Origin of the sequence: Mycobacterium sp., from assembly GCF_035623875.1 — a bacterium.
Classification (GTDB): Bacteria; Actinomycetota; Actinomycetes; order Mycobacteriales; family Mycobacteriaceae; genus Mycobacterium.
In genome coordinates, this window is the sequence record NZ_DASPSP010000245.1 from 1 (window position 1) to 56,104 (window position 56,104).

Annotated in this window: 54 protein-coding genes and 1 pseudogene (1 of these 55 cut by a window edge); 34 read left to right on the forward strand and 21 right to left on the reverse strand. The window is 66.2% G+C overall.

Annotated features, from left to right (window positions below; genetic code table 11):
• From VEI45_RS19885 to VEI45_RS19900, 4 genes are all read right to left on the reverse strand, one after another.
• Nucleotides 1-466 (reverse strand): wax ester/triacylglycerol synthase domain-containing protein (locus VEI45_RS19885; protein ID WP_324856243.1); only part of this gene is annotated, 466 nt, incomplete at its 3' end.
• Nucleotides 467-479: 13 nt separating this feature from the next.
• Nucleotides 480-2,021, reverse strand: coding sequence for a long-chain fatty acid--CoA ligase (locus VEI45_RS19890; RefSeq protein ID WP_324856244.1), 1,542 nt, complete (start codon nt 2,019-2,021; stop codon nt 480-482).
• 46 nt (nt 2,022-2,067) lie between these two features.
• Nucleotides 2,068-3,330: an amidohydrolase family protein gene (locus tag VEI45_RS19895; RefSeq protein WP_324856245.1), complete on the reverse strand. Its 1,263-nt coding sequence runs from the start codon at nt 3,328-3,330 to the stop codon at nt 2,068-2,070.
• A gap of 25 nt (nt 3,331-3,355) precedes the next feature.
• Nucleotides 3,356-4,177 (reverse strand): class I SAM-dependent methyltransferase, encoded by an 822-nt coding sequence (locus tag VEI45_RS19900; protein ID WP_324856246.1) that lies wholly within the window; start codon nt 4,175-4,177, stop codon nt 3,356-3,358.
• Between the two features lie 116 nt (nt 4,178-4,293).
• Between VEI45_RS19900 and VEI45_RS19905 the strand changes: the two genes are divergently transcribed.
• The 9 genes from VEI45_RS19905 (at nt 4,294) to VEI45_RS19945 (ending at nt 14,501) form a co-directional block, all read left to right on the forward strand.
• Entirely contained in the window at nt 4,294-4,929 is a 636-nt protein-coding gene (locus VEI45_RS19905) for a helix-turn-helix domain-containing protein (protein WP_324856247.1), read from the forward strand.
• Complete coding sequence (gene fadD11, locus VEI45_RS19910; protein WP_324856248.1) at nt 4,922-6,742, forward strand: fatty acid--CoA ligase FadD11; 1,821 nt, start codon at nt 4,922-4,924, stop codon at nt 6,740-6,742. Before VEI45_RS19905 ends, fadD11 begins: the two co-directional genes overlap by 8 nt.
• A 13-nt stretch (nt 6,743-6,755) precedes the next feature.
• On the forward strand, nt 6,756-8,597 hold the full coding sequence (locus VEI45_RS19915) for a lysophospholipid acyltransferase (RefSeq protein WP_324856249.1): 1,842 nt from the start codon (nt 6,756-6,758) through the stop codon (nt 8,595-8,597).
• The gene (locus tag VEI45_RS19920; RefSeq protein WP_324856250.1) at nt 8,594-10,036 is read left to right on the forward strand and encodes an HAD-IB family hydrolase; all 1,443 of its coding nucleotides are present in this window, start codon (nt 8,594-8,596) and stop codon (nt 10,034-10,036) included. Before VEI45_RS19915 ends, VEI45_RS19920 begins: the two co-directional genes overlap by 4 nt.
• Nucleotides 10,033-11,478, forward strand: coding sequence for a wax ester/triacylglycerol synthase domain-containing protein (locus tag VEI45_RS19925; RefSeq protein ID WP_324856251.1), 1,446 nt, complete (start codon nt 10,033-10,035; stop codon nt 11,476-11,478). Before VEI45_RS19920 ends, VEI45_RS19925 begins: the two co-directional genes overlap by 4 nt.
• 160 nt (nt 11,479-11,638) lie before the next feature.
• Nucleotides 11,639-12,076 carry a nitroreductase family deazaflavin-dependent oxidoreductase gene (locus tag VEI45_RS19930; RefSeq protein WP_324856252.1) on the forward strand — a complete coding sequence of 146 codons (438 nt, stop codon included), beginning with the start codon at nt 11,639-11,641 and terminating at the stop codon, nt 12,074-12,076.
• Nucleotides 12,077-12,104: 28 nt separating this feature from the next.
• Entirely contained in the window at nt 12,105-13,394 is a 1,290-nt protein-coding gene (gene ilvA, locus VEI45_RS19935; protein WP_324856253.1) for a threonine ammonia-lyase, read from the forward strand.
• Nucleotides 13,395-13,600: 206 nt separating this feature from the next.
• Complete coding sequence (locus VEI45_RS19940; RefSeq protein WP_324856254.1) at nt 13,601-13,903, forward strand: hypothetical protein; 303 nt, start codon at nt 13,601-13,603, stop codon at nt 13,901-13,903.
• 472 nt (nt 13,904-14,375) lie between these two features.
• On the forward strand, nt 14,376-14,501 hold the full coding sequence (locus VEI45_RS19945; protein ID WP_324856255.1) for a hypothetical protein: 126 nt from the start codon (nt 14,376-14,378) through the stop codon (nt 14,499-14,501).
• 195 nt (nt 14,502-14,696) lie between these two features.
• Here VEI45_RS19945 and VEI45_RS19950 read toward each other — a convergent pair whose 3' ends face one another.
• The 7 genes and pseudogenes from VEI45_RS19950 to VEI45_RS19980 all read right to left on the reverse strand — a co-directional run bounded on the left by VEI45_RS19950 (nt 14,697) and on the right by VEI45_RS19980 (nt 24,991).
• The gene (locus VEI45_RS19950) at nt 14,697-15,131 is read right to left on the reverse strand and encodes a hypothetical protein (protein WP_324856256.1); all 435 of its coding nucleotides are present in this window, start codon (nt 15,129-15,131) and stop codon (nt 14,697-14,699) included.
• A 37-nt stretch (nt 15,132-15,168) separates the two neighbouring features.
• The gene (gene treZ, locus VEI45_RS19955) at nt 15,169-16,908 is read right to left on the reverse strand and encodes a malto-oligosyltrehalose trehalohydrolase (RefSeq protein WP_324856257.1); all 1,740 of its coding nucleotides are present in this window, start codon (nt 16,906-16,908) and stop codon (nt 15,169-15,171) included.
• Entirely contained in the window at nt 16,901-19,210 is a 2,310-nt protein-coding gene (gene treY, locus VEI45_RS19960; protein ID WP_324856258.1) for a malto-oligosyltrehalose synthase, read from the reverse strand. The genes treZ and treY overlap by 8 nt, the downstream gene beginning before the upstream one ends.
• Nucleotides 19,211-19,213: 3 nt before the next feature.
• Nucleotides 19,214-21,394, reverse strand: a complete 2,181-nt coding sequence (gene glgX / locus VEI45_RS19965) for a glycogen debranching protein GlgX (protein WP_324856259.1) — start codon at nt 21,392-21,394, stop codon at nt 19,214-19,216.
• A 57-nt stretch (nt 21,395-21,451) separates the two neighbouring features.
• Nucleotides 21,452-23,623: an acyltransferase family protein gene (locus tag VEI45_RS19970; RefSeq protein ID WP_324856260.1), complete on the reverse strand. Its 2,172-nt coding sequence runs from the start codon at nt 23,621-23,623 to the stop codon at nt 21,452-21,454.
• A gap of 79 nt (nt 23,624-23,702) precedes the next feature.
• Nucleotides 23,703-24,197: pseudogene (locus VEI45_RS19975) on the reverse strand (NlpC/P60 family protein); the annotation flags it as partial.
• A gap of 365 nt (nt 24,198-24,562) precedes the next feature.
• On the reverse strand, nt 24,563-24,991 hold the full coding sequence (locus tag VEI45_RS19980) for a hypothetical protein (RefSeq protein ID WP_324856262.1): 429 nt from the start codon (nt 24,989-24,991) through the stop codon (nt 24,563-24,565).
• Between the two features lie 193 nt (nt 24,992-25,184).
• Here VEI45_RS19980 and VEI45_RS19985 point away from each other — a divergent pair, with 193 nt between their 5' ends.
• From VEI45_RS19985 to VEI45_RS20000, 4 genes are read left to right on the forward strand one after another with little or no spacing between them, the layout of a single operon-like run.
• Entirely contained in the window at nt 25,185-26,510 is a 1,326-nt protein-coding gene (locus VEI45_RS19985; protein ID WP_324856263.1) for an adenosylmethionine--8-amino-7-oxononanoate transaminase, read from the forward strand.
• A 4-nt stretch (nt 26,511-26,514) separates the two neighbouring features.
• Nucleotides 26,515-27,663, forward strand: coding sequence for an 8-amino-7-oxononanoate synthase (locus tag VEI45_RS19990; protein ID WP_324856264.1), 1,149 nt, complete (start codon nt 26,515-26,517; stop codon nt 27,661-27,663).
• On the forward strand, nt 27,660-28,340 hold the full coding sequence (gene bioD, locus VEI45_RS19995; protein WP_324856265.1) for a dethiobiotin synthase: 681 nt from the start codon (nt 27,660-27,662) through the stop codon (nt 28,338-28,340). Before VEI45_RS19990 ends, bioD begins: the two co-directional genes overlap by 4 nt.
• Complete coding sequence (locus VEI45_RS20000; RefSeq protein WP_324856266.1) at nt 28,340-28,849, forward strand: 2'-5' RNA ligase family protein; 510 nt, start codon at nt 28,340-28,342, stop codon at nt 28,847-28,849. Before bioD ends, VEI45_RS20000 begins: the two co-directional genes overlap by 1 nt.
• Here the strand turns inward: VEI45_RS20000 and VEI45_RS20005 are convergent.
• On the reverse strand, nt 28,842-30,038 hold the full coding sequence (locus VEI45_RS20005) for an NAD-dependent formate dehydrogenase (protein ID WP_324856267.1): 1,197 nt from the start codon (nt 30,036-30,038) through the stop codon (nt 28,842-28,844). The two genes, VEI45_RS20000 and VEI45_RS20005, sit on opposite strands and share 8 nt — an antisense overlap.
• A 375-nt stretch (nt 30,039-30,413) precedes the next feature.
• Between VEI45_RS20005 and budA the strand changes: the two genes are divergently transcribed.
• From budA to VEI45_RS20040, 7 genes are all read left to right on the forward strand, one after another.
• Nucleotides 30,414-31,196, forward strand: coding sequence for an acetolactate decarboxylase (gene budA, locus VEI45_RS20010; RefSeq protein WP_324856268.1), 783 nt, complete (start codon nt 30,414-30,416; stop codon nt 31,194-31,196).
• 1 nt (nt 31,197) lies between these two features.
• Complete coding sequence (gene alsS, locus VEI45_RS20015; RefSeq protein ID WP_324856269.1) at nt 31,198-32,868, forward strand: acetolactate synthase AlsS; 1,671 nt, start codon at nt 31,198-31,200, stop codon at nt 32,866-32,868.
• A 190-nt stretch (nt 32,869-33,058) separates the two neighbouring features.
• The gene (locus VEI45_RS20020) at nt 33,059-33,538 is read left to right on the forward strand and encodes a nuclear transport factor 2 family protein (protein WP_324856270.1); all 480 of its coding nucleotides are present in this window, start codon (nt 33,059-33,061) and stop codon (nt 33,536-33,538) included.
• 28 nt (nt 33,539-33,566) lie between these two features.
• Nucleotides 33,567-33,791, forward strand: coding sequence for a hypothetical protein (locus tag VEI45_RS20025; protein ID WP_324856271.1), 225 nt, complete (start codon nt 33,567-33,569; stop codon nt 33,789-33,791).
• Between the two features lie 10 nt (nt 33,792-33,801).
• The gene (gene bioB, locus VEI45_RS20030; protein ID WP_324856272.1) at nt 33,802-34,836 is read left to right on the forward strand and encodes a biotin synthase BioB; all 1,035 of its coding nucleotides are present in this window, start codon (nt 33,802-33,804) and stop codon (nt 34,834-34,836) included.
• A 10-nt stretch (nt 34,837-34,846) separates the two neighbouring features.
• The gene (locus VEI45_RS20035) at nt 34,847-35,077 is read left to right on the forward strand and encodes a hypothetical protein (RefSeq protein ID WP_324856273.1); all 231 of its coding nucleotides are present in this window, start codon (nt 34,847-34,849) and stop codon (nt 35,075-35,077) included.
• On the forward strand, nt 35,074-35,706 hold the full coding sequence (locus VEI45_RS20040; protein WP_324856274.1) for a DUF2567 domain-containing protein: 633 nt from the start codon (nt 35,074-35,076) through the stop codon (nt 35,704-35,706). The genes VEI45_RS20035 and VEI45_RS20040 overlap by 4 nt, the downstream gene beginning before the upstream one ends.
• On the opposite strand, the gene VEI45_RS20045 is transcribed toward VEI45_RS20040, so the two are convergent.
• Together VEI45_RS20045 and VEI45_RS20050 are read right to left on the reverse strand one after the other, a co-directional pair.
• Nucleotides 35,701-37,038 carry a lipase family protein gene (locus tag VEI45_RS20045; protein ID WP_324856275.1) on the reverse strand — a complete coding sequence of 446 codons (1,338 nt, stop codon included), beginning with the start codon at nt 37,036-37,038 and terminating at the stop codon, nt 35,701-35,703. The two genes, VEI45_RS20040 and VEI45_RS20045, sit on opposite strands and share 6 nt — an antisense overlap.
• Before the next feature lie 14 nt (nt 37,039-37,052).
• Nucleotides 37,053-37,784 carry an NUDIX hydrolase gene (locus VEI45_RS20050; RefSeq protein ID WP_324856276.1) on the reverse strand — a complete coding sequence of 244 codons (732 nt, stop codon included), beginning with the start codon at nt 37,782-37,784 and terminating at the stop codon, nt 37,053-37,055.
• 49 nt (nt 37,785-37,833) lie between these two features.
• Here VEI45_RS20050 and nadA point away from each other — a divergent pair, with 49 nt between their 5' ends.
• The 3 genes from nadA (at nt 37,834) to nadC (ending at nt 41,426) form a co-directional block, all read left to right on the forward strand.
• Entirely contained in the window at nt 37,834-38,895 is a 1,062-nt protein-coding gene (gene nadA / locus VEI45_RS20055) for a quinolinate synthase NadA (RefSeq protein ID WP_324856277.1), read from the forward strand.
• Complete coding sequence (locus VEI45_RS20060) at nt 38,892-40,466, forward strand: L-aspartate oxidase (protein ID WP_324856278.1); 1,575 nt, start codon at nt 38,892-38,894, stop codon at nt 40,464-40,466. Before nadA ends, VEI45_RS20060 begins: the two co-directional genes overlap by 4 nt.
• A gap of 102 nt (nt 40,467-40,568) precedes the next feature.
• Complete coding sequence (gene nadC, locus VEI45_RS20065; protein WP_324856279.1) at nt 40,569-41,426, forward strand: carboxylating nicotinate-nucleotide diphosphorylase; 858 nt, start codon at nt 40,569-40,571, stop codon at nt 41,424-41,426.
• A gap of 6 nt (nt 41,427-41,432) precedes the next feature.
• Here nadC and VEI45_RS20070 read toward each other — a convergent pair whose 3' ends face one another.
• The 4 genes from VEI45_RS20070 to VEI45_RS20085 are packed head-to-tail and all read right to left on the reverse strand — an operon-like array spanning nt 41,433 to nt 44,205.
• Nucleotides 41,433-42,176 (reverse strand): class I SAM-dependent methyltransferase, encoded by a 744-nt coding sequence (locus tag VEI45_RS20070; protein WP_324856280.1) that lies wholly within the window; start codon nt 42,174-42,176, stop codon nt 41,433-41,435.
• Between the two features lie 24 nt (nt 42,177-42,200).
• A complete protein-coding gene (locus VEI45_RS20075) occupies nt 42,201-43,271 on the reverse strand; it encodes a hypothetical protein (RefSeq protein ID WP_324856281.1) in 1,071 nt (356 codons plus the stop codon).
• 13 nt (nt 43,272-43,284) lie between these two features.
• On the reverse strand, nt 43,285-43,593 hold the full coding sequence (locus tag VEI45_RS20080) for a hypothetical protein (RefSeq protein ID WP_324856282.1): 309 nt from the start codon (nt 43,591-43,593) through the stop codon (nt 43,285-43,287).
• A 45-nt stretch (nt 43,594-43,638) separates the two neighbouring features.
• Nucleotides 43,639-44,205 carry a TetR/AcrR family transcriptional regulator gene (locus VEI45_RS20085; RefSeq protein ID WP_324856283.1) on the reverse strand — a complete coding sequence of 189 codons (567 nt, stop codon included), beginning with the start codon at nt 44,203-44,205 and terminating at the stop codon, nt 43,639-43,641.
• Nucleotides 44,206-44,245: 40 nt separating this feature from the next.
• Between VEI45_RS20085 and VEI45_RS20090 the strand changes: the two genes are divergently transcribed.
• Nucleotides 44,246-45,274 (forward strand): zinc-dependent alcohol dehydrogenase, encoded by a 1,029-nt coding sequence (locus tag VEI45_RS20090; protein WP_324856284.1) that lies wholly within the window; start codon nt 44,246-44,248, stop codon nt 45,272-45,274.
• 78 nt (nt 45,275-45,352) lie between these two features.
• On the opposite strand, the gene VEI45_RS20095 is transcribed toward VEI45_RS20090, so the two are convergent.
• On the reverse strand, nt 45,353-45,763 hold the full coding sequence (locus VEI45_RS20095) for a nitroreductase family deazaflavin-dependent oxidoreductase (protein WP_324856285.1): 411 nt from the start codon (nt 45,761-45,763) through the stop codon (nt 45,353-45,355).
• Between the two features lie 84 nt (nt 45,764-45,847).
• On the opposite strand from VEI45_RS20095, the gene hisD reads away from it, so the two are divergent.
• The 10 genes from hisD to VEI45_RS20145 all read left to right on the forward strand — a co-directional run bounded on the left by hisD (nt 45,848) and on the right by VEI45_RS20145 (nt 54,431).
• Nucleotides 45,848-47,164, forward strand: a complete 1,317-nt coding sequence (gene hisD / locus VEI45_RS20100) for a histidinol dehydrogenase (protein ID WP_324856304.1) — start codon at nt 45,848-45,850, stop codon at nt 47,162-47,164.
• Nucleotides 47,161-48,294: a histidinol-phosphate transaminase gene (locus tag VEI45_RS20105; RefSeq protein ID WP_324856286.1), complete on the forward strand. Its 1,134-nt coding sequence runs from the start codon at nt 47,161-47,163 to the stop codon at nt 48,292-48,294. Before hisD ends, VEI45_RS20105 begins: the two co-directional genes overlap by 4 nt.
• Nucleotides 48,291-48,905, forward strand: coding sequence for an imidazoleglycerol-phosphate dehydratase HisB (hisB, locus tag VEI45_RS20110; RefSeq protein WP_324856287.1), 615 nt, complete (start codon nt 48,291-48,293; stop codon nt 48,903-48,905). Before VEI45_RS20105 ends, hisB begins: the two co-directional genes overlap by 4 nt.
• The gene (gene hisH / locus VEI45_RS20115; protein ID WP_324856288.1) at nt 48,902-49,522 is read left to right on the forward strand and encodes an imidazole glycerol phosphate synthase subunit HisH; all 621 of its coding nucleotides are present in this window, start codon (nt 48,902-48,904) and stop codon (nt 49,520-49,522) included. The genes hisB and hisH overlap by 4 nt, the downstream gene beginning before the upstream one ends.
• 1 nt (nt 49,523) lies before the next feature.
• Nucleotides 49,524-50,291: a bifunctional 1-(5-phosphoribosyl)-5-((5-phosphoribosylamino)methylideneamino)imidazole-4-carboxamide isomerase/phosphoribosylanthranilate isomerase PriA gene (gene priA, locus VEI45_RS20120; RefSeq protein WP_324856289.1), complete on the forward strand. Its 768-nt coding sequence runs from the start codon at nt 49,524-49,526 to the stop codon at nt 50,289-50,291.
• Nucleotides 50,266-51,066 (forward strand): inositol monophosphatase family protein, encoded by an 801-nt coding sequence (locus VEI45_RS20125; protein WP_324856290.1) that lies wholly within the window; start codon nt 50,266-50,268, stop codon nt 51,064-51,066. Before priA ends, VEI45_RS20125 begins: the two co-directional genes overlap by 26 nt.
• The gene (gene hisF / locus VEI45_RS20130; protein WP_324856291.1) at nt 51,056-51,853 is read left to right on the forward strand and encodes an imidazole glycerol phosphate synthase subunit HisF; all 798 of its coding nucleotides are present in this window, start codon (nt 51,056-51,058) and stop codon (nt 51,851-51,853) included. Before VEI45_RS20125 ends, hisF begins: the two co-directional genes overlap by 11 nt.
• Nucleotides 51,850-52,200, forward strand: a complete 351-nt coding sequence (gene hisI, locus VEI45_RS20135) for a phosphoribosyl-AMP cyclohydrolase (RefSeq protein ID WP_324856292.1) — start codon at nt 51,850-51,852, stop codon at nt 52,198-52,200. Before hisF ends, hisI begins: the two co-directional genes overlap by 4 nt.
• A 113-nt stretch (nt 52,201-52,313) precedes the next feature.
• The gene (locus tag VEI45_RS20140; protein ID WP_324856293.1) at nt 52,314-53,867 is read left to right on the forward strand and encodes an HNH endonuclease signature motif containing protein; all 1,554 of its coding nucleotides are present in this window, start codon (nt 52,314-52,316) and stop codon (nt 53,865-53,867) included.
• Between the two features lie 78 nt (nt 53,868-53,945).
• Nucleotides 53,946-54,431, forward strand: a complete 486-nt coding sequence (locus tag VEI45_RS20145) for an RICIN domain-containing protein (protein ID WP_324856294.1) — start codon at nt 53,946-53,948, stop codon at nt 54,429-54,431.
• Nucleotides 54,432-54,453: 22 nt separating this feature from the next.
• On the opposite strand, the gene VEI45_RS20150 is transcribed toward VEI45_RS20145, so the two are convergent.
• Entirely contained in the window at nt 54,454-55,995 is a 1,542-nt protein-coding gene (locus VEI45_RS20150; RefSeq protein WP_324856295.1) for a serine/threonine-protein kinase, read from the reverse strand.
• A gap of 24 nt (nt 55,996-56,019) precedes the next feature.
• On the reverse strand, nt 56,020-56,104 hold the final stretch of the coding sequence (locus VEI45_RS20155) for a peroxiredoxin (protein WP_324856296.1). It continues 374 nt past the right edge of the window; 85 of the gene's 459 nt are visible here — the last part of the coding sequence; the start codon falls outside the window, past its right edge — the gene reads right to left on this strand; it ends in the stop codon at nt 56,020-56,022.

Genomic DNA, 56,104 nt, shown 5'->3' on the forward strand with positions numbered 1-56,104 from the left:
TGTCGGTGAGGATGTGCAGCATCAGCTGCCCGGAGGCGCCGTCGATCGTGGCGTGGTGGTACTTGGTGAGCAGTGCCCAACGCTCGTGCTGCAGACCGTCGATGACGTAGACCTCCCACAGCGGCCGGCTGCGGTCCATTGGCCGCCCGACGATCCGGCACACCTGCTCGGCCAGCTGGTCGGCCAGGCCCGGGCGGGCGAGGTGGAGTTCGCGGATGTGGAAGTCGAGGTCGAAATTGGGGTCGGACACCCAGTAGGGATGGTCGAGTCCCAACGGCACGCCGACGACGCGGCGCCGCAACGGTTCCAGCTCGCCAACCAGCGCAGCGAATTTCGCATAGACCGCAGGGTAGGGGTCGAATTCGGGGCTGGGCCGTTCGAAGATCATCAGGCCGGTGACATGCCCGAACGTCGTCGCCGTCTCCATGTAGAGGAACGTGGCGTCCAGGCCGGTGAGTTGCTTCACGGGGGCTCCCTGTCTACTCGGGTGCGTCGAACGAGAATTGCTCGCGCAGCACGCGTTTCAACGCCTTGCCGGTCGGGGTGCGCGGAATGACCTCGGTGAACACGGCGCGCTTCGGCAGCTTGAAGCGGGCCAGCTTGCCGCTGCAGTGCGCCAGCACCGCCGCCTCGTCGAGGTTGGGGTCGGAGCGCACCACCACCGCCAACGGCGACTCGCCCCATTTGACCGACGGCATGCCCAGCACCGCGACCTCGGCGATGCCGGGGTGAGAGAGCAGGACATCTTCGATCTCGGCCGGATAGACGTTCTCACCGCCGGAGATGATCATGTCCTTGATCCGGTCCTGGATGTAGATGAAGCCCTCGGCATCGCTGACGGCGAGGTCGCCGGTATGCAGCCAGCCATCGGTGATCGTCGCCGCGGTGGCCGCCGGGCGCTTCCAGTAGCCGGCCATGATGTGGCGGCCGCGCACCAGCACCTCGCCTGGTACCCCGGGGCCTACGTCTCCTCCGTTCTCGTCTACGAGGCGCACGTCGGTGTGGAAGAACGTCTTGCCAGTCGACCCGATGTGGGTCAGCGCATTTTCGGAGTTGATCACGCAGGCCGGGCCGCACGTCTCGGTGAGCCCGTAGACCTGGTGGATCTCGAAACCGAGGTCCGCGTAAGACTTGATCAATGACGGCGGCACCGGCGACGCCCCGCTCAAGATCCAGCGGAGCTGCAACGACTCGCGCAGTTCGGGCCGATACATCGGCAGCATGAAGTTCAGCATCGCCGGGACGGCAAACGTGATCGTGACCTGCTCGTCGGCGAACACATCCCAGATTTGTTTCGCGTCGAATTGGCGCAGCACCACGATCGTCGCGCCGCGGTAGAGGCAAGCGATCACGGGGGTGAGCGCCCCGACATGAAACAGCGGCGGCGAAATCAGGTAGCGGTCCCGGAACCTAACGTCGACGCTGGCCAACACGGTGAGCACCGCCCACTCGACGCTGTCGTGGGTGTGCACCGCACCCTTGGGCAGCCCGGTGGTGCCGGAGGTGTACATGATGAACAGCGGGTCGTCCCCGTCGGCGTCGCCCACCACCGGGTCCGCCGGCGCCTGCCCGACGAGGGCATCGAAGTCGCGCGCCCACCCGGGCCCGTCGGCGCCGACGCGCAACCAATGGGCCACCGGCGTGCCGTCCTCGTTGCCGCCGCGGTCATGGAGATCGGCGACGACGGCGTCGTACTCGGCGTCGAACACCAATACCGTGGCCCCGGAGTCGCGCAGCATGAAGCCCAGCTCGTCGGCGACCAGCCGCCAGTTCAACGGGACGACAACCAGGCCGGCCCGGGCCGCGCCGTAGAAGGCCTCGACGAACTGGTGGCCGTTGGGCAGCAGCAGCGCCACCCGGTCGCCTTTGCCCAGCCCCAGACCTGTCAGCACGTGGGCAACCCGGTCGGCCTGCGCATTGAGTTCGGCAAAGGTGAACCGGCGGCCTGCGGCGTCGTCGACGAGCGCCTCCAGGCCGGGATTCAACAGCGCTCGCTTGGACAGATGCGTTCCGACGTTCATCACCGCTCCCTACGCCACGCCGCATCGACGCGATCAATCCGGTCGATCACTCGACGATATCGCCGCCTGACCCCGGGCATCGCTGTTTGTAGATCACACCGTCTTTCATGACGAAGTCCACCTGTCCGGTGACTTCGATGTCGGCGAAGGGATCGCCGGGCATGGCGATGAGATCGGCGATCTTGCCCTCGGCAATCACACCGAGATCGTCGAGGCGCAGTAATTCGGCCGCCACGCTGGTGGCCGCGCGCAGGGCGCGCAACGGGGTGATGCCCGTGGACACCATCATCGGGAACTCGCGCCAATTGTCCTGATGGGGAAACATTCCGGCGTCGGTTCCGAACGCGATGCGAACATCGCTGGCGGCCAGACCCTCCGCTGCGTCCAGTAACGACCCACGATATTTCAGCATCTTGCGGCGCGAGTACTCCGGAAGAGCGGCCCACAGCGCGTCGTTCTCGTCGCGGCGAGCGCCAGACAGGATCGTGTACTGAGTAGGCACCAGAAACACCCCGGTGTCCTCCATCATTCGCAGCGTCTGCGCCGAGGCGAGGTTTCCGTGTTCGATGCTGCGAACCCCTGCTCGCACGGCGCGCTGAATACCCTCGTCGCCGTAACTGTGTGGGGTGACGGGGATCTCGAGGTCGGCGGCGGTCGCAACCAGGACATCCATCTCCTGCTGGCTGTAGGTGGGTTGCCCGGGGTCGTCCGAGGGTGAGGCGAAGCCGCCGGTGGCCGCGAACTTGATCCAGTCGGCGCCGGCCCGGATTTCCTGCCTGACCCGGGTGCGGATTTCGTCGCTGCCGTCAGCGGCAGCTAATTCCAATGGCCTGGAACAGCTTTGGTATTCATCGGCGATCATCGCGCTGAAGTCGCCATGGCCGCCACGCGCCGAAATCATGTGCGGTGCCACCACCATCCGCGGACCGTCGACGATTCCGGCGGCCACCGCGTCACGCAGATCGATGGTTGGGTAGTCCACGTTTCCACAGCCCAAATCACGCACCGTGGTGAATCCGTTCATCAGCAGGGTCCGCAGCACCGGGAGCGACTTCAACGCTCTAGCGACGCTGGAATCGGCAGCCATCGCCACACCGAGCGGAGGGCTCAACGTCACATGGGTGTGGCAATCCATGAAGCCCGGCGTGAGGGTGTGACCGGAAAGATCCACCAGCCGTGTGCCGGCCGGCGGCTCGATTGTGTTGGCGAGTTGCTGGATGCGACCGTCGACGACCAGCACCTGTTGCGGTGCCGCCTCGGCCGAGATGCCGTCCCACACGTTAGCGCCGGTGATCAGCGTCGCGGCCATCGTCGTAACCTCTCGGATCTCGGGCTTAGAAGCGATAGCGCAAGATTCGCGCCGTGCGGGCGCCGGCCTTGGTCATCCCCATCAGCCGGGTTGACACGCGGGCCGGCGCGGGATACAAGTCGACCTCTGGAGCATGCGCCAGGCTGGCTTCCTCGACCAGCGTCAGACGCGGGCTCCAGGTCTGAGGAACCCGGGCATCCTTGAAACCTCGGTACGCCCATTGGTTTCCGACGGCGCTGAATGCAACTTTCATGGCCAGCAGGCTCGACCAGCCGACACGTCCATAGTCGTTCAACGCCAGTTCGCCGGACCGGAAGTGCTGCGGAATATGGCGGAACAGGTTGATGATCACCGACTCGGGCAGGAACGCCAGCAGGCCGTCGGCGACCAGCATGGTGGGCCGATCGGACGGGATTTGGTCGGTCCGAGCATCGTCGGCCAGCGACGCCGCCACCGAATATGCATGGTCGTCGGCGGGCAGCAGTTGATCCCGCAATTCGATGACGTGTGGCAGATCGACGCTGTACCAGTCCACCGTGGGCGGCGGCGTAACTCGCTGCATGCCGGTATCCAGTCCCGCGCCGAGAGCTACCACGACGGCTTCCGGATGTTCGGAAATGAAGGCTCGCACCCGATCGTCGAGCAGCTTGGCGCGCAACGCGGTCTGGCGCACCGCGCTCGATGGCACTCCCAAAGCTTGGAAGTCGTAATCGATCTTGGCCACGATTTCGTCGGATAGCGTGTCGCCGAGTATCGGCCTGGGCCAACGGCTGTCGAGCGCGCGGGCGTATGCGGTTACGAACGCGGTCTGCTCGACCGGGGTGAACTCGGTGATCGCAATTCCCATACCGGCAACGTACTCCTCGCTTAGGGCGCAACGGTGAGCCCGACTAAGTACATTCCGCACCGACGGAAATTGCGATACTACATACGTATCTTTGTATCCCCAGTACGCTGACCGCCATGGTCGGCACAGCTCCGATCGCTGCTCTGCTCGACGAGGATCCCGATCTGGACCCGTATGCGGATCGCATCCTGGACGCCGCAATCGAGCAATTCGCGATGCATGGGATTCGGCGAACGAGCGTTGATGACGTGGCGGGCGCGGCCAAGGTGGGGCGGGTCACCGTATATCGGCGGTTCGCGACGAAGGACCAACTGGTGCGAGCGGCCTGGATTCGCCACCTACGCCGGATTCACGCAAGTTTGTCAGCCGCTACCGAAGGACTTGTCGATCCCATGGAGCGGGTGATCGAGTGGTTCGCGCTGGGCGTGCACGCGCTACGCGACGATCCGCTCTTCCGTCGCCTGCTCATGTCGGACCGCGACACCGTTCTGCCGTACCTCTCCGTCGGTGCGGCGCCGATCCACGCCGCGACGACGATGATCGTCCTCGACGGCCAGCCGCGTTTGCGCGCGGTGCTTGGGGATCACGCCGAACGCGTAACCGAGCTGTTCGTCCGCATCGGTGCCTCCCTCGTCGTCAGCCCTGGCGGGTTCACCGACGCTGGGGACATTAACCAAACACGTTCTCTCGCAAGGCAGCTCATCGAACCGGTATTGCACGCCATCGAACAGCAAGGAGAATCCCATGTCTGAGCGTCCGGCCACGTTGTGTGAGGCATTCCAGCGCACCGCGGCGATCGATCCCGACGCCGTCGCCCTTCGGACGCCTGGCGACACCCAGACGTTGACGTGGCGCGACTTTGCGGCGCAGGTGCGTCAAGTCGCCGCCGGCTTGGCCGGACTCGGGATCCGGCGGGGCGACACGGTTTCGCTGATGATGGGCAATCGGATCGAGTTCTACCCGCTGGACGTGGGTGCCCAACACATCGGTGCCACCGTGTTCTCGGTGTATAACACGCTGCCTGCCGAGCAGTTGACCTACGTCTTCGACAACGCCGGCACGAAGGTCGTCATCTGCGAGGAGCAGTACGTCGAGCGGATCCGCGCCAGTGGTGCGGACATCGAGCACATCGTCTGCATCGACGGCTCGCCCGAAGGAACTCTCTCGCTCGACGAACTCTATGCCGCCGCGCCGGACGACTTTGACTTCGAGTCTACTTGGCGGGCAGTAAAACCCGACGACGTGGTCACCCTCGTCTATACCTCCGGCACGACCGGCAACCCCAAGGGCGTGGAGATGACACATGCCAACTTGTTGTTCGAGGCGTTCGCGGTGGAAGCCGTGCTCGGCATCGAATTCGGGGACCGGATAACGTCGTTCCTGCCCTCGGCGCACATGGCGGACCGGATGACCGGGCTGTATACCCAGGAGGTGTTCGGCACCCAGGTCACAGTGGTGTCCGACGGTCGCAACATCGCGGAGGCGCTGCCCGACGTTCGGCCGACCGTTTGGGGCGCGGTGCCACGGGTATGGGAAAAACTGAAGGCTGCAATCGAATTCGCGGCCGTGCACGAGCCGGACGAGCAGAAGCGGCAGGCTTTGCAGTGGGGTATGTCGGTCGCCGCCAAACGCGCCGCGGCGTTGGTCGCAGCTGAGCCCATATCGGATGAGCTCGCGGCCGATTGGGCGAAGGCCGATGAGCAGGTGCTGTCTAAGCTTCGCGAGCGCCTCGGTTTTGGTGAGCTCAAGTGGGCGGTGTCGGGAGCGGCGCCGATTCCGAAAGAGACCCTGGCGTTCTTCGATGGCCTCGGCATCCCGATCGCGGAGCTCTGGGGGATGTCCGAGCTGAGTTGCATTGCCACGTTAAGCCATCCCCGCGACGCTCGGCTCGGGACCGTCGGCAAGCTCTTGCCCGGGCTGGAGTGCAAGATCGCCGAGGACGGCGAGTTCCTGGTGCGTGGTCCGTTGGTGATGAAGGGCTACCGCAAGGAGCCGGCGAAGACCGCCGACGCGATCGACGCCGACGGTTGGCTGTACACCGGCGACATCCTCGAGATGGACTCTGACGGTTATCTGCGGATTGTCGACCGCAAGAAGGAGTTGATCATCAATGCGGCCGGAAAGAACATGTCACCGGCCAACATTGAGAACGCAATCCTGGGCGCGACTCCGATGGTCGGCGCGATGGTCACGATCGGCGATGGCCGACCGTACAACTCCGCTCTGATGGTCTTCGACGCCGACTCGGTCGGCCCGTACGCAGCCCAGCACGGGCTTTCCGACGCCTCTCCCGCAGCCCTGGCCGCCGATCCGGAGGTGGTCGCGCGGATCGCTGCGGGTGTGGCCGACGGCAACGCCAAATTATCGCGGGTAGAGCAGATCAAGCGCTTCCGAGTCCTGCCTACCTTGTGGGAACCCGGCGGTGACGAGATCACGCTCACGATGAAGCTCAAGCGCCGACCGATCGCGGAGAAATACGCCGCCGAGATCGAGGAACTCTACGCCAGTGAGCCAAGTCCAGAGGTTCACGAGCCGGCGACCACGCAGACAACCCAACCGGCGTGACGGCGGATTGGCCATGACGCCGCATGTGATCGACCGGGTTGGGGCGCGAAAGCTTTTGCAAAGGGCAGGAATTGGCGACTTGCCCGACGAGCTCAGGCAGCTTGTCAGCGCCCGGTGGTATGACGAGCGCCTGGAAAAGCTGGCGGCGGACCTCGGGCGTGACGTGGAGAGCGTCCGCACCGAGGCCGCCGGCTATGTGCGCGAGATGGCGGCCTCTCGGGACGAGCGGGCAGTGGAGGCCTGGCGGGGCTTCAGTCGCTGGTTCATGCGGGCCTACGACGTGCTGGTCGACGAGGACCAGATCGCGCAGCTACGCAAGCTGGACCGCAAGGCGACGCTCGCGTTCGCGTTTTCGCACCGGTCCTATCTGGACGGCATGCTGCTGCCCGAGGCGATCGTCGCGAACCGGCTGGCGCCCGCACTGACCTACGGCGGGGCGAACATGAACTTCTTCCCGTTCGGCACCTGGGCCAAGCGCACCGGGGCGATCTTCATCCGCCGGCAGACCAGAGACATCCCCGTTTACCGGTTCGCGCTACGCGCTTACACCGCCCAACTGGTCCAAAACCACACGAATCTGTCCTGGTCGATCGAAGGGGGCAGGACCCGGACCGGCAAGCTGCGTCCGCCGGTGTACGGCATTCTGCGCTACATCACCGACGCCGTCGACGAAATCGACGGTCCCGAGGTGTATTTGGTGCCGACCTCAATCGTGTACGACCAGCTGCACGAGGTGGCCGCCATGACCACCGAGGCGTATGGCGCGGTGAAACGGCCCGAAGATCTGCGGTTCTTGATTCGGCTGGCCCGCCAGCAGGGCCAGCGGCTCGGCCGGGCGTACCTGGACTTCGGTGAACCGCTGCCGCTGCGCAAGCGCCTGGAGGAACTGCGCGGCGACGACTCGGCGACCGGAAATGAGATCGAACGCATCGCGCTGGACGTGGAGCATCGGATCAACCGCGTCACCCCAGTCACACCCACCGCGGTGGTGAGCCTCGCGCTGCTGGGCGCAGACCGCTCCCTGTCCATCGGCGAGGTGCTGGCGACGGTGCGGCCGCTGGCGAGCTACATCTCGGCAGGGAACTGGACGGTCGCCGGCGCCGCCGACCTGACGAATCGGTCCACTATCCACTGGACCCTGCACCAGCTCGTCGCCTCCGGCGTGGTGAGCGTCTACGACGCCGGCACCGAAGCGGTGTGGGGTATCGGCGAGGACCAGCATCTGGTCGCCGCGTTCTACCGCAACACCGCAATCCACATCCTGGTCGATCGCGCCATCGCCGAGACGGCGCTACTGGCGGCCTCGAATATCCCCGTGGGCGGCGCCGATTCCCTCGCGACAGTGCTCGACGAGGCGCTGCGCCTTCGCGAGCTGCTGAAGTTCGAGTTCCTGTTCTCCGCACGCGCCGACTTCGAGCGCGACCTGGCCGACGAACTTCGCCTGATTTCCGGCGCGGCGGAGACCGCCGAGATCTGCGGGCCGGCCGATGCGCGGCGGCGGCTGGAGTCGGCCGACGTGCTGTTAGCGCACCTGGTGTTGCGTCCGTTCCTCGACGCCTACCACATCGTCGCCGACAGACTGGCCGCCTACGAGGACGAGCCGTTCGAGGAGAAGGCCTTTCTCGCCGAGTGCCTGCAGGTCGGCCGGCAATGGGAGCTGCAGCGCAAGATCGCCAACGCCGAGTCGCGTTCGATGGAGTTGTTCAAGACGGCATTGCGGCTCGCCGAGCATCGCGGACTGTTTGATGGGGACGACCGTGGAGATCTGGCCAAGCGGCGACAGCAGTTTGCCGACGAGATCGCTACGGCGACAAGCCGAGTCAACGAAATCGCAGAATTGGCCAGAGCGCGATGACCAGCGCGGCTGACGCCATCGAGCAGGTGCGGCGCGGACCCAAAGGGCCGCAGGTCGGTGCATTCTTCGATCTCGATGGCACCTTGGTGCGGGGCTATACCGCCACGGTGTTCTATTCCGATCGGGTCCGCGGCGGCCAGGTCTCCTCGGGTGAGTTCCTGCGGATCCTGCTGTCGGCCTTGGACACCGGCCTCGGCGGCGACCCGACAAAGTTCGCCGACGCGGCGTTCATGGGGTTACGCGGGCGCACCGAGGATACGCTGACAGAACTGGGGGAGAGGCTCTTCGTGCAGAAGGTGTCCGGAACGATGCGTCCCGAGGCCCGCGATCTGGTGCGTGCGCATCGCCGAATGGGACACACCGTGGCGGTCGCTTCGTCGGCGAGCATGTACCAGATCGAACCGGTAGCACGCGATCTCGGTATCGAGCACATCCTGTGCACGCGCGTCGAAGTTGAGGACGGCATCCTGACCGGCCGGCTGGCCGGACCGATGCTGTGGGGTGAACCTAAGGCTGCGGCAGTACGAGAGTTCGCCCGTGCCAACAACATTGACCGCCACGCTAGCTACGCGTACGCCAATGGCGCCGAGGATGTGCCATTTCTGGCGTCGGTCGGTAACCCGAGCGCGCTCAATCCGCACCCGGGGCTGGCCGCCGCAGCACGGTCGCACGGCTGGCCTGTCCTGACCTTGCGTGAGCCACGCCAGCCGGGACTGCGAGCCCTGCTGGGCACCGCGGCGGCGATGGCCGCGTTCAACACCGGCATGGGTCTGGGGTTCGCGATCGGGACATTGCGCCGCGATCCCGAACTCGGCCTCAACGCCGCCATACCCCTAGCCTGTGACGGCGCGCTCGCGCTCGCCGGTGTGCGTTTGAACGTCGTTGGGGAATCCAATCTTTGGGCGTCCAGACCGGCGGTGTTCGTCGGCAACCATCAGAGTTCACTGGATGTGCTGATCGTCGGCTCCCTGGTACGACGCGATCTCACCGGTGTGGCCAAGAAGGAAGCCCGGTACGACCCGCGGATGATAGTCGGCGGTCAGCTGATGGACCTGGCGTTCATCGACCGATCCAATCCCGAGTCCGCCCGCCGTGACGTCAATGCGCTGGTCGATCGGATCCGGTCGGGGACCTCGGTGGCGATCATGCCGGAGGGAACCCGTACCCCGACGCCGACCGTCGGGCGGTTCAAGAAGGGCGCGTTCCACCTCGCGATGCAAGCCGGGGTGCCGATGGTGCCCATCGTGATTCGCAACGCAGGTGAGCTGATGTGGCGGCGGTCGATGGTCATCAACCCCGGCACTGTCGATATTGCGGTGCTGGAACCGATTCCGACCGGTGACTGGACCGTCGAGGACCTCGACGCCCGAGTTGCCGAGGTCCGCCAGCTGTTCGTCGACACGCTCGACAACTGGTCTACTTCCGGGGAGATGTCATGAACGAAAGAGACCAAGCCGTCGCCGAGGCCAATCTCGCGGCGTGGTCCAAGGCGTCCAAATGGGGGCGAAGCCCGCGGATGACGGAGTTCGAGGGGTTTATGTGGCGTTCCGAACGCCACCCGCAGCAATCGTCGACCATCCTCTCGGTGATGGTGTTGGACAGCACGCCGGACTGGGACCGCTTGATGGCAGCGCACGAATGGGGCACCGAGCTGATCGCCCGCACGCGTCAGCGTGTGCTCGAACCCGCTCTGCCGGTCGGGCCACCGGCCTGGGTGCTCGACGAGCACTTCGAGCTTGGCTATCACCTGCGGCGCGTCCAGTTGCCCGGCGCCGGGTCGCTGCGCTCGCTGCTGGACCATGCGGCGGCGTTCGGACTGGCGCCGCTGGATCGGCACCGCCCCTTGTGGGAGGCGGAGCTTGTCGAGGGCCTCGACAACGGGCGGGCCGCATACCTACTCAAGATGCACCATTCGCTCACCGACGGCATGGGCGGGATCGAACTGCTGTCGTCGCTGCAGAGCCGCACCCGGGAGCACACCCCGAACAAGCCGCGGCCGCAACCGGGTACAAACGGCGACAGCGGCACCGATTCCATCCGGCTGGCCGTCGGCGAGATCGGCGAACGGATCCTCGGATCTCCGCGCGTTGCGGCGACCATCGCCCGGTCGGGTTTGGGTCTGCTGATGCGGCCGGGCGATGCGGTCGGCGAGGCGCTGCGGTATGTGGCTTCGCTACGCCGGGTGGTGTCCCCACCGCCGGCAACCCCGTCGCCGTTGCTGCGCACGCGGACCGGACGGGTCTGGCGGTACGGAGTGCTGGAATGCCCGCTGCCGCAGTTGAAGTCGGCCGGCAAGGCCGCCGGCGGGTCGGTCAACGACGCGTTCGTCGCGGCGCTGCTCGGTGGGCTGCGGATCTACCACGAGCGCCACGGCGTCGAGCTGGACCGCCTGCCGATGGCGATGCCGGTGTCGCTGCGCAAGGCCGACGACCCCATGGGCGGCAACAAGTGGGCCGGCGCGTTGTTCGCCGCGCCCATCGGGATCGCCGACCCGGAGGAGCGCATCGCCGCCATCCGCGGCACCGTGCTAACGCTCCGCACCGAGCCGGCCTTGGACACCTTCTCGCTGGCCGCTCCGCTGGTCAACCGGTTGCCGTCGACGATCGGCGCCGTCTTCGCCCGACTCGGCGCCGCGGCCGACCTGTCCGCGTCCAACGTGCCTGGGCTCCCGTACCAGACGTATCTCGCCGGGGCCAAGGTCGAGCGTGTCTATCCGTTCGGTCCGTTGCCGGGGGTCGCCGTGATGGCGGCGATGGTCTCACACGCCGGAACGTGTTGTTTCGGGCTCAACATCGACGGAGCGGCCGTCGCCGATGTCGACGTGCTGATGGAGTCTTTCGGCGCCGGTCTGGACGAGACGCTCGCCGTGGGATCGGGTTAGCCCACGACGATGCAGGCCGTGGAACGGCCTGAGGTGGGGGTCCCCCCGCTTGCGGGGGAGAGTCGGGCAATCGCTTTTGGTCACGCTGCGGCGTCTTTGAGCGCCAGCCCTACAACGAGCTGGTGAGCGCCCCGGATCGGCAGGCCTTTAAGGTGGTCGTATGCCGCTTTCAGGTGAATATGCACCCAGCTCCTCCGACTGGTCCCGCGAGCAAGCCGAAAAGTACATGGCGTCCGGCGGAAGCCAGGGCACCGAGCTACAGGGAAAGCCTGTCATCCTACTGACCACGGTGGGCGCCAAGTCCGGCAAGCTTCGTAAGACTCCGCTGATGCGGGTCGAGCACAGCGGCGAGTACGCGATCGTCGCCTCCCTGGGTGGGGCGCCGAAGAACCCGGTCTGGTATTACAACGTCGCGAAGAATCCGCGGGTCGAGCTGCAGGACGGCAGCGTTACCGGCGACTACGACGCCCGTGAGGTGTTCGGCGAGGAGAAGGCCGTCTGGTGGGAGCGTGCGGTGGAGGCTTGGCCGGACTATGCCGAGTACCAGACGAAGACCGATCGGCAGATTCCGGTCTTCGTGCTTACCCCTGTGCAGTGAACTTGCAGCTGGGTGGCACCATTGACCGGTGTCCGCCGAACTGAGCCAAGGCCCCGGCACCCCGGGTGGTGGGCCGCTGTCTGCGGCCGAGATCGATGCCGCGGCGAAGCGCATTGCCGGGGTGGTCACGCCGACACCGCTACAGTTCAGCGACCGGTTGTCCGCTACGACCGGGGCCAGCGTCTACCTCAAACGCGAAGACCTGCAGGTGGTGCGTTCGTACAAGTTGCGCGGCGCCTACAACCTATTGGTGCAGCTGTCGGACGACGAGCTGGCCGCGGGCGTGGTGTGCTCGTCGGCGGGAAACCACGCGCAGGGCTTCGCATTCGCCTGCCGGACGCTGGGCGTGCACGGCCGCGTCTACGTGCCGGCCAAGACCCCGAAACAGAAGCGCGACCGCATCCGGTATCACGGCGGAGAATTTATCGAACTGATCGTGGGCGGGTCGACTTACGATCTGGCGGCCGCGGCGGCGCTGGCTGACGTGGCGCGCACGGGCGCCACGCTGGTGCCACCGTACGACGACCTGCGCACCATCGCCGGGCAGGGGACTATCGCCGTGGAGCTGCTTGATCAGCTCGACGGGGAGCCGGACCTGGTGGTGGTCCCGGTGGGCGGCGGCGGCTGCATCGCGGGCATCACCACCTACCTCGCCGAGCGGACGAACAACACCGCGGTACTGGGTGTCGAGCCCGCCGGTGCCGCGGCGATGATGGCCGCGCTGGCCGCCGGGGAGCCGGTGACCCTGGACCACGTTGACCAGTTCGTCGACGGCGCGGCGGTGCGACGGGCGGGCACGCTGACCTATGCCGCGCTGGCCGCCGCCGGTGACATGGTGTCGATCACCACCGTCGACGAGGGCGCGGTGTGTACCGCGATGCTCGACCTGTATCAAAACGAGGGAATCATCGCCGAGCCCGCGGGTGCGTTGGCGGTCGCGGGCCTGCTGGAAGCGGGCATCGAGCCGGACACCACCGTGGTCTGCCTGGTCTCGGGCGGCAACAATGACGTGTCCCGGTATGGCGAAGTGCTGGAGCGCTCGCTGGTTCATCTGGGCCTCAAGCACTATTTTCTGGTCGACTTTCCGCAGGAGCCCGGGGCGCTGCGCCGGTTCCTGGACGACGTGCTGGGGCCCAACGACGACATCACGCTGTTCGAGTACGTCAAGCGCAACAACCGGGAAACCGGTGAGGCACTGGTGGGTATCGAGCTGGGCTCGGCTGCGGACTACGACGGGCTATTGGAACGTATGCGGGCTACCGAGATGCAAATCGAAACCATCGAGCCGGGCTCGGCGGCCTACCGCTATCTGCTGTAGCCCTCGTGTGCACTTTCCCAGGTCGACCTAGACAGCGCGAATAGCGGAACTGCCGTGTGGTTGCCGTCGCGGATTCCCTTGCGCAAAGCCAGCATCCACGACACTTGAGTCGCCTTCCGTTTCTGCCGACTAACGACCGGTCATACCGTAAGGTGGGCAGGCGCGAGCACCGATAGCATAGAACCGGGTCGAAACGGCGGAGAACGATGACCGAGACAATCCACAACGAACACATCGATCACGCGCATGTCCACGGCGAAGGCTGCGGACATGTTGCAGTCCCGCACGGTGATCACGTCGATTATCTGCACGACGGTCACCTTCATCGGCGGCACGACAATCACTACGACGAATGCGAGCCCTCCGGCGAGCATGAGGTGCATGCGGAACACGACCATGTGCACGGCGATGGCTGTGGCCACGTGGCGGTCCCGCATGGCGACCATGTCGACTACATCCACGATGGCTGCCGACACGCAGCTCACGGCGACCACTACGACGAGCATTAACAGGGGCTAGCACTCGAGAGCGGAATCAACCTTCTCGGACTGGCGGTACAGGGATCTCAGGTTGCCGACGGCGAGATGACGCTTCTGCGTCGAGTTAGGCCGGGGTGGATCGCGCTGAGCAATTCTGCGCTGCTGGCTGCGCGTTGTAACAGGCTGACGAAGGCATGGTGCCCTGCGCTGGTGAACGGCGCAAAGATTTCGTCTTCGAGGGCGTCGAGTAGACGTTAGGCCGTCGCCGGCGAGATAGCGGTTAGTCGCTTCACGGTCGAGACGAGTTGGGTGGGCCGGGGCGGGGGTTGGGTTGGGTTGTCGGGGGAGTTGATCGGCGATTGTTTTCGACAAGCGCCACCGGAGACTGTAGCGTGAAGCCATCCTTAATGAAAACAATTTTCAATAAACAGGGAAGCTGATGGGTACGTTTGGACCGCCGGAGGAAGGCGGCAGCCCACACCGTTCGAAAAGCAGTTCGGCCATGACAGCGTCAAACTGGACCGCACTGGGCAAAGAACTCGAGGAGATCCTGCGCCTGCGAACGCCGCCGGTGGCCATTAGGACGCCCGCCGGTTCGCCTGAAGGGGACGCCGCATACGCCGATTAGCCTCCGCGAGGAGTAACGCCCGGTTCCTCACTAAAAACCATGCCGGGTACCACGACTCGTTCGTTGGGGCGGTCGTTGCGGCACTTTAAGACATGACGAAATCCATTGATAAGAGTAGTTACCCACGATTTTTTGCCGCATCGTGTCGCCCGGCAGAGGCGGCGAGTGCGCACACGGCACGCACAGATTCACGCATCACTGGCTCTGGGATATCTGTTCGAGCGATTCGTCGTTGGCGCGGAAGATCGGTTCCAAGGGAACAGCGAACCGGTCGGCCATGTCCGTCAGCGTTTTCGACCACACCCGGTCGGCCGGCGAGACGGGGCCGCGCCCGGGCCCGGTCAGGAGCATTGCCACCGTGGTTCCCGGTCCCAGGTCGTCGAGCAGCGTGCGCAACGCTGACATGAGGTTCCATAGGATTCGGCCCTGGGGCCGCGGGCGGACTGGCACCTGGCTGAGCTGCTTGGTAAAGCAACGATCCGGCCCGATCAGGCCGAACCACAGCAGCCGTTCCTCAAATCCCAGCGGCCCCATCAGCGCACGCCACCGCTGGCGCAGATCGGCGGCCGAACGAACGGGATCGCTCGCGGTCTCGATGGGCGGGATCGGCAACAGGTCGTGATGACTCATGCCCGCATCATCAGCGGTCGCGGGCGCCGACGGGTAGTCAGTTATCCACAGTCCGCAGGATCGCGAACGAATACGGTTGCAGGTCGGTAGTGGTGACGCCGACGCTGGGCGAAGCGGAGCACAACACCACCTCGCCGGTGACCGGGACACTCACCGCCTCGGCGCCCAGATTGCAGGCGATCGCGAGCCGGCCACGATGCATGACGATCCAGCGCCGGTCCTCGTCGTAGTCGATCACCATACGGTCTAGCCATGGATCGGCTAGGTCGGTTTCACTGCGCCGCAGTGCGATCAGGTCGTGGTAGATCCGGCGCAGTCGCGCGTGTTCACCGGTGTCGGCCTCGCTCCAGTCCAATTTCGAGCGCGCGAAGGTCTGCGGGTCCTGCGGGTCGGGAATCTCGTCAGCGTCCCAGCCGTGATCGGCGAACTCCTTCTTGCGTCCTTCGGCGGTGGCGCGCGCCAACTCGGGTTCTGGATGGGAGCTGAAGAATTGAAACGGGGTCGACGCGCCCCATTCTTCTCCCATGAAAAGCATTGCGGTGTAGGGAGACCCGAGCACCAGCGCGGCCTTAACCGCCAGCTGACCGTAGCACAGGTTCTGCGACGGGCGATCTCCCAGCGCACGATTACCGACCTGGTCGTGAGTGCAGGTGTAGGCCAGTAGCCGGGTCGCCGGAATCCCTGAGCTGTCTGCCGTGTCCAACGGCCGCCCGTGCCGCCGTTTCCGAAACGACGAATATGTCGCTGCGTGGAAGAAGCCGTTGCGCAACGTCTTCGCCAGTGTGGCCAGTGAACCGAAGTCGGCGTAGTAGCCCTGCCGCTCCCCGGACACGGCGGTGTGGATGGCGTGGTGGATGTCGTCATCCCACTGCGCAGTGATCCCGTAGCCGCCGCCAGCACGGGGCGTGATAAGCCGCGGGTCGTTCAGGTCACTCTCGGCGATCAGCGACAACGGACGGCCCAATTGCTCAGCCAGTGCCTCGGTTTCGGCCGACAGCTCTTCCAGGATGTGGATCGCGGTGGTGTCCACCAGCGCGTGCACGGCATCCAGGCGCAGGCCGTCGGCGTGGAAGTCGCGCATCCAGCGCAGCGCACAGTCGATGATGTAGCGGCGCACTTCGTCGGAGTCGGCGTCGGCGATGTTGATGCCTTCTCCCCACGGGTTACTCGCAGACGACAGGTACGGGCCGAACCGGGGCAGGTAGTTGCCGGACGGGCCAAGGTGGTTGAACACCGCATCGATCAGCACCCCCAGGCCGCGGCGATGGCAGGCGTCGACGAACCGGACCAGCCCGTCGGGTCCGCCGTAGGGTTCGTGCACGGCGTACCACAGCACCCCGTCGTATCCCCAGCCGTGCGTGCCGGAGAACGCGTTGACCGGCATCACCTCGACGAAGCCAACGCCGAGATCCACCAAATAATCCAGCTTTTCGATCGCCGAGTCGAAGGTGCCCTCGAGCGTGAAGGTGCCGATGTGCAGTTCGTAGATCACCGCACCCTGCACCGAACGGCCGGTCCAGCCGCCGTCCGTCCAGGCCTGCGCGGTCGGCTCCCACAGCTGCGAGGACCCGTGGACGCCGTCGGGCTGGCGGGGCGATCGCGGGTCGGGCAGTACCTTCGGGTCGTCGTCGAGGAGATACCCGTAGCGCGCGGTTGGTGCCGTGTCGACGGTGGCCCGCCACCAGCCGTCCCGACCGCGTGTCATTGGATAGACTTCGCCGGCGACGTCGAGGCGGACTTTCTCCGGTTTAGGTGCCCACACGGCGAATTCACGCATCGGTGCGCTCCAGCAGCGCCACCGGCAGCTCGGCGAACAACTCGGCGGCCGACACCGGCCCGGTGACCACCGCACCGGTCAACACGTCGGTCCACGAACCGTCGGGCACCGCCAATACCGTATCGCCCCAGCCGATGTGTTCGAGGTGCGCCGTCCAGCGCGTCACCGCGACCAGCACGTCGTCACCGCGCCGGAACGCCACGACATGATCGGCGCCAGCTCCCGCGGCGAGCAGCGGGTGGTAACCAGCCCGCAGGAAGGTGTCCGGACGCGCGCGACGCACCTGCAAGGCCGCTTTGACGACACGAATCTTAGGATGCTGCAGGGACTTCAGTGCCTGCCGTCGGGCGGCGTAGTCCACCGGACGCCGGTTGTCCGGATCGACCAGGCTGTCGTCCCACAACTCGGTGCCCTGATAGATGTCCGGCACGCCGGGCACGGTCAGCGCGAGCAGCTTTTGACCCAGCGCGTCACTCTCGGCGTGCGGTTGCAGCCGGATCACCAGACCGGTCAGCTCGCGCGCCACCGGCCCGTCCAGCACGGCGTCCAGCCAGCTGTGCACCGCATCCTCGAAGTCGGCGTCCGGGTCTTGCCATGTCGTGTGCCAGGCCGCTTCTCGTATCGCTTTCTCGCCGTAGGCGTGTAACCGCTCGCGCAGCTCGCCGGTAACCTCGCCGCCGACTGGCCACACGCCAAAAATGTTCTGCCACAGAAACAATCCGGTTGCCGGGTCGGGGGCAGGAGCCATGGTCTCCCAGCGGGCAACGAATTCGGCCCACAGCGACGGCACCTGCGACAGCACACCGATGCGGGCGCGGACGTCTTCGCTGCGTTTGGTGTCATGGGTGGACAACGTCGTCATCGTCTGCGGCCACAATCGGACGCGAGTTGCGGCGCGCTGATGGAATTCGGCGGCGCCGACGCCGAACCGATGTGGTTCGCCGCCAACTTCGTTCAGCGACACCAGCCGGGCGTCACGATAGAACAGGCAATCCTCGACGGCCTTGGCCGTCACCGCGCCGCACAGCTGCTGGAGCCGCGCCGCCGGCTCACCGCCGTCGGCTAACGCGGTCGCGATCATCTGCAGCGGAGCATCCAATTCCGGTGCGGCAGACTGGGTTGCCGCCAGCGCAGCGGGCAGTATCGCGGCCAAGCCGCGGTAATCGCTGCGATAGACGCCGATGTGAGTGAACAGCGCCACCAGCGCTGCGGGCAGTTGAGGATGGTCGGCGCCGGCGGCTGCGACGATGCACCGTCGCAGCCTGCCCAGCTCGCTGGCCAGGGTATCGGTGGCCGTGGCGGTCTTGAGGTCGGCCAGCATGGCCGGCATCTGCTGGTAGTCGATGCCCGCGGATTCGAACAACGCCGTCAACGCCGGTGCGCCGTTCGGGTCGACGAAAACACCGCCGACTTCCCTCAGCACGTCATAACCGGTTGTGCCGGCGATGGGGAGCGTCGGCTCCAACGCCTCGTCGACCGCGAGGATCTTCTCGATCACGATCCAGGCGTCGAGGCCGATGAGTTCGCGCAGCCGGCGCAAATACCCCGATGGATCCGACAAGCCGTCGGGATGGTCGATGCGTACGCCGTCGACCAATCCCTCGGCGAACCAGCGGGCCACCTCGGCGTGACTGGTGTCGAACACCGAACGATCTTCTTGGCGCAGCCCCGCCAGCGATGTGATCGAAAAGAAACGGCGATAACCACACCGCCCGTTCCGCCAACCGATCAGCCGGTAGTGCTGGCGCTCGTGCACTTGCGCACCGCTGCCACCGTGGGTGCCCGGCGCGATCGGCAACGCCAGCCGGCCGAGCCGCAAAATGTCGCCGTCTACCGTGAGATCGGCGGCGTCATCGTCAGAACCTAGCAGTGGCAGAACAATTCGGCTGCGCCCGGAATCCCGGTCGAGCTCCCAGTCGATGTCGAAGAACGGCGCGTAGGCCGACGACCGGCCGTGGCGCAACACATCCCACCACCATGGGTTCTGCTCCGGCTGGTCGACTCCGACATGATTGGGGACGATGTCGACGACCAGCCCCATGCCGCGGGCCCGGGCCGCCGCCGACAGCCGCGCCAAGCCCTCCGCGCCGCCGAGTTCGGCCGACACCGTAGTCGGGTCGGTGACGTCGTAGCCGTGCGTTGACCCTGCTCCGGCGGTCAAAATGGGGGACACATACACATGCGACACCCCGAGCTCGTCGAGATAGTCGAGCAGGTTCTCGGCGTCGGCGAAGGTGAATCCGAAACCGCTCGACTCACCTCGCAGCTGTAACCGGTAGGTGGACAGGACCGGAAATGCCATGCGCTACTGGGTCTTACGAAACACGAGCAGCGCTCGTCCCGGCAGGGAGACTTCGCCGCCATGGCCCACGACCAGCTTCACCTCACCGGTGGCGTCAGTGGTGTCCAGTTCCGCTGTCCACTCTTTGGCGTAGTCGTCATGAGGCATGACGAAATCCACTGCGTGGTCATGTGCGTTGAAGCACAGCAGAAACGAATCGTCGACCACCCGCTCTCCGCGTGCATCGGGCTCGGGCAGCGCCTCGCCGTTGAGGAAGACTGAGATGCACTTGCCGAAGTCGCTGTCCCAGTCCTCCGAAGTCATCTCGTCGCCCGCGGGCGTCAGCCAGGCAATGTCGCGCACCTGGTCGCCGCTTCGGATGGGACGCCCCTCGAAGAACCGGCGGCGGCGAAAGACCGGATGGCTTTTACGCAAGGCGGTCACTTTGCGGGTAAACGCCAGCTGGTCACCGTTCTTGTCCACCAGCGACCAGTCCATCCAGGACAGCTCGGAGTCCTGGCAGTAGACATTGTTGTTGCCGTACTGGGTGCGCCCTATCTCGTCGCCGTGCGCAACCATCGGAGTTCCCTGGCTGAGCATCAGCGTGGCGATGATGTTGCGCATCTGCCGCCGACGCAGATCCAGGATTTCCGGATCATCGGTAGGGCCCTCGACGCCGCAGTTCCAGGACCGGTTGTAGCTTTCGCCGTCCTGGTTGTCTTCACCGTTGGCCTCGTTGTGCTTTTCGTTGTAGGACACCAGATCGTTCAGTGTGAACCCGTCGTGGGCGACCACGAAGTTGATGCTGGCGCTCGGACGCCGGCCAGTCGCCTCGTAGAGGTCCGACGACCCGGTGAGCCGGGACGCGAACTCGCCGAGGGTGGCGGGTTCGCCCCGCCAGTAGTCACGCACGGTATCGCGGTACTTCCCGTTCCATTCGGTCCACAAACCCGGGAAGTTGCCGACCTGGTAGCCGCCTTCGCCGACGTCCCAAGGCTCGGCGATCAGCTTGACCTGGCTGACCACCGGATCCTGCTGCACCAAATCGAAGAACGCGCTCAGCCGGTCGACGTCGTAGAACTCGCGGGCCAACGTGGACGCCAGGTCGAACCGGAAGCCGTCGACGTGCATCTCGATCACCCAGTACCGCAGCGAGTCCATGATCAGCTGCAAGGTGTGCGGCATGCGGGCGTTGAGACTGTTGCCGGTGCCGGTGAAATCCTTGTAGAACCTCAGGTCCTCATCGACGAGCCGGTAGTACGCGGCGTTGTCGATGCCGCGGAAGTTGATCGTCGGGCCGAGGTGATTGCCTTCGGCGGTGTGGTTGTACACCACGTCGAGAATTACCTCGATGCCTTGCTCATGGAATGCCCGGACCATTGTCTTGAATTCACCCACCGCACCGCCGGCCTGCCGATTTGCGGCGTACTGGCTGTGCGGAGCGAAGAACCCAAAGGTGTTGTAGCCCCAGTAATTCCGCAGCCCCAACTCCAGCAGCCGACTGTCGTGGAGGAACTGGTGCACTGGCATCAATTCAATCGCGGTGGCATTCAGCGATTTGAGGTGATCGATGATCGCCGGGTGCGCCAGACCGGCGTAAGTGCCACGGAGTGCTTCGGGGACAGCCGGGTGGGTCTGGGTCATCCCTTTGACATGCGCCTCGTAGATGACCGTCTCGTGATAGGGCGTTCGCGGCGACCGGTCGGTCGCCCAGTCGAAAAACGGATTGATGACCACGCTGGTCATGGTGTGCCCGAGCGAATCGACCTGCGGGGGAGTGCCGGTCTCGGCCGGATCTTCAGCAGCGACGGCCGTGTCGTAGGAGAACAGCGCCTGGCCGAACTTGAACTCGCCGTCGAACGACTTGCCGTACGGGTCGAGCAATAGCTTGCTGGGGTCACATCGGTGACCGGCTGAGGGGTCGAATGGTCCGTGAACCCGAAACCCGTAGCGCTGCCCTGGGCTGACCGTCGGCAGGTAGGCGTGCCAAATGTATCCGTCGACCTCGTCGAGGGGGATCCGAGTCTCGTGCCCGTCCTTGTGAATCAGGCACAACTCGACCTTTTCCGCGATCTCGGAGAACAGCGCGAAGTTGGTGCCACCGCCGTCGAAAGTGGCGCCCAGTGGATAGCTACTTCCGGGCCATACGGTGGCCAGTGCGGGCGGAGTCGCAGCGGCACCATTGGTCGGATCTGACGGCGGCATCCTTCGACCTTATCGGCGGCCGGATCTGATCGCCCTGCTGCCCATCGTCGCCGGGCGTCACCACCAGCCGGTGGCCGCCCCGACCTGCCCACCCAGCTCATTAGTCATGGTGCGCATGTAGGTGGCCGACAGATGATGAGCGTCGTGGTATACCAACACGTTTCCCTCGACGGCAGGGCAGATGTCGGGACGGCAGACGGCATCGCTCATGTCCAGCGGTTTGAGCAGGGGGAACTGCTCGACCCAGTCGAGGGTGGGGTTGTGGTCGGCCAGCACGTCGGAGCGCTTGATACCGCACGACAGTGCGTCACCGCCCTTGGCCAGGCAGTCCGACGGGTTGAACGGCTGACCGTCTTTGACCAGCCACGGGGTGTCCCGCATTGCGAGGATCGGAATGTTGTTGTCGGAGAACGTTTGCCAGATCCCGACATACGTTCCGGGCATCACATCTCCGGGCTTGATGTTCCAGGGCCGGGTCGACGTGGTGAACACGTAGTCCGGATGGTCAGCTACCACCTTGGCCATCACCTTGGGCACCCAGTCGCGGCACTCCGGGTACGGCGCATTGTTGCCCATCACCAACGGCATCTTTTCGGTGGACAGCGGACAGCCCATCTTGAGGTAGGTCGTCACCTTGAAGTGGTACCTGCGGCCGAGGATGTCCAGCGCGGTCAGCCAGTGCTCGGCATGCGAGCCGCCGGCAAGGGCGATGGTGCGGGTGGCGTTCTTGTCGCCGTAGGTGCACGTGATCACCGAAGTGTTGGCAAAGTCGTTGATGCAGCCGTCGCGGGTGGACGGCGGGTAATCCGTCTGGGCTTCCAGCACAGTGGGCCGCGTCCGGAGCTTGGGTACTCGCACATTTTTGACGAGGGCGCGGGCACCGGGATAGTCGTGGGAATTGAGCCCACTGAGCTCCTTGCCGCTGGCGCGCTCCACGCTGACATGCTCGACCCAGGTGAACGCGGTCGCGGTGAGCGTCACGCCCAGCATCGCCACCGTCGATCCCAGCGCCATGGTGGGACGGCGTAGCCGCACCCGCCATGGGATAGCCGGGACCGGTGCGGGCACGGTATCCACGGCTCCGCGGTGGCGCAGGGGATCTTCGACGAAACGGTTGGTCAGATATGCCAGCACTCCGGATATCAGCAATACTGCCGTGCCCTCGACGAAGTTGGCGTGCCGGTGGCCGGTGTACGCGAGCCAGAAGATCAGCAGCGGCCAGTGCCAGAGGTACAGCGAGTAGGCCATCGCGCCGAGCTTTACCAAGGGCTCGGCCGCCAGCAGCCGGTTCGGCAGTGGCAGTTTCTCGCTGGTGGTGGGATCGGCGTACCGGTTGGCGCCGGCCAGGATGAACAGCACGGCTGCCCCGACGGGCACCAGCGCCCAGGGCCCCGGAAACTCCTTGACGCCGTCGATGAGCGCGCCGCAGGACAACACCGCCGCCAAGGCGATCGTGGCGATCACCGTGCGCAGCCACATCGGCCACCGGATGTAGGGGACCAGCGCGCCGACGAGCGCCCCCAGTAGCAGCTCCCAAGCCCGCGCAAAGCTGTTGTAGTAGGCGGTCGCCTGGTTGGCTTGGTGGGCAAAGTTCGCGTAGACAAACGACGCCACCGCCAGCGCGCTGAGCAGCCCTACGAACGTCGTCCGCAACCGGTTGCCGAGACGGCGCCGGAACAGAAACGCGAATCCGAAAACCAGCGCCAGGAACGCGATATAGAACTGGCCCTGCACCGACATCGACCAGATGTGCTGCAGCGGGCTGACCGCCTCGCCCGCCCGCAGATAGTCAGCCACCGTGCTGGCCAGCTCCCAGTTCTGGTAGTAGCCGAGGCTGGCCAGGCTCTGGTCGGCGAAGGTCTCCCAGCGGGTCTCCGGCTGAATGAGGATGGTCAGCATCCCGCACCCTGCCAGCACCACCACGAGAGCCGGCAGCAGCCTGCGGACCAGTCGAAGCACTTCGGGCACCGGCGACAGCGACGAGGCCGGGTTCAGCGCCGCGCGAAGCAACTTGCCGCCGAAGAAGAAGCCGGACAGCGCCAAGAACACGTCCACCCCGCCGGAAACCCGGCCGAACCACACGTGGAACATCGCGACCAGTGCGATGGCGATGCCACGCAGCCCGTCGAGGTCGTGGCGGTAAAACCCTGCTTTCCGGTTTCCCATCGAGGACTGGGCGGATTCCGCGATGGTGGCGACGGCCGGCCGGGTCGGGGAGACGGTCATCATGATTGACAGACAATCTACCCAACCCGGCGACCGCCGACACTGCGCTAACGGCGCGCCGGCGGGTTGCCGGTCAGGACTCGATGATTCGGGTCAAGTAGGGGACCATCCCGCTTGTGCGCGCCGCCGAGACCGTGACGGCAGGCTCGGTGGCCTCGATCATCTGGCCGTTGCCCAGGTACATCGCGACGCTTTGCGTGCCACCGGGGCCATAGCAGAGCAAGTCGCCAGGGTGCGCTTGCGAGGGCGCAACTTTGCGGCCGACGTTGCATTGCTCGCCCGAGGTCCGCGGCATCTTGAGCCCTGCGCCGGCATAGGCGTACTGGATCAAACCTGACGCGTCGAATCCGACGACGTTCGCTTTTAGCCCGGTTCCGCGGGTGGGGCCGGCGGCGTTGCCGCCGCCGTACAGGAACGGCACACCGCGCTGTGAAAGCGCGCGCTGAATCACATAGCTGGTCGACTGCTGATAGCCGACCAGCGTGGGGCCCGGGTCAGCTGTCGCGGAGTGGGGGTTGATCATCGGTAGCGCCAGCAACAGGGCCAGACTGGTCGGGACGGCGTAGCTGCCTCTCATGTGGATCACCTCTCTGTGGCCTCAGCGCCGTGACTTCGCGCATCCGCCGTCATTCCTGCCGGTTCACCGCAGAGATTCATGCGCTGGCCTGCCCCGTTGGGGGCCGCACGCCGTCACCTAATGTCCGTGAGGACATGGAAGAAGACGCGAACCCTCGATGAACCGCTGAATTCACAACAGTCACTACAGACACTTTGGCAACAAATGGCTGCGGCGGCTATAGCGAAGGCGCTTCACAAAGGATTTTTTGTCGTACCGTGACCGAACGGTGACCGCTCGCAGGTCGGCGACTCAATCTTGCGTGGGCAGTTGTGATTTCGGTCTCATCGCGGTTTCTGTGAACACGTGATGCCGGGCTGGCGCCCTCAGTGCCAATACTGGCTGCAAAAAGCGGTCAAAACAGAACCTGCCACCGAGCTCAACAGGATGATCGCGATCGCCAAGAGCGGCCAGAAGGACAGGTACCAACCCTTCAGCAGGGACACCACGGGGCCGACCACGGCCGCCGCGATCGCCGCACCGATACTGCCCCAGACCACCGGGTAGATATAGAAGTCGACGCCGTATGGCACCGGCGGGCAGTCGTCACCCGTGCACACGTCCTTCAGGAAGCCGAAGAGCCGCGATCCCCAATCCGTCGCGGTGGCCGCGACCAGGAGCGTCGCCAGCAACGCGATCGTGCAGATGACGTCCCATGGGACAAGTCGCAACCGCAGTACCGGAGGCGCGGAAGGGGCTGAGGAACGGGCAGAATCGCCCGTGGACGGGTCATAGAACTGTTGCGGCGAAGCCATAGTTGCTTAATGCTGCCGGATGGTCAGCGTTTCTGCGACAGAAGGCTGCGGGCCGCAGGGCACGGCCACAGCGCCGCTCCTCTTTATCGCTTCAAATTGCCCGACTCCTCCTCACCCCGCTTCGCGGGCTGCATCGTCGTCAGGCGCTGCATCGTCGCCGGCGCGTCGATCGGCTGCTTTACCCTCGTTCTCTATGACTTCTGCGGCCGCAGGGACGTCTGGGCTCACACCCGAGCAGATCAGCGCGATCGACGCGGCGCATTTATGGCATCCCTACAGCACCATCGGCGCCGAAGCAGTGGCCCCGGTGGTCGCCGTCGGCGCCCGGGGCGCCCGCCTGACGCTGATCCGCGACGGTGAGCCGGTCGAGGTGCTCGATGCGATGAGCTCCTGGTGGACGGCCATCCACGGGCACGGTCACCCGGTCCTGGACGCGGCGATGGCCGGGCAGCTGGCGACGATGAACCACGTCATGTTCGGCGGACTGACCCATGAGCCCGCCGCGCGGTTGGCGCAGCTGCTGGTCGACATCACGCCATCGGGGCTGGAGACGGTGTTCTTCTGCGACTCCGGATCGGTGTCGGTGGAGGTCGCGGTGAAGATGGCGCTGCAGTACTGGCGCAGCCGCGGCCGGCCCGGCAAACGGCGGCTGATGACCTGGCGCGGCGGCTATCACGGCGACACCTTCACACCGATGAGCATCTGCGACCCCGACGGCGGCATGCACTCGCTGTGGACCGACATCCTGGCCCGGCAAGTGTTCGCCCCGCAGGTGCCCCGCGACTACGACGCCGCCTACAGCGCGGCGTTCGAGGCGCAGCTGGCCGGCCACGCCGACGAACTTGCGGCGGTCGTCGTCGAGCCGGTGGTACAGGGCGCAGGCGGGATGCGCTTCCACGATCCGCGCTACCTGGCCGACCTGCGGGAGATCTGCCGTCGGTACGACGTGCTGCTGGTGTTCGACGAGATCGCCACCGGATTCGGCCGTACCGGCGAACTGTTCGCCGCCGACCACGCCGGCGTCAGCCCCGACATCATGTGCGTCGGCAAGGCGCTCACCGGCGGATACCTCAGCCTGGCCGCGACCCTGTGCACCACCGACGTCGCGCACACCATCAGCTCCGGTGAGGCGGGGGCGCTGATGCACGGTCCCACCTTCATGGCCAACCCGCTGGCCTGCGCCGTGTCGGTGGCCAGCGTCGACTTGCTGCTCGGCCAAGACTGGCGGTCGTCGGTTGCCGAGATCAGCGCCGGGCTGACTACCGGACTGGAACCGGCGCGTGCACTGCCGTCGGTGACCGACGTCCGGGTGTGCGGGGCGATCGGTGTCATCGAGTGCGACCGGCCTGTCGACCTGCCGATCGCCACCCCGGCAGCCATCGACCACGGGGTGTGGCTACGACCGTTCCGCAACCTGGTGTACGCGATGCCGCCGTTCATCTGTACGCCTGACGAGATCGCGCAGGTCACCTCAGCGATGCTCGCGGTGGCGCGGCTCACCGGCTCTCGTAGGCTCTAATGCGATGACGCAGATCGATACTTCACCGCTAGCTTGGCTGGAGGCGGTGGAACAGCAGCGCCGGCAGGCCGGACTGCGACGCGCGTTGCGCCCGCGTCCGGCGGTGGCCACCGAACTCGACCTGGCGTCCAACGACTATTTGGGTCTGTCGCAGCACGCGCAAGTCATCGAAGGCGGAGTGGACGCGCTGCGCACCTGGGGTGCTGGCGCCACCGGTTCACGGCTGGTCACCGGTAACACCCTGCTGCACGAGGAATTCGAGTCTGTCCTCGCTGAATTTGTCGGCGCTGCAACAGGTTTGGTGTTCTCCTCCGGATACACCGCCAACCTGGGAGCGGTCGTCGGATTGTCCGGCCCGGGTTCGCTGCTGGTCTCGGATGCCTACTCGCACGCCTCGCTGGTCGACGCGTGCCGGCTGTCGCGCGCCCGGGTGGTGGTGACCCCGCATCGCGATGTCGACGCCGTCGAGGCGGCGCTGGCGTCGCGGGACGAGGAGCGCGCCGTCGTCATCACCGAGTCGGTGTTTTCCGCCGACGGTGCGCTGGCTCCGGTGCGACGGCTGCACGAGGTGTGCCGCCGGCACCGTGCGCTGCTCATCGTCGACGAGGCCCACGGTCTGGGTGTCCGTGGCGCCGGCGGGCGCGGGCTGCTGCACGAGTTGGGGCTGGCCGGCGCGCCCGACGTGGTAATGACCACGACACTGTCCAAGGCGCTGGGCAGCCAGGGCGGCGCGGTGCTGGCATCGGCGCCCGTGCGCGATCACCTGATCGACGCCGCCCGGCCGTTTATTTTCGACACCGGTCTGGCACCGGCGGCGGTCGGCGCCGCGCTGGCCGCGCTGCGCATCCTGACCGCCGAGGCGTGGCGGCCCGAAGCGGTGCTGCGGCATGCGGGCACGTTGGCGCAGGTCTGCGAGGTACCCACAGCGCCGCAATCGGCAGTGGTGTCGGTGATCCTTGGCGCGCCCGAAGTGGCGCTGGCCGCGGCCACAGCCTGCCTGGATGCCGGGGTTCGGGTGGGCTGCTTCCGGCCGCCGACCGTGCCGGCCGGTACGTCGCGGTTGCGGCTCACCGCGCGCGCCTCGCTGGACGCCGACGACCTCGAGCTGGCCCGCACTGTGCTGACCGACGTGCTCTGCGCGGCACGGCGTTGACGGTTCTGATCGTCACCGGGACGGGGACCGGGGTCGGTAAGACCGTCGCTACCGCGGCCCTGACGTCCGCCGCGCGGCAGGCCGGCGTCGACGTCGCGGTGTGCAAACCGGTGCAGACCGGCACCGACGCCGGTGACGACGACCTGGCCGAGGTGACCCGGCTGTCGGGGCTGACCAAGGTGGTAGGGCTGGCGCGGTATCCGCAACCGCTGGCGCCGTTGGCCGCCGCCGAGCAGGCGGGGAAGTCATTGCCCACCCGCCGCAACGTGCTGAAACTCATCCGCGCACTAGACCGCCCGGGACAGTTGACGTTGGTCGAGGGCGCCGGCGGCCTGCTGGTCGAACTTGCCGCGGAAGGTGTGACGTTGCGGGATCTCGCGGCCGACCTGGGGGCCGCGGTGCTGGTGGTGGCCACCGCCGAGCTCGGTACCCTTAATCACACCGCGCTGACAGTGGAATCACTTGCATCACAAGGAATTTCGTGCGCCGGGCTGGTGATCGGCACCTGGCCGGTGCAGCCGGGCGTGGTGGAGACATCCAACCGGTCTGCGCTGGCACGCCTGGCGCCGCTGCGCGCCGCGCTGCCGGCCGGTGCCGCATCGATGCGCATCGGCGAGTTCGCCGCCATGAGCGCGCACGCCTTCGACCGGAAATGGGTAACCGGGCTGGTTGGCTGATGGTTCATTCGATCGAGCTGGTCTTCGACCGCGACACCGAAGCGGCGATCCGGCGCATCTGGGGTGATCTGGCCGCGGCGGGCATACCCAGCCAGGCGCCGGCCAGTCGTCCGCACATGACGCTGGTGGCGGCCGAGCGGATCGCGCCCGACGTCGAGGCACCGCTGCGGCCAGTGGCGCAGCGACTGCCACTGAGGTGCGCCGTCGGGGCGTCGCTGCTATTCGGCAGATCCAACGCCGTGCTGGCCCGTCTTATCGTGCCGACGGCCGAGCTGCTGGCGTTGCACGCCGAGGTGCACCGACTCTGCGGCCCGTATCTGGCGCCCGGCCCTATGCCGAACAGCCTGCCCGGGCAGTGGACGGCGCATGTCACGCTGGCCCGCCGAGTTGGGGGAGCCCAACTCGGGCGGGCCCTGCGTCTCGCGGGTCGACCGTCAGAGATTCGCGGCACCATGGCGGGTTTGCGCCGCTGGGACGGCAACAAACGCGTCGAGCACCTGATCAGCTGACCGGCTGACCGCTGCTCCCGGGACTGGCACCACTGCCTGCGGTGTAGGACGCCTTTCCGGTGCCGGCCAGCGCTCCGCCGGCCACGATCAGGTATTCATCGCGGATGGGTCGGTCGGCGAACCAGTCTTCGAGGATCTCTCGCGTCCCCGCGGCATAGCGGGCTTGGGCCGACAGCGTGGTGCCCGAGATGTGCGGGGTCATCGCGTTATGCGGCATGCTGCGCCACGGGTGATCGGCGGGCGGTGGCTGCGGGTACCACACATCGCCGGCGTAGCCGGCCAGCTGACCACTCTTCAGCGCAGCGACCACCGCGTCGCGCACGCAGATTTCGGCGCGGGCGGTGTTGACGATGTAGGAGCCGTGCCGCATCGACGCCAGCAGCTTATCGTCGAACAGGTGGTAGGTCTGCGGGTGCAGCGGAGCGTGGATGGAAACCACGTCGACCGCGCGCACCAGCGACGCGGCATCGGGATGGTAGGTGACACCCAGTTCGTGCTCGACATCGTCGGGCAGCCGGCGAGTGTCGGTGTAGTGCAGGTTGACGTCGAAGGGTATCAGGCGGCGCAACACGGCTTGGCCGATGCGGCCGGCGGCGATCACCCCGACGTCCATTCCCTCGACGTCGTATGAGTGCGCGACGCAGTCGGCGATATTCCAGCCCCCGTCGGTCGCCCATTTGTGTGACGGGACGAAGTTGCGCACCAACGCCAAGATCTGCATGACGGCGTGCTCGGCGACGCTGATGCTGTTACAGAAGGTGACCTCAGCGACGGTGATCCCGCGGGCAATCGCCGCGTCGAGATCGACGTGGTCCGAACCGATCCCGGCAGTGAGGGCCAGCTTCAGATTAGGAGCCTTGGCGATCCGCTCGGCGGTCAAATATGCCGGCCAAAAGGGTTGGGAGATAACGATATCAGCGTCTGGTAGTTCACGTTCGAACTCCGAGTCCGGGCCGTCCTTGTCTGAGGTCACGACCAGCTGGTGGCCGCCGTCTTCGAGGAACTTACGCAACCCCAGTGCGCCAGACACGCACCCCAGCAGCTCGCCGGGAGTGAAATCGATTTTTGACGGGCTCGGCAAGGTCTGGCCACCCGGGTATCGGTGTATCACCGGGATGCTGTCGCGCGCGTACTTCGGCGGATAGCCAGTGACCGGATCTGGGTACAAAACGAGTAGTACTTTGGCCATCGCTTTCTCCTTTTTGAGACCCCGGTGGACCGATCTTGTGGGCGGCGGGTCGACTACTTTATGGGATCCAACCTAGACTTCATCGCCTCGACGCTGATCGCTTTCCTGCGCGGCGACTCGATGAATACCTATTCGCGACCGGACCGCATTACCGCTTAGAGCCCTCACCCGATTAGCGTCCGGGCCGCGGGGCCGCGTTGACGACGCGGCGAATGAGCGAAACAATCCGAGTTGCCTACCGGATGTCGCGACAACGTCGTCGCTCACCCACCGACCCGAGAAGGGGCAGGATGGACGGTTGCGTTTCGCAATTGCCAAGCCCATCAATCGATTTAGCGCGCCACGTGTTACGCGACCTCTGTTCGGAAACCTACCATGGCCTTTGACCCGGCCGACTCCGCTGCGAGCGTCCTGCGCGGCTGGGCGCGCGCGATGCTCGCGCATCGCCATGGCAGCGAGGTCTACCAGACCTCGACGATGGGCGCGTTGCTCGATGGCGTCTACGACGGTGATGTCACGATCCAGGAGCTGTTGCGGCACGGCAACTTTGGCCTGGGCACTTTCAATGGCCTCGACGGCGAAATGCTGGTGCTCGACGGAGTCTGCTATCAATTGCGCGGTGACGGTAGCGCGCGGGTCGCCGATCCGGACCAACGCACCCCGTTTGCGGTTGTCACCTGGTTCGCCGCCGACCGCACATTCGATGTGTCCGTGCCGATCGACCGTGCCGAGCTCAAAGCGCGCATCGACAAGTCGCTGCCGAGCACCAACCTCATCGTGGCCGTCCGCGTCACCGGCGATTTCAGCGTGATTCGTACCCGCACGGTGACCGAGCAACACCGGCCCTACCGACCGTTCACCGAAGCCACCGAAGACCAGCAGGAGCTGACCTTCACCGACGTGACCGGGACGCTCGCCGGATTCCGGATGCCCGACTACGAACAAGGTATTTCGGTCGCCGGCTACCATTCCCATTTCGTCGACGCCGAGCGTCATCACGGCGGACACGCCCTCGATTACCGGTTAACCCGGGGCACCGTCGAGATCGGTCTCCGCTCCGATCTGCACTTGAGTCTGCCGCGCACACCGGAATTCCTTGCCGCCGAATTGAATAAAGCCGACCTCGACACTCAAATCCGTCGCACCGAGGGAGAATGACGTGAGCGAAAGCGACGTGCGATCCGCCCAGCGCGTGCTCGAGACGCTAGCGGCATACGGCATCCAATTCATCTTCGGCGTGCCCGGGGCCAAGATCGACCCGGTCTTCGACGCTCTGGCTGACGGCGGCCCGGAGTTGGTAGTTTGCCGCCACGAGCAGAACGCGGCGTTCATGGCTGCCGCGGTCGGCCGGCTCACCGGAACCCCTGGTGTGGCGTTGGTGACGTCGGGACCGGGCACCACCAACTTGGCCACCGGCCTGATCACTGCTACCACCGAGCAGGACCCGATGGTCGCCGTCTGCGGGGCCGTCGCCCGCGCCGACCGCCTCAAGCGCACCCATCAATCGATGGACGCTGTTGCGGCGCTTAAACCCTTCACGAAATACACCGGGGAGGTCAACGACCCCGATAACGTGCCCGAGGCTGTCGCCAACGCCATCCGCGCCGCAGTCGCGGCACCCCGGGGTGCCGCCGCTGTCGTGCTCCCCGCTGATGTGTCGGCGGCTGCCACATCAGCAGCGATTGTGAAGCCATCGCCGGTGCCGGCTCTAGGCGCGGCACCGGCAGCCCGAATCAAGCAGGCCGCCAACGTGATTCGGGCGGCGCAGCGTCCGGTGCTATTCGTCGGTGTTCGCGTCGGCGATCCGGAACCGTGCGCGGCACTGCGTGAGTTGCTCGCGGTCACCGACCTGCCGGTGGTGGAGACATTTCAAGCCGCCGGTGTGGTGTCGCGAGACCTCGAGGATCACTTCGTCGGGCGCGTCGGGTTGTTCCGCAATCAACCGGGCGACGTCCTGATCAGCCACGCAGATGTATTGGTGACGGTCGGGTTCGACCCGGTTGAATACGATCCGCGGTTCTGGAACTCGGATCCGACCCGCACGCTGATCCACATCGACGAGATCCCCGCCGACATCGACCACTACTATCAGCCGGCGCTGGAACTGCGCGGCGACATCGCCGCGACCCTCACCGAATTGATCCCACCGCTTTCGGGGCTGCGACTGTCTGAGCAGGCCGGCGTCGCCGTCGCCGAGCAGCGCACAGCGCTGGCCCAGATCGACGACGAAGCACGCGCACACCCCGATACCGCCGTCGGCCCGAACCCGGCGGCGCTCGTCCTCAAAATTCGGGACCTGATCGACGACGACGCGACCGTCGCTTGCGACATCGGCTCCCACTACATCTACATGGCCAGGCACTTTCGTGTTTACCAACCTCGGCGGCTGCTGTTCTCCGATGGCCAACAGACCCTCGGCGTCGCATTGCCATGGGCCATGGCCGCCGCGATGGTTCGGCCGGGCACTCAGGTGGTGTCGGTATCCGGTGACGGTGGATTCCTGTTCAGCGCACAAGAATTGGAGACCGCGACTCGCTTGGGACTCAGTTTCACTCACGTCATCATGCGCGACAACGCCTATGACATGGTTGCGTTCCAAGAGCAGCTCAAGTACGGGCGCACGTCAGGGGTGCAACTGGGCGACTATGACATCGCGCACTACGCCGCAGCGTTCGGTGCCAAAGGCATCCGGGTCGGCGGCATGACCGAGTTCGAGGCCGCGTTCAAACAATCTCTGAACGAACCCGGAATCACCATCATCGACATACGCGTCGATTACAGCCGCAACACCGAACTGTTTGCGGAGCTGCACGAGGACGTCGTGGAATGACGTCCCACCAGTGACCGCCGGTTTCCCATGCGCTGAACGATGCTTGAAACATGTGGATGTGCTTAGGCTGGGCGTACCTTTTCGGGTGGTCAGTCGAAGGTTCGAAGCAGGGCGCTGCTGATTTCAGCGGATAGCTCTGCACGCGAATTACGCGCAACCGAGAAATAGTAATAAAATGAAGGCTGGCAAAATGAAAAAGATAGACCCAGAAGTAGTCGTAAGACAATATATAGATGCCAAGGACAACCATCGTTGGAACGAAGTAGTCTCATTGCTCGACCCCGAGTTCACCAGCACCGATCCCGCAATCCCTGAGCCTGTCAAGGGCATCGAGGCTGTCTCTCAATTCTTCCCAATGCTAGAGCACGTCTACATGCAGACTGAGATCCTCATGATGGCATCTAAGGGTGAGGATGTGGCTGCGGAACTCGCTGTTACTTGCACATTCGACAAACCAAGTGACTCTGCAGCAACCCTGCCTACTAGCCCGTCAATCGTTGTTAAAATGGCTAAATTCTATAAAGTCAATTCCAACGGACTCCTGATGGATGAGCGCGAATACTCTAACCCAGCCGCCAAATCTGCGTTACTTGGGTCCGAGGCTGCTGCTCAATTCCAGGCTCTCGGGGAGGAAGCGGCGACGCGTCACGCGGGCTGCGCTGAGTCCTGAACGCTGGTCCGGCCAGCAGGATCCAATGATGCGCCAGGAACTCGACGTGCGGATCAGTCACTTGGGTTCACCCCTGGGGCTGCACTTTCTACCCCAACTGCGTACCCGCGGCCGCCGCTGCAACCACATCACGTTTGTGCAGGTGCACACCGCTGGCCTAGCCTGGGCACCGTTCAACGCAGGCTGCGATGAGCCCAGGGCGTTTTCGTCCCGGGTGCTCGGACACGACACGATGTGGTTCAACCAGACATAAGGAGTACCTGGTGACTCAGGCGGCGACTCGGCCAACCCCCGGCACCGACAGCACCGACATCCTGACCGTGGCCCGTCGGCAGGTGCTCGAGCGGGGTGCAGGACTGAGCCAGGAGCAGGTGCTGCAGGTACTGCAACTGCCCGACGACCGGCTCGAGCAACTCTTGGCCTTGGCCCACGAGGTGCGGATGGCCTGGTGTGGGCCTGAGGTCGAGGTCGAAGGCATCATCAGCCTCAAAACCGGTGGCTGCCCCGAGGATTGTCATTTCTGTTCTCAGTCGGGGCTGTTCGCCTCGCCGGTGCGCAGCGCGTGGCTCGACATTCCCAGCTTGGTGGAGGCGGCCAAGCAGACCGCGAAGACCGGTGCCACCGAGTTCTGCATCGTGGCCGCCGTACGCGGACCCGACGAGCGGTTGATGGCCCAGGTGGCCGCCGGCATCGAGGCGATCCGCGACGCCGTCGACATCCAGATCGCCTGCTCACTGGGGATGCTGACCGCCGAGCAGGTGGACCGCCTGGCGGCGATGGGCGTGCATCGCTACAACCACAACCTGGAGACCGCCCGCTCGTTCTTCCCCAACGTCGTGACGACCCACACCTGGGAAGAACGCTGGCAGACGCTGTCGATGGTGCGCGAGGCCGGCATGGAGGTGTGCTGCGGCGGCATTCTCGGCATGGGCGAGACAGTGGAGCAGCGCGCCGAGTTCGCCGCCAACCTGGCCGAGCTGGATCCCGATGAGGTGCCGCTGAACTTCCTCAACCCGCGTCCAGGCACGCCGTTCGGCGACCTCGAGGTGCTGCCGGCGAGCGAAGCGCTCAAGGTGGTGGCCGCATTCCGGCTGGCACTGCCGCGCACCATGCTGCGTTTCGCCGGTGGTCGTGAGATCACGCTCGGCGATCTGGGCGCCAAACGAGGCATTCTGGGCGGTATCAACGCCGTGATCGTCGGCAACTATCTGACGACGCTGGGCCGCCCGGCCGAGGCCGATCTCGCGCTGCTCGATGACCTGCAGATGCCGATCAAAGCTCTCAACGCGAGCCTGTAGAACGCAATTGATGGTCCGTGACGATCTGCCCGCGCCGGTCGGCGCCGGCGTCTACAACGTCTACACCGGGGAGACGGCCGGCAGCACCGTGCCGACGGCGGCCCGGCTCGGCCTCGAGCCGCCGCGGTTCTGCGCGGAGTGTGGCCGCCGGATGGTGGTCCAGGTCCGACCCGACGGCTGGTGGGCCAGGTGCTCGCGGCACGGCAAGGTGGACTCGACCGACCTGGACACGCGCCGATGACCGAGCCGCAGCCCTCCGACGCCCCACGGACTTCGCGGCGGCGGGCCGTCTGCGCGATGGCGGTGGGGCTGTTGATCGCGGGGGCGGCCATCGGTGGGCTGTGGGCCTGGATTGCCCCGCCGATCCACGGCGTGGTGGCGTTGACGCACGACGGTGACAGGTTGCACGACTACCTGGGCGATGAACCCGAGCATTTCTTCGTCGCGCCGTTCCTGATGCTCGGCCTGTTGAACGTCGTCGCCGCCGTGGCGGCCGTGCAGGCCTGGCAGTGGCGGGCACACCGCGGGCCGGGAATGGTGACCGGGCTTTGCGCCGGCGCGGTGATCGCCGCGGGGGCCGCTGTCGGTGTGGGCGCGCTGCTGGTGCACCTGCGTTATGGCGCAGTGGATTTCGCTGCGATACCGGTGAGCCACGACCACCCGGTCTACTACTTCATCCAGGCGCCGCCGGTGTTCTTCGGTCGCACTCCGTGGCAGATCGCCTGCACGCTGCTACTACCGGCGAGCACCGCCGCGCTGGTCTACGCGGTACCGGTCGCGGCAACCGCGCGCGATGACCTGGGCGGCTATCCGGCCGTCGACCCCTCTTACCCGCAACCAGCGCGGGCGTCGACGTCCGCACCGTTATAGCGGGCGGCGGTGCACCGCCTTTCCGGTGATCACCTTGGCCGCAATCACGGCCAGCCGCGTCATGCCGATATATGTCATCGGGTTGAACATGGTCGGCCATTTCGTCCTGACCAGATGATCGGTCAGCGGTCGGCCGGCAAACCGGTCCTGCAGCCAGCGCAGCGTCATCGGCGCAGACAGCGGATGCAGCAACAGGTGCTCATTGAACGCATCGCGGTGATAGGTGACGTCGGCTCCACCCGCCGAGTAGGTGTGGGCCAACTGATCGATGTCCTCGACATCGATCAGGTAGTCGTGGACGGCCTGCACGATCAACACCGGCGGTGTCGGTACCGTGGCGCCCAGCCTGATGCTGTCGAAGACGTGTTGAACCTCTGGCGTCATGAGGATTTCCTCCAGCGGCCGGTCGAGGTAGACGCCGACGTCCTTCTTCGCCATCCGCAACACCGCGCCCACCGTGGTCATCCGCTCTAACCGCTGTAGCAGGGCGCGCCCCTCCTCATTGGCGTGCTCTTGGATCACCCGGTCCAAGTCGGGGTAGATGTGGGCCAGCGCCGCGATCACCATCGCGGGCAAACCCGACAAGAAGGTGCCGTTGAGCCGACGGAAGGTGTGGCCGAGGTCGCCGACCGGTGATCCGAGTACGGCGCCGACGATGTCGAGCTCGGGTGCGTAGTCGGCGCAGAGTTCAGCGGCCCAAGCGGTTGCCAGTCCGCCGCCGGAGTAGCCCCATAGCCCGACCGGCGCCGACGGCGACAGTCCGAGGCCCGCGGCGCCCAGCGCCGCCCGGATTCCGTCGAGAATGCGATAGCCGGGTTCGTGCGGCGCGCCCCACATCCCGTCGCGGCCTTCGTGGTCGGGTATCGAGACCGCCCAGCCTTCGGCGAGGGCGGCGGTGATCAGCAGCAACTCCAGCTGCGCCAGCGCGCCGACCGCCCACGCGTTTCGCCGCAACGCATAGGACGGAAAGCAGCGGGATGACACGGCGTCGATGGCGCATTGATACGACAACACCGGGCAGGGCCGTTCGGGAGTGATGTCCCCGGGGACGATCACCGTGGTCACCGTCGCTTCCGGGTTTCCGTTCATGCCCGTCGTCCGGTACAGCAGCTGGGTGGCCATGGCCCGCTGCGGTATCAGACCCAGAAATGCCAGCCCGACGTCGCGTGAGCGCAGCACGGTGCCAGGCATGGCGTGCTGATAGCCAGCTGGCGGCTGGTAGAACGGGTCATTCGATGGCAGTAGCGGGCGCGCCTTGGGCTGCAGCTCTTCATGGGGTGCGCGACCGATCCATTCCGCGCCGGTGGTGCTCGCAAGGCTGCCAATGTCCATCCGGGCATTGTTACTTAAGAGGGCATTAAGAATCCAGTCGGCCCGCCGGGAGGCCGTAGAGCAGCGAACTCGTCGGTGACCCGCAGCTGCGAGTCGGTGAAGCGGTACAGCGCCGCCGGGCGGCCGCCGCTGCGCCCGGATTGCGCGACGGTGCCGGTCGCGGTGATCACGCCGCGACGGGCCAGCACGCGCTGCAGGTTCGTCGTATCGACCTGGTACCCCAGCGCGGCGCTGTAGATATCACGCAGTGTCGAGAGTGCGAATTCGGTTGGGGCCAGGGCAAACCCGATGTTTGTGTAGGACATCTTGGCCACCAGTCGGGTACGGGCGTGGGCGACCATCGGGCCGTGGTCGAACGCCATTGTCGGCAGTGTGGTGACCGGATGCCAGCGGGTGTCGGGCGGCAGTTCCGGCGTGGCGGGGGAGGGCACCAGACCCAGAAAGGTCGACGCGATCGTGCGGGTGCCGGGCACCCGCTCGGGATCGGAGAACACCGCGAGCTGCTCCAAGTGAGCGACTTCCCGCAGGTCAACCTTCTCGGCCAGTTGACGCCGCACCGACGTTGTCATGTCCTCGTCGTGGCGCAGCCGCCCACCCGGCAACGACCACGCACCTCGCTGCGGGTCGCGGGCACGCTGCCACAGCAGGACGCTGAGCTGCGGCTTCTGGGTCTTCGGCCCGCACCCAAGGCCGCGAACCTGGAATACGACGGCGAGCACTTCGTGGGCAGTGCTACCATGTGGCATGTTTTCGATTATAAGTCGAAAACCGGGTTTGGGGGCGAAAGGAACGGCGATGACGGTCCTGAATCGCACGGATCCAATGGCAAATGAGTTGGTAAAAGACCTGGCCGCCGCAATCACCAGCTCTCCCAGCGGTTACGCCGGCGTCGAGGGCGACGAGCGGTGGGCGGCCGAGATTCGGCGGCTGGCCGAGCTGCGCAACGCCACGATTCTGGCGCATAACTACCAACTACCAGCCATCCAGGATGTCGCCGATCACGTCGGTGACTCGCTGGCGCTGTCCCGGATCGCCGCCGAGGCGCCCGAGGAAACCATCGTGTTCTGCGGCGTGCACTTCATGGCCGAGACGGCGAAAATCCTCAGCCCGGAGAAGACCGTGCTGATCCCCGACCAGCGGGCGGGCTGCTCGCTGGCCGACTCGATCACCCCTGAGGAACTGCAGGCCTGGAAGAACGAACACCCCGGCGCCGTCGTGGTCTCCTACGTCAACACGACCGCGGCGGTCAAGGCGCTGACCGACATCTGCTGCACGTCGTCGAACGCCGTCGACGTGGTCGCCGCCATCGACGCGGACCGCGAGGTGCTGTTCTGCCCCGACCAGTTCCTCGGGGCGCATGTGCGCCGGGAGACGGGTAGAGCGAACCTGCACGTGTGGGCCGGCGAATGCCACGTGCACGCCGGGATCAACGGCGAGGAGCTTACCGATCAGGCTCGCCGGCACCCGGACGCCGAGTTGTTCGTCCACCCAGAGTGCGGCTGTGCGACGTCGGCGCTGTATCTGGCCGGCGAGGGCGCCTTCCCGGCGGAGCGGGTGAAGATCTTGTCGACCGGCGGCATGCTGAACGCCGCGCGGGCCACCCACGCCCGCCAGGTGCTGGTCGCGACCGAGGTCGGGATGCTGTATCAGCTGCGGAACGCCGCGCCCGGCGTCGACTTCCGCGCGGTCAATGACCGCGCGTCATGCAAGTACATGAAGATGATCACCCCCGCGGCGCTGTTGCGTTGCCTGCTCGAGGGCGCCGACGAAGTCCACGTCGATGCCCGAACCGCGGGGCTGGCGCGGCGCAGCGTGCAGCGGATGATCGCCATCGGCCAGCCCGGCGGCGGCGAATGAGCATTCGCCCGGCCTGGCAGCAACAGGCCGACGTCGTGGTCATCGGCACCGGGGTGGCGGGCCTGGCCGCCGCGCTGGCCGCGGACCGCGCCGGGCGCAGGGTCGTCGTGCTCAGCAAGGCGCGCCGCAGGTTTGGTGTGACGGCCACCCACTACGCCCAGGGCGGGATCGCGGTGGTGCTGCCGGAGACCGACGACTCGGTCGACGCACACGTCGCCGACACGCTGGCTGCCGGCGCCGGCCTCTGCGATGCCGATGCTGTGACGTCGATAGTCGCTGATGGTTACCGAGCGGTGGCCGAATTGGTCAGCGAGGGAGCACGATTCGACCAGGCCACGGCCGGCGGATGGGCGCTGAGCCGCGAAGGCGGGCATTCGCGGCGGCGCATCGTGCACGCCGGCGGTGATGCTACCGGCGCCGAGGTCCAGCGCGCGCTCGACCATGCGGCGATCGCGCTGGACATCCGCACCGACCACGCTGCCCTGCGCTTGCTGCATGACGGTGATGCGGTGACGGGGGTGCTGGTCGCCAATCCCGATGGTGTCGGCATCGTCCACGCGGCGTCGGTGATATTGGCCACCGGCGGGCTGGGACACCTCTACCGCGCGACCACCAATCCCGACGGCTCGACCGGTGATGGGATCGCTCTGGCGCTGTGGGCCGGTGTCGCGGTGAGCGACATCGAGTTTATCCAGTTCCACCCCACCATGCTGTTCAACGGCCACCGCGGCGGCCGCCGGCCGCTGGTCACCGAAGCGATCCGCGGTGAGGGTGCGATCTTGGTTGACAGTCAAGGCAATTCGGTCACTGCGGGCGTACATCCAATGGGCGATCTGGCGCCGCGCGACGTGGTGGCGGCCGCTGTCGACGCCCGGCTGCGCGCGACCGGCGACCCATGTGTTTACCTCGACGCCCGCAGCATCGTGGATTTCGAGGACCGCTTCCCGACCGTCAACGCCGCGTGCCGAACAGTCGGCGTCGACCCGGTTCGCCAGCCCATCCCGGTGGTTCCGGGTGCGCACTACAGCTGTGGCGGCGTCTCCACCGATGTGCACGGACAAACCGAGTTGCCCGGGCTGTTCGCCGCGGGTGAGGTCGCTCGAACCGGAATGCACGGTGCCAACCGGCTGGCGTCCAACAGCCTGCTGGAGGGGCTGGTCGTCGGGGGCCGGGCGGGCCGGGCCGCGGCGGCGCACGCGGTGCTGGTCGGACCTCCGCGTGCGACGGCGCCGGATTCGACCGGCCGTGCCACGCTGCCTCGCGGCGATCTGCAACCGGCGATGAGCCGCGATGCCTCGGTGGTCCGCGACGGCGATGGTCTGCGCAGGCTGACCGGCACGCTGTCGGCGGCGCCGGTCCGGGCCATGTTCACTCATGTCGACGTCGAAGACGCGGCACTGACCGTGACTGCTCGCGCGATCGCGGCCGCAGCGCTGGCCCGTGACGAGAGCCGGGGCTGTCACCACCGTGCCGAATACCCCGACGCCGCCGTCGCCCCGGCGCGCAGCATCGTCGTCCGGCTGGCCGATGACGACAGCGCGCGCGTCGAGGAGCCGGTGGCGGTGTGCTGATGGCCGCGCCGGCGACGATGCAGAGCGAAGCGATGAGGAGGAGCGGCGCTTTGGCCACGCCGGCGACGATGCAGAGCGAAGCGATGAGGAGGAGCGGCGCCATTGGTGTTGTCGGAATGTGAGCTCGCCGAGGCTCGCGCCACGATCAGCCGCGCCCTCGACGAGGACCTGCGCTACGGGCCGGACGTCACGACGCTCGCGACGGTGCCCGACGGCGCCACCACCACCGCGTCGCTGATCACCCGTGAGCCGGGTGTGATCGCCGGTGTGGACGTCGCACTGCTGGTGCTCGACGAGGTGCTCGGCGCCCGCAGCTACCGGGTGCTCGACCGCGTCGAGGACGGCGCGCGGCTGCAGCCGGGGGCATCGGCGTTGACGGTGCAGGCCCAGATGCTCGGCTTGTTGACCGCCGAGCGGACCCTGCTCAACCTGGCCTGCCACCTGTCCGGGATTGCCACCGCAACGGCCGCGTGGGTTGACGCCGTGCACGGCACCAACGCGAAGATCCGCGACACCCGCAAGACACTGCCGGGCCTGCGGGCGCTGCAGAAGTACGCGGTCCGGGTCGGCGGTGGCGTCAACCATCGACTCGGCTTGGGCGATGCGGCGCTGATCAAGGACAACCACGTCGCCGCGGCGGGATCGGTGGTCGCGGCGCTACGCGCGGTGCGCGCCGCCGCACCCGATCTGCCGTGCGAGGTCGAGGTCGACTCGCTCGATCAGCTCGACGAGGTATTGGACGAAGCGGCCGAATTGGTGCTGCTCGACAACTTTGCGGTCTGGCAGACTCAGATCGCGGTGCAGCGCCGCGATGCCCGCGCACCGGCAACCAAACTGGAGTCGTCCGGCGGGCTTTCGTTGGACACCGCCGCAGACTACGCGGGTACGGGCGTGGACTACCTGGCCGTCGGCGCGCTCACCCACTCGGTGCGGGCGCTCGACATCGGCCTGGACATCTGACGGCCCTCAGGGCCTGACACAGTCCAGCAGAATGAAACTCGGATACTTCAGGAAATCGTCCCAGTAGGCGGGATCGTCATCGGGGGTGTGTGACACCTCGGGCATGTGCACCGCAAAGTCCCGGAAGCCCGCCTGGGTGAGAGCGGACTCGTAGGCCGCGACCGGCATGTAATAGTTCTCGATCTCCAGCGTCGAATCCTCCAGCAGCAGAATCACTTTGGTCGGCGCACCCTCGACGGCGTGATCGGCGAGTGACAATTCGAAGCCGTACTTGCGGTAGTCCGGCAGCGGGTCGAAGCCGTACACCGCGGGGTTGTTGACCACGGTCACAAAGCGCCCGCCCGAACGGAGCCGGCTGGCCAGCCCCCGGCACATCTGCAGGAGTTCGGCTCGGGTTTGCGCGTACACCAGCAGCCAGGCAGCGACCACCAGGTCGAAATCCGCATGCTCGGCCATGGCCCCGGCGTCCTCGACGCGGTAGTCGATACCGAGCGGCTGACGCGCCTCCTGCACACGGGCCGAGTCGATCATCCGCTCGGAGATGTCGATCCCGGCCACCTCTGCGGCACCGGCTTTGCGCAGCATTCGCGTGAAATTCCCTTCGCCGCAAGCGACGTCGAGCACCCTTTTCCCCTCGACATCGCCGATCAGCTTCATGAATGAATACGCTTCGGCATGCGAACGCCAGGACTGAGCCCTGTATTGCTGGTACTGCTCTGCGATCCGATTTTCGTCGTAATCGGTGACCATGACGACTCAGACTAACGCCGGGGATCACCACCGTGGCGGCGCGGCTCCCCGACCGAAGCCCCACGTCGACTGACCCAGTCTGGGCTTCCGCGGTTCGTTGGGCGGCCGTTGAAAGTCGGCCTGCAGCAAGGGTTCCGCATCGGCGCCCTCGGTGAGCGCCGAACAGGGCGTGGTGAATTCGCAGTCGCGGCAATGCGCGGCGAACGTCGGGTAGATGGTTGGCCAACTGGTCATGTCGACCGCCTCGGCAGCGATCAGCGATCCCACCGAGGCGATCTCGTGGCGGCTCCGACGGATACGAGTACGACGCAGCACACCCGCGGTGCGTTGCTCGGTCCGCCCCGTCGCGACGCGGCGCGCTGCCTGCGCCGAGACCCGCTGGTGCTGCGGGAGTAAACGACCACCACCGCTGGCCTCGCTTTGGGCCACCGCTTTCGGCAAGCGCTTCATCGCGGACCCGGCCGGCGGGAACTTGAGCGGGCCGGCGACGCGCACCTCGTTGTGGATGGTTCCGGCGATCTGCACGCCGATGTAGTCGTGCTCGAACGCCCAACAGGACGCCACCGCCTCCTCGTCGCGGACCAACGTGTCGATGTCCTGCCACTCATCGACGATCCGATGGCAGACCACCCAATACTCGTCGGCGGCGTCCACGGCTACCAAATCGATTCGGCACGGGTAGATCACCGGCGATCCGTCGTGCACCACCAATCCGCGCTCGGGGTCGTCGGAATCCGGGACCAGGGCATCGACATCGAGGTTGATCTTGACCGGCGCGAAGTCGTCGACAGCGTTTGCCCAGGCGTCATAACAGTCCAGCAGCGCTGCTGCCTTGTCGAGCATGCCGGTCGCGTCGGCATCGGCCAAGGACCGTTCGAGCGCTTTGTGCACCAAGGGCTGGGTCACCTCGTGTTGCCAGTCCCAGGTGCCGGGGTAGTAGTACACGGCCAACGCATCCTTGAGCGCAGCGGGCAGCGCAGCCTCGACGAACCCCGTCGATCTCAGGTTGCGGCGGTGCGGCGACGCGAAATCCCACTGCCGCCGGCAGCGCTTGAACCGTGTGCGCTCCTCGGCGGTGATCCGATAGTCGACCATGCGTCCGGCCGTCTCAGTGATGGTGTGCGTGATGCTGCGGCCAGGGCTCGTCGACCGGCCACCGACACCGGTCTGCGGTATCGGCCATCGACTCGAGTTCAGCGAGCAGATCGTCGAAGAACGCGCGCAGCAGTCCCGGTTCGTCGAGTGGCCAGGCGGCCGAAAACGACATCCACACGTCGGGGGCGGTTGCCGGAGAAGGCATTTGCCCGGCCGTCACTATTCGCCAGTCATAGGCATCGCCGGAGCGCTGTAGGTACACGAGGTCATCGCGACCGGGGCTTGCCGCCACGATCGAGGCGAACAGTTCATCCCTAGTCATTGCCGCACCCCGTCTGTCCAGAATAGGCGCACGGGCGGCTGCGATCTAGCGGCGAAGTAAGCGGCGTGCTGCTGGCTTGGCGGCGACGAGCGCACTCTCATCGCCCGCGATGCGGGACAGGATCAGCGCTCCCTCGATCAATGAGATGACCGCAACGGCAACGCTTTTCGCTTCGACTGTCGGCCAACCTTCGGCGTGCAGTCGCTCTTCGATCGCCTTGCACCAGCCGGAGAAGGCGCGCGCCGATGCCTCGCGCACCATCGGACTGGCATTCACCGACTCGGTGGCGATCGGCTCGATGGGGCAGCCGTCGCGTCGATCGGCGGTCAGCCCGTCGACCAGCAAGTCAACCCATCGGTCGACGATGTCCGCCACCGGCAGACCGCCCGCCAGGAATCTGCGCAGCAGTTGCTCGATGGCGGCCCCGGTCTGATCGACGACGGCGGCGGCCAACTGCTGCTTGCCCCGCGGAAAGTGGTGATAAAGCGAGCCCGGCTTGACACCTGCTTCGTCGAGGATCTGGTTGAGCCCAGTCGCGGCGTAGCCCTGACGGCGGAACAGGGTGGCCGCGGTGTCGATCAGCGCGGCTCGGCTGCGATCGGGTCTCGGCACGGTATTGACAATACTTGAGTTATCACTCAAGAATGCTGCAATGAGGCAGTTGATGTTCGAAGAGGCCGGGCGGTACGCATGGCGCGAGGGCCCCGACCCGGAAATCGCAGCGCCCAAGCAGGCGCTGGTCAGGCCGTTGCTGGTGGCGTGCTGCGACCTTGACGTCGCGGTCGCGCACGGCCGATTGCCGATGCCGTCCGGACATGCGGTCGGTCATGAGGGGCTAGGGGAGGTCGTCGCCAAAGGCGACGAAGTCACAAGCGTCCAGGTCGGCGACCGAGTGGTCGTGCCGTTTCAGATCAGCTGCGGCACCTGCCGCGACTGCCGCCGCGGCGTTACGGGTTCGTGCGCGTCGCTGCCGCTGATGGCAATGTACGGGATGGCCCCGCTTGCCGGCCTCGACGGCGGCGGATTCATGTCCGACCTGGTCCTGGTGCCCTACGCCGACGCGATGCTGATTCCGATTCCGCCGACCGTCGACCCGATCGCCATCGCTTCGCTGTCGGACAACATTCCCGACGGCTGGCGCGCGGTGGGGCCCTACAGCGCGGAGCTGGCTGGCCTCGATCCGGCCGATCGCCGTGTGCTGGTGGTCGGCCGGCTTTCGATCGGGCTGTACGCGGCGGCATTCGCGGCTGCGCTCGGCTTCCACGTCGACTATCTCGACACCGACCCGAACCGGCTTGCCATGGCGGAGAAACTCGGCGCGGTCGTGCACGACGTTGCCAAGCCCGATAAGTCCTGGGACCCGTATCCGGTCACCGTGCACACCAGTGGCGATCCGTCACTGCTGGCGGCAACGCTGCGGGCCACTTGGCCAGACGGTGTGTGTACCGACACCGGGATCTACCCCGAGTACAACGTCGAGATGCCGTTGCTGCCGATGTACACCCGCGGTGTGCGATTCATCACCGGGCGGGTCAGCGCGCGCGCTGTCATCCCGGAAATCCTTGAGCTCCTGGTCGGCGGCTGCGATCTGTCCCCGGTCGTCGACCGCGTCGTCGCCTGGGAGGACGCACCGTCGGTCTGGCCGACGATGGCCGGCAAGACCGTGTTCACGCGGGCTTAGCCGCGTGACGATGCGGGCCGGTTCACCGGCCCGAGGTGGGGGTCTCCCCGCTTGCGGGGGAGAGGGCGGCAATCTGGCTTAGACGATATCGGCGACGAAGACCCCGACCCGGCCGCCCTGCAGCCGGGCCATCCACGGCAGCCCCTCGCAGTCGCCACCGGCGGGCACTATCCGCGGGTTGGTGATGTGGACGTCCTTCCGGATGAAGTGCACGTCGGCCTCACCCGCGGCCAGCACGTTCTTGACCCAATTCGTTTTCCCGTGGCCCAGCGCAATGGCCAGCACATTGCCTTTGCGGTACGCGGTCACGATGGTCTCGTAGGGCGTGCCGGACTTGCGACCACGGTGCTTGATGACCGAGAACCCGGGCAGGTAGCGCGCGATCGGCCGCACCGCCGGGTTGAAGTATTTGATTTGGAAGCGCTCCAGCCAGGGCGGGAAGATCATCGGGACGCCAGGGGCACTGTTGGGACGATCTTCTACTGACATGGCGACTCCGTTTTTCGTGGTGTGCGGTCACTGTACCGGTCCGATATGGAGTTGATCTTCTCTGGGACAATGGTCGATGTGAACGTGATGGCGCGCATCGACCTGCGGGGCGAGGAGCTGTCGGCTGCCCGGCTGCGGGCCTCGTTGCCACGCGGTGGCATGGACGTCGACGCCGCGCTGCCGACGGTGCGCCCGATCGTCGAGGCGGTCGCCGAGCGCGGCGCCGCGGCCGCGCTGGAATTCGGTGAGTCGTTCGACGGGGTGCGGCCGTCGACTGTGCGAGTCCCGGCCGCCGAGCTGGACGCCGCGCTGGCCGGCCTGGACCCCGACGTCCGATCCGCCCTGCAGGTGGCGATCGACCGCACCCGCGCGGTGCACGCCGATCAGCGCCGCGCCGACTCCAAGACCACCCTGGGACCGGGCGCCACCGTCACCGAGCGGTGGGTTCCGGTCGAGCGTGTCGGGCTGTACGTACCCGGCGGCAACGCGGTATACCCATCCAGCGTGGTGATGAACGTGGTGCCGGCGCAGGCCGCCGGCGTCGGCTCGCTGGTGGTGGCCAGCCCACCGCAGGCGGAATTTGACGGCCTCCCAGACCCGACGATCCTGGCCGCGGCCCGCCTGCTCGGAGTCGAGGAGGTTTGGGCGGTCGGCGGGGCGCAGGCGGTGGCGCTACTGGCGTACGGCGGCATCGACACCGACGGCGCCGAGCTGGCGCCGGTCGACATGATCACCGGGCCCGGCAACATCTACGTCACCGCGGCTAAGCGGCTCTGCCGTTCGCGCGTCGGCATCGACGCCGAAGCCGGGCCGACCGAGATCGCCATCCTGGCCGATCACACCGCCGACCCCGCGCATGTGGCCGCCGATTTGATCAGCCAGGCCGAGCATGACGAGATGGCCGCCAGCGTCCTGGTGACACCGAGTGCCGACCTGGCTGATGCCACGGACACCGAGTTGGCCGCCCAGTTGGCGACCACCGTGCACCGTCAGCGGGTGATGGCCGCGCTCTCCGGGCGACAGTCGGCGATCATCTTGGTTGACGACCTCGACGCCGGTATCCGCACCGTCAACGCCTACGCCGCCGAACATCTGGAGATCCAGACCGCCGACGCGGATCAGGTTGCGGCCCGGATCCACTCGGCGGGCGCCATTTTCGTCGGCCCGTACTCGCCGGTCAGCCTCGGCGACTACTGCGCCGGCTCCAACCACGTGTTGCCGACGGCGGGCTGCGCACGGCATTCCAGCGGCCTGTCGGTGCAGACCTTCCTGCGTGGCATCCACGTCGTCGACTACACCGAGGCCGCGCTGAAAGACGTTTCGGGGCATGTGATCACGCTGGCCAAGGCCGAAGACCTGCCCGCGCACGGCGAGGCCATACGTCGGAGGTTCGAGCGATGACCCAACCAGGGCAGCGGGTCACGCTCGACGAGCTGCCGCTGCGCGACGACTTGCGCGGCAAATCGCCCTACGGCGCGCCGCAGCTGGCGGTTCCGGTGCGGCTGAACACCAACGAGAACCCGCACCCGCCCACCCAGGCGCTCGTCGACGACGTCGTCGCGTCGGTGCGGGGTGCTGCCGTCGACCTGCACCGCTACCCCGATCGCGACGCCCTGGCTCTGCGTCGTGACCTGGCCGCCTACCTGAGCCTCCAGACGGGCGTCCAACTTGGGGTGGAAAACCTCTGGGCCGCAAATGGTTCCAACGAGATCTTGCAACAGTTGCTGCAGGCTTTCGGAGGACCGGGGCGCAGCGCGATCGGATTCGTCCCGTCGTATTCGATGCACCCGATCATCTCCGAGGGCACCCGCACCGAATGGATCGAGACGATGCGCGCCGCGGACTTCAGCCTCGACGTCGCGGCCGCCGTCGCGGCGATCGCTGGTCGTCGGCCCGATGTGGTGTTCGTCGCGAGCCCCAACAACCCGTCGGGGCAGAGTGTTTCGCTGCCCGATCTGCGGGAACTGCTGGAGGCGACGCCCGGGATCTTGATCGTGGACGAAGCCTACGGCGAGTTCTCCTCGCAGCCCAGTGCGGTGGCGCTGGTCTCCGAGTATCCGACCAAGCTCGTCGTGACCCGCACCATGAGCAAGGCGTTCGCCTTCGCCGGAGGCCGGCTGGGCTACCTGATCGCCACCCCGGCGGTGATCGACGCCATGCTGTTGGTGCGGCTGCCCTACCACTTGTCCTCGGTCACTCAGGCCGCCGCCCGGGCAGCGCTGCGGCACGCTGATGACACCTTGGGCAGCGTCGCGACGCTGATCGCCGAACGCCAGCGGGTGAGTGCAGCATTGAGCGGCATGGGATTTCGGGTCGTTCCCAGCGACGCCAACTTTGTCCTGTTCGGGCAGTTCGCCGACGCGCCGACGGCCTGGCAGCGCTACCTCGATGCCGGCGTCCTGATACGCGACGTCGGTATCCCCGGGTACTTGCGCGTCACCACCGGACTGGCCGAAGAGAACGACGTCTTCCTGCAGACGAGCGCCCAGATCGCCGCCACCGAATTGGCCCAGCCCTTAGGAGCGTCATGAGCCTGCAGCGCCGCGCCCGCGTGGAACGCACCACCAAAGAGTGCGACATCGTCGTCGAACTCGACCTGGACGGCACCGGAGAGGTCCACGTGGACACCGGAATACCGTTCTACGACCACATGCTGACCGCGCTGGGCAGCCACGCCAGCTTCGATCTGACTGTGCGGGCCAAGGGTGATGTGGAAATCGAGGCGCATCACACCATCGAGGACACCGCGATTGTGCTCGGTCAGGCCCTTGGCCAGGCGCTCGGGGACAAGAAGGGCATCCGCCGGTTCGGCGACGCCTACATCCCAATGGACGAGGCCTTGGCGCACGCGATTGTCGACGTGTCCGGCCGACCTTACTGTGTGCACACCGGCGAGCCGGATCATTTGCGGCACTTCACCATTGCCGGTAACGCCGTCCCGTATCACACCGTCGTCAACCGGCACGTGTTCGAAACGCTGGCGAACAATGCCCGCATCGCGCTGCATGTTCGTGTCCTCTACGGCCGCGACCCGCATCACATCACCGAAGCCGAGTACAAGGCCGTCGCCCGCGCATTGCGCCACGCTGTTGAACTGGATTCGCGGGTCTCGGGTGTGCCGTCCACCAAAGGGACCCTGTGAAAGCCAAATCCGTTGTGGTTTTGGACTATGGCTCAGGCAATCTGCGTTCTGCGCAGCGTGCGCTGCAGCGCGTGGGCGCCTCGGTTGAGGTGACGGCCGACCTCGGCGCCGCCGCGTCCGCCGACGGATTGGTGGTTCCGGGCGTCGGCGCTTTCGAAGCGTGCATGACCGGGCTGCGTGGGATCGGCGGTGAGCGGGTCATCGCCGAGCGAGTTGCCGGTGGGCGACCGGTGCTGGGTGTGTGTGTCGGCATGCAGATTTTGTTCGCCCGCGGTGTCGAGTTCGGGGTGGAGACCAGCGGATGCGGCCAGTGGCCCGGCGCCGTGACTCGGTTGGACGCACCGGTGATCCCGCACATGGGGTGGAACGTGGTGGTAGGCGCGCCGGGCACAGCGCTGTTCAAGGGCCTTGACGTCGATGCCCGGTTCTACTTCGTGCACTCCTATGCCGCCCAGCGCTGGGAAGGCCCAGCCGAGGCGCTGCTGACCTGGGCCACCCACGGGGTGCCGTTTTTGGCCGCAGTCGAAAACGGGCCGCTGGCCGCCACCCAGTTCCATCCGGAAAAGAGCGGGGACGCCGGGGCGGCGGTGTTGAGCAATTGGGTTGAGGGGTTGTGACGTGCCATTGATTTTGTTACCCGCGGTCGATGTGGTCGAGGGTCGGGCGGTGCGGCTGGTGCAGGGCCGGGCCGGCAGCGAAACCGAGTACGGCTCGGCGTTGGACGCCGCGTTGGGTTGGCAACGTGACGGTGCCGAGTGGGTTCATCTGGTCGATCTGGACGCGGCGTTCGGCCGCGGCTCCAATCGTGAACTGCTCGCCGAGGTGGTGGGCAAGCTCGACGTGCAGGTCGAACTTTCCGGCGGTATCCGCGACGACGACTCGTTGGCGGCCGCGCTAGCCACCGGATGCGCGCGGGTCAACCTCGGGACAGCGGCGCTGGAGAATGCGCGGTGGTGTGCTGAGGTGATCGCCGAGCACGGTGACAAGGTCGCTGTCGGGCTGGACGTGCAAATCATCGACGGCGATCATCGGCTGCGCGGCCGCGGCTGGGAGACTGACGGCGGCGATCTGTGGGAAGTGCTGGAACGCCTTGATAGCGAAGGGTGTTCGCGGTTCGTCGTCACCGATGTCACCAAGGACGGCACGTTGACCGGGCCCAACCTCGGACTGCTTCGCGCGGTTGCCGAGCGCACCGACGCCCCGGTGATCGCCTCCGGCGGGGTGTCCAGCCTCGATGATTTGCGCGCCATCGCCACGCTGACCGGCAGCGGGGTCGAGGGCGCGATTGTGGGCAAGGCGCTCTACGCCGGACGATTCAGCTTGCCGCAGGCGCTGGCCGCGGTGGCGGGTTGGGGCCGCAATGGATCTCGACGCGCTGGTGGCTGAGGCGTCGGCGATCCTGGATGCCGCTGCGAAGCCGTTCATCGCCGGTCACCGCGCGGATTCCGCGGTCAGCAAGCGAGGTGACGATTTCGCCACCGAGGTCGATCTGGAAATTGAGCGTCAGGTCGTCGACGCGCTGGTGAAGACGACCGGAATCGACGTGCACGGCGAGGAGTTCGGCGGCGCAGAGCTCGACTCGCCGTGGGTGTGGGTGCTGGACCCGATCGACGGGACGTTCAACTACGCAGCCGGGTCGCCGATCGCCGCGATTCTGCTGGGTCTGCTGCACGACGGAGATCCGGTGGCGGGCCTGACGTGGCTGCCGTTCACCGGCGAGCGCTACGTCGCGGTCTTGGGCGGTCCGCTGATGAAAAACGGTGTGCCGCAGGCGCCGCTGGCCGCGGTTGCGCTGACGGATTCGATCATCGGTATCGGGACTTTCAATGCCGACTCGCGTGGCCGATTTCCGGGCCGTTACCGGCTGGCGGTGCTCGAAGAGCTCAGCCGGGTGTCGTCACGGCTGCGGATGCATGGTGCCACCGGCATCGACCTCGCTTATGTTGCCGACGGGATTCTCGGCGGTGCTGTCAGTTTCGGCGACCACGTGTGGGATCACGCCGCGGGCGTGGCGCTGGTTCGGGCCGCCGGCGGCGTCGTCACCAACTTGGCCGGCGAAGAGTGGACCCCTGATTCGCGGTCCGCGTTGGCCGCTGCCCCTGGTGCGCATGCCCAGATACTCGAGATCCTGGGCAGGATAGGACGACCGGATGAGTACTGAACCCTATTGCGGCACCGCCCTCGCGGTGCGGGTGATTCCCTGCCTGGACGTCGACGACGGTCGGGTGGTCAAAGGCGTCAACTTCGAAAACCTCCGGGATGCAGGCGATCCCGTAGAACTCGCCGCCGCCTACGACGCCGAGGGCGCCGACGAGCTGACCTTTCTCGACGTGACCGCGTCATCGTCGGGACGCGCCACGATGCTGGAGGTGGTGCGGCGCACCGCCGAGCAGGTGTTCATTCCGCTCACCGTGGGCGGCGGGGTGCGTACGGTCGCCGACGTTGACGTGTTACTGCGGGCGGGAGCGGACAAGGTTTCGATCAACACCGCTGCCATCGCACGGCCTGAACTGCTGGCCGAGATGGCCAATCAGTTCGGCTCGCAGTGCATCGTGTTGTCCGTCGACGCCCGCACGGTGCCCGCCGGCTCGGCCCCCACGCCATCGGGTTGGGAGGTCACCACCCACGGTGGGCGGCGCGGCACCGGCATCGACGCCGTCGAATGGGCGGCCCGCGGCGCCCAACTCGGGGTGGGGGAGATCCTGCTCAATTCGATGGATGCCGACGGCACCCAAGCCGGCTTCGACTTGGCGATGTTGCGAGCGGTGCGGGCAGCCGTGACGGTGCCGGTGATCGCCAGCGGAGGCGCCGGTGCCGCCGAACATTTTGCTCCAGCGGTCGCCGCAGGTGCCGATGCGGTGTTGGCCGCCAGTGTTTTTCACTTCCGACAGTTGACGATCGGACAGGTGAAGGCGGCCATGGCCGCAGAAGGGATCACCGTGCGATGACGCTTGACCCGGCCATCGCCGCGCGCCTAAAGCGCAACGCGGACGGACTGTTCACCGCCGTCGTCCAGGAGCGCAGCAGCGGCGACGTGTTGATGGTCGCCTGGATGGACGACGAGGCGCTGGCCCGCACTCTAGAGACCCGTGAGGGAACGTACTTTTCGCGGTCCCGCGGCGCGCAGTGGGTCAAAGGCGCCACTTCCGGCCACACCCAGCATGTGCATTCGGTGCGGTTGGACTGCGACGGGGACGCGGTGCTGCTGGTGGTCGACCAGGTCGGCGGCGCCTGCCACACCGGCGACCACAGCTGCTTCGACGCCGACGTGCTGCTGGAGCCGGACGAGACCTGATCTCCCGCCGGGGCGACGACGGGTTATCCACAGCTGGGTATTCCTCCACATGCCCGACCATTCGTGAGCCTGCCAAAAAGTTTGAGTCAGTGGAGACACCTAAGATCGAAATTATGTTCGACAACGCGCTGCCAGGTCTTGAGGACCTGAAGTGCGCCGATGACTCGATGGTGGTGGCCGCGGTCATCGGCTGGGCACGGGCCGAGGCCGCGGCGTCAGCCCGCCGTCTGGCTGCCATAGCCGAGCTGGTGAGCCGCCGGGTCGAGGGCGGCTCTGCGGAATGCGGGCAGTGGTCGTGCGATAACTGGGATGCGATGGCCGCTGAAATCGCTGCTGCGCAAGGCATTAGCCACGGCATGGCATCAGGCCAGATGTATCTGAGCGTCGCGTTACGTGATCGGCTGCCTCGAGTAGCGGAGCTTTTCGCCGACGGCATGATCAGCTACTGGCTGGCGCGGACGATCGCTTGGCATACCGACCTGATCAAAGATCCCGAGGCGCTGCGGCTGGTCGATAAGACCATTGCCGATGACGCTGCACTTTTCGGGCCGATGTCGATCAACAAGACGGTGCAAGCCATCGAGGCGATCGTGGACCGCTACGACCCGGGCGCGCTGCGCCGCACCCGTGCAACCGCTCGCAGCCGCGACGTGGTGATTGACTCCGCCGACCAACAGTCCGGCACTGCAGCAATGTGGGGCCGGCTGTTCGCGACAGATGCGGCCGTGCTGGATCGGCGGCTGATGCAGATGGCCCACGACGTTTGCGACGACGACCCGCGTACCATCGCGCAGCGCCGCGCAGACGCATTGGGGGCGCTGGCCGCCGGAGGCGAACGGCTAAAGTGCCTCTGCGGCAACACGGACTGCCCGGCCGGTACCGAAGGAAATGAGCGCTCTAGCGGTGTGGTCATCCACGTCGTCGCCGACGCATCGGCGGTGAACACTCAGCCCGACCCGCATCTCTCGGGCGAGCCCACGCCGCAACCCCTGGCACCCGGTGCACCACTGGTGCGGCCCCCTGAACCTGAACCCGAACCACCCGGAGGCTGGGCGGCCAAATCGCTGGCCGCACTCATCACCAGCGGTGGCGTGGTACCCACGCCGCTATTGGCGGAGCTAATCAAAGGTGGTGCGAAGCTCCAGCCGCTATGGCATCCCGGCGACGCCGCACCGGAATCGGGTTACCGGCCGTCGGCCGCGCTGGAGCGGTTCGTTCGCTGTCGTGATTTGACCTGTCGCTTTCCCGGCTGCGATCGACCCGCTGAGTTCTGCGATGTGGACCACACGGTGCCCTACCCGCTGGGGCCGACGCACCCCTCCAACCTCAAATGCCTCTGTCGAAAACATCACTTGCTCAAAACATTTTGGGCGGGGGTCAATGGCTGGCGCGATGAACAGCGATCGGATGGCACTGTCATCTGGACCTCACCAACCGGGCAGAAGTACACCACTTGTCCGGGCAGTCGCCTGCTATTCCCCAACCTTTGTCTGCCTACCGGCGAACTAACGTCTGTCTCAGACGTACGTCGACCACCCGACGACCGCGGGCTCATGATGCCGATGCGCCGACGAACTCGCGAGCAGGACCGCGCTCGCCGCATCGACGCCGAACGCGCGCTCAACAGTGCGCACATCGCCGAACGCAGTCAGCCGCCACCCTTTTAGTGGTGCTCTAGCCAGCGAGGTCTAGCCTGCGCCGCTTGTGGTCTGGGAGGATGGACCAGACAAGCGGATGGAGCTGAAATGGATGAATCCCAGTTGGTGGGCGGTGTGCGCCGCGCCCTTGTCGCAGTCGGCGCAGTGTTAGGTGTCGCGCTGCTAAGCGCTGCTGTGGCCAGTGCCACCGATCCGGTCCAGCTGAAGAGCCGATTGGGCAATTGGTGCCTCGATGGCCCGAATGGGAACAACACTGGCACGATGGTCGACCCCTGCAATGGGTCGAACTCCCAGCTCTGGAATTTCAACTCTTCCGGTCAGATCGAGAGCGTGGCCTTCCCCGGGGCTTGCCTGAGCATCAGCAACGCAGCGGATACCACCCCGGTGATTCTCGCGGCCTGTCAGACCAATTCGAACAACCAGCGTTGGAATATCCAACCCAACGGTCAGGTTGCGAGTGCCCTGGGCCCCTGCCTCAACGTTAACGGCGGCGTGGCAAACCCCGGGACTGCGGTGATCGCCTACCATTGCATCGCCGATGTGGCGGACGAGGAGTGGGATAGCGTGCCGTGACTGGGCTCGCTCTCTAGCTAAGCTAGCCGGCGGTCTCCAATCCGTTGGCAGCTCCAACCGCCGCGCGGGCCCACTCGTCTTTGCGCACAGCGGGCGCGATCCGATCTTTTCGAATGAGCTCAGCGTTGAGGCGAGTTCCGTTGGGCCCGTGGGTCATCGCGGCCGGCGGTCGGAACGCGAAGGTTCGATTCGAGGTGGCGATGGCCAGAAGCCCGTCGGTGTCGCTGAATCCGTTGGCGCGCATGGTGTCCTCAGCCCATCTGAATGGGGTGAGACCGGAGAAATCGTTGACGTACGCCACCCATAGGTGGACGTTGCGCTGGGTGTAGAGCTTCGAGATCGCCCCCTCCACCTCGGTGCGGCCGGCGGCGGTCAAAACGCCGCCGGGATCGGTGAGGTAGCGGGTGAGTTGGATCGACGGTGGTGCCGCGGTGGCGCCGTTGCCCGGCTGGCTCGGAGCCGGGTTGGTACCGTTGCCGGTCTGGTTTGTGTCGGTAGTGGCGCTATTGCCCGGCGGGTTGGCGCGGTGACGCAGCAGGTCCACACCGACAACCCCGGCCACCGCGATCAGCAAGAGCGTGGCGACAGCGGATATCACTGCCGCCGGCCGCAATCGGCGGCGGCGCGGTGTGGCCCGCGCGGACTGCTGCGGCGCGGTAACGCGCGTCGTGGGGGCGGCTGCAGGGCGCCCGACAACCGTCTCGGCCGCGCCAACGCCCAGGTGGCCGGTCAGTGCCGTAGCGAAATCCGAGCAGCTCGAGTAACGATCACCGGGGTCCTTTGCCAGGACCTTGGTGATCACGTCGTTGAGTTCCGCGAGCTCGGGCCGTCGTTCGCCGATCTGCGGGGGTGGCGCGGACAGGTGATGGCTGATGACGACCGCCGGATTGGAGTTCTGATAGGGCGCCGCGCCGGTCAGCAGCTGAAAAGCGGTGCAACCCAGCGCGTATTGGTCGGCCCGTCCGTCGATGTCTGAACCCATGAGTTGTTCGGGCGCCGAATAGCCGGTAGTCCCGACCACCATGTTGGTGGCGGTGAGACCGCTGATGTCACTGATTTCTCGGGCGATTCCGAAGTCGGCCAGCAGGATCCGTCGCGATCGCGCATCGGCTTCAGTCAGCAAGATATTGGCGGGCTTGACGTCCCGGTGCAGCAATCCCCGTAGATGGGCGTAATCGAGGGCGTCAGCGACGGCGGTGACGATCTCGAACGCCTCGGTTTTCGGCATCCCGGATGGATACCGGCTGCGCAGCAACTGGGCGGCGTCGGTTCCTTCGACATAGTCCATCGAAAGCCACAGTTGTCCGTCGAACTCGCCACGATCGTGGATGCCGACAATGTGGGGATGCCAGAGCTCCGCGGCGAGGTCCGCTTCGCGGCTGAATCGCTGCCGGTATTCGTGGTCCGCGGTCAGGCTGGCGGGTAGCACCTTGAGGGCGTCTCGGCGGGGCAGCCGCGGATGTTGGGCCAGGTAGACCTCGCCCATCCCGCCAGATCCCAACCGCAGCACGATCGTGTACCCGGCGAACACGTCTCCTTGTTTGAGGCCCTCGCTCAGCGGCATGCCAGCATGCTACAAAGGCGCCGGTTAGCTGCGTGCCCGCAACGTCTGCAACGCCTTGTCGGCGTGAGTGTCCATGCTTAGTTCGCTGGAGATCACGTCGATCACCTTG

What these genes read in the sequence shown, in the direction of transcription:
- VEI45_RS19890 (WP_324856244.1), bottom strand. Translation starts at nt 2,021, where the DNA reads ATGAACGTCGGAACGCATCTGTCCAAGCGAGCGCTGTTGAATCCCGGC.
- VEI45_RS19895 (WP_324856245.1), bottom strand. Translation starts at nt 3,330, where the DNA reads ATGGCCGCGACGCTGATCACCGGCGCTAACGTGTGGGACGGCATCTCG.
- VEI45_RS19900 (WP_324856246.1), bottom strand. Translation starts at nt 4,177, where the DNA reads ATGGGAATTGCGATCACCGAGTTCACCCCGGTCGAGCAGACCGCGTTC.
- VEI45_RS19905 (WP_324856247.1), top strand. Translation starts at nt 4,294, where the DNA reads ATGGTCGGCACAGCTCCGATCGCTGCTCTGCTCGACGAGGATCCCGAT.
- fadD11 (WP_324856248.1), top strand. Translation starts at nt 4,922, where the DNA reads ATGTCTGAGCGTCCGGCCACGTTGTGTGAGGCATTCCAGCGCACCGCG.
- VEI45_RS19915 (WP_324856249.1), top strand. Translation starts at nt 6,756, where the DNA reads ATGACGCCGCATGTGATCGACCGGGTTGGGGCGCGAAAGCTTTTGCAA.
- VEI45_RS19920 (WP_324856250.1), top strand. Translation starts at nt 8,594, where the DNA reads ATGACCAGCGCGGCTGACGCCATCGAGCAGGTGCGGCGCGGACCCAAA.
- VEI45_RS19925 (WP_324856251.1), top strand. Translation starts at nt 10,033, where the DNA reads ATGAACGAAAGAGACCAAGCCGTCGCCGAGGCCAATCTCGCGGCGTGG.
- VEI45_RS19930 (WP_324856252.1), top strand. Translation starts at nt 11,639, where the DNA reads ATGCCGCTTTCAGGTGAATATGCACCCAGCTCCTCCGACTGGTCCCGC.
- VEI45_RS19940 (WP_324856254.1), top strand. Translation starts at nt 13,601, where the DNA reads ATGACCGAGACAATCCACAACGAACACATCGATCACGCGCATGTCCAC.
- VEI45_RS19945 (WP_324856255.1), top strand. Translation starts at nt 14,376, where the DNA reads ATGACAGCGTCAAACTGGACCGCACTGGGCAAAGAACTCGAGGAGATC.
- VEI45_RS19950 (WP_324856256.1), bottom strand. Translation starts at nt 15,131, where the DNA reads ATGAGTCATCACGACCTGTTGCCGATCCCGCCCATCGAGACCGCGAGC.
- treZ (WP_324856257.1), bottom strand. Translation starts at nt 16,908, where the DNA reads ATGCGTGAATTCGCCGTGTGGGCACCTAAACCGGAGAAAGTCCGCCTC.
- treY (WP_324856258.1), bottom strand. Translation starts at nt 19,210, where the DNA reads ATGGCATTTCCGGTCCTGTCCACCTACCGGTTACAGCTGCGAGGTGAG.
- glgX (WP_324856259.1), bottom strand. Translation starts at nt 21,394, where the DNA reads ATGCCGCCGTCAGATCCGACCAATGGTGCCGCTGCGACTCCGCCCGCA.
- VEI45_RS19970 (WP_324856260.1), bottom strand. Translation starts at nt 23,623, where the DNA reads ATGATGACCGTCTCCCCGACCCGGCCGGCCGTCGCCACCATCGCGGAA.
- VEI45_RS19980 (WP_324856262.1), bottom strand. Translation starts at nt 24,991, where the DNA reads ATGGCTTCGCCGCAACAGTTCTATGACCCGTCCACGGGCGATTCTGCC.
- VEI45_RS19985 (WP_324856263.1), top strand. Translation starts at nt 25,185, where the DNA reads ATGACTTCTGCGGCCGCAGGGACGTCTGGGCTCACACCCGAGCAGATC.
- VEI45_RS19990 (WP_324856264.1), top strand. Translation starts at nt 26,515, where the DNA reads ATGACGCAGATCGATACTTCACCGCTAGCTTGGCTGGAGGCGGTGGAA.
- VEI45_RS20000 (WP_324856266.1), top strand. Translation starts at nt 28,340, where the DNA reads ATGGTTCATTCGATCGAGCTGGTCTTCGACCGCGACACCGAAGCGGCG.
- VEI45_RS20005 (WP_324856267.1), bottom strand. Translation starts at nt 30,038, where the DNA reads ATGGCCAAAGTACTACTCGTTTTGTACCCAGATCCGGTCACTGGCTAT.
- budA (WP_324856268.1), top strand. Translation starts at nt 30,414, where the DNA reads ATGGCCTTTGACCCGGCCGACTCCGCTGCGAGCGTCCTGCGCGGCTGG.
- VEI45_RS20020 (WP_324856270.1), top strand. Translation starts at nt 33,059, where the DNA reads ATGAAAAAGATAGACCCAGAAGTAGTCGTAAGACAATATATAGATGCC.
- VEI45_RS20025 (WP_324856271.1), top strand. Translation starts at nt 33,567, where the DNA reads ATGCGCCAGGAACTCGACGTGCGGATCAGTCACTTGGGTTCACCCCTG.
- VEI45_RS20035 (WP_324856273.1), top strand. Translation starts at nt 34,847, where the DNA reads ATGGTCCGTGACGATCTGCCCGCGCCGGTCGGCGCCGGCGTCTACAAC.
- VEI45_RS20040 (WP_324856274.1), top strand. Translation starts at nt 35,074, where the DNA reads ATGACCGAGCCGCAGCCCTCCGACGCCCCACGGACTTCGCGGCGGCGG.
- VEI45_RS20045 (WP_324856275.1), bottom strand. Translation starts at nt 37,038, where the DNA reads ATGGACATTGGCAGCCTTGCGAGCACCACCGGCGCGGAATGGATCGGT.
- VEI45_RS20050 (WP_324856276.1), bottom strand. Translation starts at nt 37,784, where the DNA reads ATGCCACATGGTAGCACTGCCCACGAAGTGCTCGCCGTCGTATTCCAG.
- nadA (WP_324856277.1), top strand. Translation starts at nt 37,834, where the DNA reads ATGACGGTCCTGAATCGCACGGATCCAATGGCAAATGAGTTGGTAAAA.
- VEI45_RS20060 (WP_324856278.1), top strand. Translation starts at nt 38,892, where the DNA reads ATGAGCATTCGCCCGGCCTGGCAGCAACAGGCCGACGTCGTGGTCATC.
- VEI45_RS20070 (WP_324856280.1), bottom strand. Translation starts at nt 42,176, where the DNA reads ATGGTCACCGATTACGACGAAAATCGGATCGCAGAGCAGTACCAGCAA.
- VEI45_RS20075 (WP_324856281.1), bottom strand. Translation starts at nt 43,271, where the DNA reads ATGGTCGACTATCGGATCACCGCCGAGGAGCGCACACGGTTCAAGCGC.
- VEI45_RS20080 (WP_324856282.1), bottom strand. Translation starts at nt 43,593, where the DNA reads ATGACTAGGGATGAACTGTTCGCCTCGATCGTGGCGGCAAGCCCCGGT.
- VEI45_RS20090 (WP_324856284.1), top strand. Translation starts at nt 44,246, where the DNA reads ATGAGGCAGTTGATGTTCGAAGAGGCCGGGCGGTACGCATGGCGCGAG.
- VEI45_RS20095 (WP_324856285.1), bottom strand. Translation starts at nt 45,763, where the DNA reads ATGTCAGTAGAAGATCGTCCCAACAGTGCCCCTGGCGTCCCGATGATC.
- VEI45_RS20105 (WP_324856286.1), top strand. Translation starts at nt 47,161, where the DNA reads ATGACCCAACCAGGGCAGCGGGTCACGCTCGACGAGCTGCCGCTGCGC.
- hisB (WP_324856287.1), top strand. Translation starts at nt 48,291, where the DNA reads ATGAGCCTGCAGCGCCGCGCCCGCGTGGAACGCACCACCAAAGAGTGC.
- VEI45_RS20125 (WP_324856290.1), top strand. Translation starts at nt 50,266, where the DNA reads ATGGATCTCGACGCGCTGGTGGCTGAGGCGTCGGCGATCCTGGATGCC.
- hisF (WP_324856291.1), top strand. Translation starts at nt 51,056, where the DNA reads ATGAGTACTGAACCCTATTGCGGCACCGCCCTCGCGGTGCGGGTGATT.
- hisI (WP_324856292.1), top strand. Translation starts at nt 51,850, where the DNA reads ATGACGCTTGACCCGGCCATCGCCGCGCGCCTAAAGCGCAACGCGGAC.
- VEI45_RS20140 (WP_324856293.1), top strand. Translation starts at nt 52,314, where the DNA reads ATGTTCGACAACGCGCTGCCAGGTCTTGAGGACCTGAAGTGCGCCGAT.
- VEI45_RS20145 (WP_324856294.1), top strand. Translation starts at nt 53,946, where the DNA reads ATGGATGAATCCCAGTTGGTGGGCGGTGTGCGCCGCGCCCTTGTCGCA.
- VEI45_RS20150 (WP_324856295.1), bottom strand. Translation starts at nt 55,995, where the DNA reads ATGCCGCTGAGCGAGGGCCTCAAACAAGGAGACGTGTTCGCCGGGTAC.